A 57671-nucleotide genomic window follows, 5' to 3' on the forward strand; every position below is an offset into this window, starting at 1 on the left:
GGACGGGGACGAAGACTTGTGGAACGACGAATACCTTGATTTGGTCGCCGAAGAGTAATGAAAAGTAATGAAAAGTAATGAAAAGCAATGAAAAGTAATGAAAAGTAACAAAGCAACAACTAGCAAACAACTAACAGCAACGAGCAAGTAATCGGCTACTCTCAACTTTGCAATAGAATGGTTATGTGGTGATTGCAACATCCGTTTCTCAAAATTTACCGCCAGAAAAGCGCGCAGGCACTTTGCATAAGCAAAACCAGCGTTTTCATGCTTTTACAGTCGCAACAATATGGCATACGTTGCGCATTCCTTTGCTAGTGTTACTGCTCATTGCCGTATGCGAGTGCTCTTTCGGCAATATTCCGTTTTGGACTAGCGTCACAGGAAGCACCGATAGTGTTGCCGCTCATAATACTTTAGGACCGGGCGTTGTGCGTCTTTCTTCCGGAGGATTGCTTATTACTGATCCTTCTGAAGCATATTTAGAAGTAACTTCCGACGGAAGCTCACCATATATTCGTTTGCAGCCTGCTACTCTGTCGCACAAAATTAGCCGAAAGACCACCGCAATACGGAAACAGGCTGTAAAGCATAAAACTCTTATTGATGATATTCATGTTCGTATTGAAGCAGATCGAACAGTTGGTAAACCACAAAGTACTAATCCTAGGGCATTTGACGCCGCTTTATTAACACTACCTGAGTCCGCTATTCATAAGCCGTGCATAGTGCGCGTATGGTTGCAACATCCTTTGGGAACGGTACTTGATATAGAGGATGCTCGAGCGAACGTAAGAGCACCGTTTAGTTGGTCATGGGGACGCGTGTGTCTGCTTGCATTATGCGCTTTTCTTATAGGTTTATGGAATCCTTGGTCGCAACTTTGGCGCATACAACTCGACACACACAGTTTGAAACAGCGTTGCTTTTTTGTAGCTTCTTTGCTCCCGTTGGTGATTGTTGGAATAGTAACAGTTGTGTGGAATCTGAAAAACTCCACTCCTTTGCATTTCGACACTGCAGGAAATTACACTTACGACTTTGATCAGTACGCACACACCGCCGATGCTCTTCTTAAAGGACAAGTACACCTTAATCTTCCTGTCCCGCGGGAGTTAACGCAGCTTGCAAATCCGTACGATCCTATGGCAAGAAACATGTTGCTCAACCATTCCGTACACAATATGTACTGGGATTACGCGTACTATCAAGGCCACTGGTACTCGTATTTCGGAGTGCTTCCCGCAGTTTTGCTTTTTATGCCGTATCGTCTTATTTCGGGACTTTGGATACCGGGTGGCGCTATGCTTCCCACTACGGTTGCAACAATAGTATTTCTTATCGGTTTTCTTATAGCGGGATCGCTACTCGTTATTCGTCTTATAAAGCACACCGTCGATCACGCTTCATTGGGAACTGTTTCTATTGCTATAGTCATGTTCTTTATTACCGCGAATACTGTGTACTTGTGGTTTAGAACGTCATTTTATTCGGTTCCTATGGCAGCTTCACTATTTTTCACTGCGTTAGGATTGTGCTGTTATTGCGGCTATAACAAAACTAAAAAATTACGAAATATTGCGTTAGGCTCCTTCTTTATATCGCTTAATTTAGGATGTAGACCAACGTTTATAATAGCAATTCTTTTTGCTATTCCTGCTTTCTATACAGACGTAAAAAATAGTATTGTTCGTTTCCGTAACAGCTTCCACGGCTCGTATGACTCTCGTTCGTGGCTTACGTCGCTTACTTACCTCGTGTGCTGGATTCTGCCGGCTGTGCTTGTTGCGATTCCTTTCTGCTGCTACAACATGCTTCGTTTTGGGTCGCCTCTGAATTTTGGTAACGAGTATCAGATAACCATTACCGACATGACCACGATGCGTCTTCCGGCACAAAATATACTTCCGTCCATTATCAGCTACGTCGCCTTACCGTTGCGTATAATTGGAACATTCCCTTGGATTGGCATTCAACCTCTTGCTTTTGATCGTTGGCAGTATGCTGAACCTATGATTGGCGGCATGTTCGTATTGTCGCCATTGGCATTAGTTGGCATTATTGCCGCTTTTCTTATGCGCAAACGTTCCAGCAGTAATTTTGCATGGCACACCGTCATAACTGCGTTGGTAGCCGGCAGTATTCTTATTGTTTTTGATAGTTTGAAAGCTGGTGTCGGCTGGCGTTATATTGCTGACTTTGCGTGGACTTTCGCATTGGCTGCGGTAGTAGGCGTAACGTTACTTTTAGAACATTTGTTGAGTATGCGACAAGAAGATTGTCTGCGAAAGAAAGTTGCTTACTATTCGCTTACGTCAGTAGTGGTGGCGCTATTAGCGTTTTCGCTTATTATTGCTGCTTTAAGTTGGTTTGTTACCGGACGCGAAGACAGCACACTTCGTTTCAATCCTGATTTGTGGTATACGGTTCGCGCTTGGCTTACGCTCATGTAAAAAATTACGGAAGGTAATTATTCTGCCAATAATGCGTCAACAGTCCGCAGTAGTGCGTTAAGACCGCTGTTAAACTGTTCAGGCTCCGGCAGTAGAGAAAGTGCAAGATACCCGTTTACTGGCATGTCGAAATAGTATCCAGGCTGCGAAACTAAGCGATAATCTTTCATCAATCGTAACGCCAACACGTCGTCATCAATGCAAGAAGGGACTCGCAATAAAATATTCCATCCGCCTTCAGCTCTTAGTGCACTCACGCAACATTGTGGCCATTTATCTAAAGTTTCTCTAAGAGTTTGAAGATTACCCAGCACTCGGCTTCTCACCATATTCGTTTGAGAATTGGCATATTGTAAAAGTTCTGGAATATGTTCTGAAACGGTTGCGCCGATTGGTAAGAAGTCGTCAGCAATCACATCGAGACGACGCTGCGCTTGAGCAACCTCATCTTCTGGACCAGAAACTTCAATCCAACCAACTTTGGCGTGTGGCGCTGCCAGCATTTTTGAGAAACCATCCAGCGCAAACACCAGCGTTGAGCTTTCTCCAGCCAAACGTGCGTTATCTTCAAAAGGTTCTAAAGAATAATCGTAGAAGACTTCATCAGCAATAATTGCCACTTCATGTTCTCTACACAAGCGTAATATTTCTTCACGTTCCTCAGGCTTTACGTAAGAGCCAGTAGGATTATTTGGGTTAATGAGCACAAGCGCTCTGATACGCAACGAATCATTTTCCAGTAGACTACGAACGCGAGGAACGTCAATAGTCCAAGAACCATCGTAGTGCAGCGGATATGGTATTGCGTTCACGCATTGTAAACGAGCTATTGACTCGATCAGTGGATATCCGGGGGTAGGACCTATAACAGCATCTCCAGCATCACACATGAGCATCATAAGCCACGCGTAGGCTTGCGAGGTTGAAGACAAAACATAGAGACGGTCAGGATTAAGTTTCGCAGGAGCGTGAATACTACCGCGATTGTCGCGCTGGTTAATGAAATCAGACAGCAGCGTGCGCGCTTCAATAGGGCCACGAGGGTCAGCGGTGTAGCGATCAGACAAACAACGCGGAGCAAGTCCGTGAACTGTTGGATTAGAATCGTTTAATTTCGTAAGCTTAATACCATTTGCTACAGCTTTGCGCTGAGCTAGAATAATGGGATTCGGCTCGCTTACGTCTACTCTTGAAGAAAATCGCACGCCACTACCCTAGCACCTGGCATAACAAAAGCTGGGCGCATAAACTCATTCACGCGCCCAGCTAGTAAAAACTAAATAAAATTATAACGGCAAACCTACACGGTAAACCTAATTAATTTTAAAAGCTACTCAGTGCTGCTGCTTCTGGCTTGCATAATAAGCGGCACCAATAATGCCAGCCTCGTTATGTAAGGAAGCAACAACAATAGGAGTTTTAATGTCGATATGTGGCAAGAACTTTTCACTTACGCGGCTCACACCACCACCAACAACAAACAAATCAGGGTTAAAGTACTTTTCCATCAAACCATAGTACTTAGTTAAGCGCTTAGCCCACTTCTTATAGCCCATATCCAACTTCTCGCGAACGGAAGAAGCAGCATACTTTTCAGCATCACCCTTGCCTTTTTCAAGCTGAATATGACCAAGCTCAGTGTTCGGAATAAGTACGCCGTTATAAATCAAAGCGGTACCAATACCGGTTCCAAGCGTAGTTGCAATAACCAAACCGTCTTTGTCTTTAGCGGCACCAAACTTTTGTTCAGCCAAACCAGCAGCATCAGCATCGTTGACAACCGTCACCGGACGACCGCAAGCCTCACTGAAAACTTCCGTGACGTCGACACCAATCCAAGACTGGTCAAGATTAGCCATAAAATCGAGCTTCTTACCCGGCTTAATAGGAGCAGGGAACGCAATTCCCACAGGAGCATCTGCAGGTACTTCAAAATGCTCAAGCTGCTGACGAACAATATCAGCAACCGCTTGAGGCGTAGAAACTGCAGGAGTAAGAATCTTATAGCGAGGTTCTGCAAACTCACCTTTTTCCAAATTAACCGGAGCGGCCTTAATACCGGAACCACCAATATCGACGCCAAATGCTTGCGCAGTTTCAATCATCTTCGCTAACACTCCCCTCTGAATGTGTGCTGACAATAGGATATGTACGATTATTCTATACTATATCTAGCGCGACACGCTTACTAACTTCCCAATAAAACGGCGCCTTTATTCACTTTTACCATACGTGAAACACGCTCGTAAAAAGCTGATTACATTGGCAAAACAATTGATTACAAAGAAGGCATAGGCTCCCACGAGTTGTCGTGAAGAATTTTTCTCGAATCAAGCCAACCAGTAAACAATTTACTGATACCAGAAAATATATGCGCACGGTCAACCGCTATTAAACGAATAACCTCTTTAACCGCAGTCAATGCAGTTCCCAAAGCAAAAATAAACGGGTGAAAATCGCCATGAACCATAAAGTAACGAGCCATAAACCCACGATTTCGCATAATATGGTAACGGTTCATGTCTGAAGTCGAGTTCAGTTGACGTACTCCAGCAATATCCCAGTTAGGAATATCGCGGGTGCGACGAAGGATAATATCCGGCACCACAATCGGATTCGTAACTTTACTCGCAAGGTACCCGTACGTAGTATCATCCCAATAAATAAAGTAACGAGGATCCGGAAAACCAATTTTTTTAACAATATCTCGACGAATCAAACCACCCTCAAAACACATCGTGTTCATCACGCGATAACCCGCATTACCAAACGCTGCAGGAGCAATCGGATTAGGAATACCAAGCGAAACCAAAAAATCGTATTGCCAGTAGAATTTGCCACCGTCATAATCTAAGCGGCTTCCTTGAATAACAGCGTGACGCTTCGTCCACGGAGCCAAACGATCAATAGACTCAGGAACCGTCTCAACATCATCGTCCATAACCCAAAACCATTGAGCACCAAGCTCATAAGCCTTCTTTACGCCAGCACTGAAGCCACCAGCACCACCAAGATTTTCATCTTGAGGAGCATAGACAACGTGAGTTTCATTGCCTTCAGCGTCTTTTTCTGCTTTACCCCAACGGTTAGTTAAATCAGTTTCGAGACGCACAACCAATTCGCGAGTTCGATCGCTCTGCTCATTATCGACAACCACAATTCTCCAAGGGCACTCGTTCAAACATTCAAACGAATGGAACAAATTCTCCAAAAGTTCTTGACGCTTATAAGTGACTACGACAATAGCTAATTTATCAATGCTATTCACTGCTACAGTATTACCATTTTTTGTTAATCTACTCGTATTGCTCATACTGGTATTCTCGCACCTACCCTCGCCACTTAGCTACACGCGTCACATATCGACCCGACTACGCCCAATGTTCCTAGTATGCGATACAAAAGAAGAGTAGTTTCAGGGAAGGTGAAAATCCTTACTGGCGGTAACAAAAACGCTTTGCACGTGTTTTTGAAGCCCGCGAGCGGCATACAAGCTGCTGATTCGGTTCAATTCCGAAGCCAACGGTTACAGTCCGGATGGAAGAAACGGAGACCCACCATGGGAATTTCGCATACTCATAATCATCAAACAAACGCCAATAACACTCAATGGTCAAGCGAAAAAATTGCGAAATATGCGCTATTTGTAGCACTTTCAATGGCAGTAAGCTTCATAGAATTCCCGCTTATTCCAGACTTTTCATTCCTAAAATACGATCCTTCTGGAATTGTGTGTCTTGTAGCAGGATTTGCATACGGACCGGCTGCAGCAGCAATCGTAAGCATACTCGGTTTTGCACCACACTTATTTACCAATCCACTCGGAACCGTGATGGCCGTACTCGTATCTTTAGGAGCTAGCGTTACAGCAGCAATCGTATACAAAAAAATGCATACCAAAAAAGGCGCAATCATTGCACTTTCGGCAGGCTCAGTTGTTGCAATTGCGCTCGCAATAGCAGGAAATCTTGTTATTACTCCTCTTTACGCTCACATGACTGTTTCGCAGGTTGTGGCTCTTATTATTCCAGCACTGCTGCCGTTTAATATTATTAAACTTGCGCTTCACGTTGTAGTAACAATGCTTGTTTATAAACCAGTTTCTAAACTACTTCACCACAGCAAGTAAATCTTATAAACGGCATAAACTATGCAAAATACCAGCACAAGCAGTAGTATGAACGAAACTCAAAATTGCGCAGTTGAAAACAATACTCTAGTAGTGTTGCGAAATATTTGCTTCAGCTACGATGATGGAAAAACTTGGACGCTTAACAATCTAAGTCTTACAATTCGCTCCGGCGAACGCGTAGCGATTGTTGGCAAAAACGGTTCTGGTAAATCAACGCTGGCGAAGATTATTGCCGGTTTAACAGCTCCAGATAGCGGCTATGTTGAATTGTGCGGCGAAAAAGTTTTTGAAAATACTACTGCTTATGCTGACGCTTACAAAAATGCGCGAAAGTTTATTGGCGCTCTGTTTCAAAGTCCAGAAGATCAGATTGTTACTACTGTTACTGAAGATGATGTTGCTTTTGGACTGGAAAATTTAAACGTAGAACAGCATAAAATGCGAAAACTTGTTAACAATGCTTTAGAAGCTGTTCACATGCAAAATCATAGACTTTCTAACCCGAGTCTTATGAGTGGCGGACAAATGCAGAAAGTTGCTTTAGCAGGATCTATTGCAATGCAGTCAAAGCTACTTGTGCTAGACGAGCCTACTTCTATGCTCGACTCTAAATCTCGCGAAAACGTTGACACATTATTTGACGATTTGCATAAAAGCGGCACGAGTATTGTGCAGATTACGCATAGAATTGACGAATGCCAGAATGCAGATCGCATACTTCTGCTAGAAAATGGGGTGCTTCACGAAATTTGTTTAGAAAAACTGGAATCATATTTCAACAATTCTAAATATAGTTTTTCAAAAAAAGCGCAGGAAAATATTAATAATTATGCGAAGCAAAGCGCAAGTATAAGCGATAGCGCGCATACAAATAAAGCAATTTCAATATCACATTTAACAGTTAAATACGATGAAAAATCTCCAGCTGTAATTAACGACTATTCACTTGATGTAAATGAAGGTGAAATAGTTGCAATAATGGGCGAAAACGGCTGTGGAAAATCCACTCTTGCGAAAGCTTTGTGCGGATTATTAAAAGCAGAATCTGGTTCTATAAGCGTAGAGAAAATACCTGTTAGTGAAAAAACTTCTAAAAAGAATCGGCAAAACTTACGCAAAACTATTGGCTACGTTATGCAGCTTCCAGAACAGCAGCTTTTTGCAGAAACTGTACGCGAAGATGTTGCTTACGGTCCTAAAAATTTTGGGATAAAAGGAGACGCCCTTAAAGAACGTGTAGATGAAACGTTGAGACTGCTTAATCTTGAAAATTTGGCAGAAAAATCTCCTTTTTCTCTTTCCGGCGGCCAACAGCGTCTTGCAGCAATAGCGGGCGTTCTTGCTTTTAGACCGCGAGTACTTGTGCTTGATGAACCAACAGCAGGATTAGATTTTGAAGCATCGTTGCGCATTCTAGAAATTCTTCGAACTCTTAATAATCAAGGCGTAACAATAGTTATGATTACGCATAATCTTCAAGAAGCAAAAGCTTTAGGAGCAAGACTAGTAACATTAAAAGCAAACAAAAGTGAAAGTTTAGAAGATAAAAATAAATTATCACAAGAAACGATTAAACAGGAAGAAACTTCGCAAGAAAAATCAACCTCACTACTTAGCTCTTTTGATCCCAGAATAACACTTATATCCTGCTTTATGCTCATGCTAAGCGCTTTTAGCATCACTCATTACACGCAGTTGGCTGTTCTTGCTTTTGCCACACTGTGTTTAATTATTGCCGCAAAAATACAATTCATAAAACTAATTTCTTCACTACACATGCTTATTGCAATATTTACTTTTTCGGGATTGCTGAATATTCTTGCCGTTCGCACAGGCAAAATACTTTATAAACTTGGGCCGATTATTGTAACTTACGACGGAATTAATTGCGCAATACTATTTGCCACAAGATTCTCGCTTGTAATTATTATTGGCGCAATATTAGTTATGACAATAAGCCCAACAGTACTAACCGAAGCCTGCACGTCTTTACTGTCGCCGCTTAAAACTATTGGAGTGCCAACGCAGGAAATATCGCTTATTATGAGCCTAGCACTGAGATTTTTACCAACGCTTTCTAACGAGGCAGTAGAAGTTGCGCACGCTCAAACCGCTAGAGGCGGAAGCATACGGGACGGCTCAATTTGCAAACGGATTCACGCAATATCTTCGCTTATTGTTCCTGCTTTTGCAGGCGTTATTCGCCACTCAGAAACACTTTCTTTAGCACTTGACACTCGCTGCTACACGCCAAGCGCAACAAGGTCTCATTTGCACACGTTAAAAGTTAGCGCAAAAGACGTGCTGCTATTAGTTGTGGCCGTTGGTTTTGTTAGCGCGATTATTACGTTAGGAATATTACGTTTCTATTAGCAATATGCAACAATTCGCAATATACTGTATAATCCGTTAGGTGCTTATGTAATTTATGTAATATTTGCGTTATAAAACTTGCATTTGAAAGGACGCCTTATGGCATTGACTAAAAAGCAGACTAAGCAGCTTCGCGCACTTGCTAATACGCTTAGCCCACTTTTGTACGTTGGTAAGAACGATATTACTGATGCAGCTGTAAAGCAAGCAGACGAAACCATGCAGTACCACGAGCTCATGAAGTGCGCTGTGCAAGATGGTTCCGGATTAAGCGCTAAAGAAGCTGCGGATGCTCTTGCAGAAAAGCTCGGTGCCGAAGTTGTGCAAGTTATTGGCAATCGTTTTGTGCTATTCCGCGTCTCTCCACTCGACAACGTTGACCACATTATGCTTGTGCGTGAATAAAAGTAACTTAAAAAATATTAATACTGTATTAAAAGGCTTCTTAGAATTGTAAGAGGCCTTTTAATTATTATGTTTAATTATTATCCGATAGATTCATTAAGAATGGCACGGATTTGAGATAAGCGTTGAGTTAGCTCGTGCTCGTAGCCGCGGTTTGATGGATGATAGTATTCGCGGCCAACAAGCTCGTCTGGCATGTACTGTTGGGACGCTACAGCTCCCGGGCAATCGTGTGCATACTGGTATCCTTCGTGATTACCCCAACTTTTCATAAGTTTCGTTGGAGCGTTGCGCAGATGAAGCGGCACTTGACCAATATTTCCAGCATCAACATCTTGCAAAGCCTGATTAATAGCATTGTAGCTTGCGTTGGATTTAGGAGCGGTTGCTACAGCAATCACAGCTTCAGAAAGAATAATACGCGCTTCCGGCATCCCGATTAAAGCAACCGCTTGAGCTGCAGCAACAGTTACTTGCAAAATCTGGGGAGCTGCCATACCAACTTCTTCGGCAGCAGCAATCATAATTCGCCTGGCAATAAAACGCGGGTCTTCCCCAGCTCTAAGCATGCGCGCTAAATAATGCAAAGAAGCGTCAACGTCACTTCCGCGCATTGATTTAATAAAAGCCGAAATCACGTCGTAATGATCGTCACCATCTTTGTCGTAGCGAACAGTATTAGTATCCATTACGTTAGAAACAATATCAGTAGTAATTACAGGCTTCTTTTTGCCATGCTGTAACGCAACATCTCCTGTTACTGCTCCTGCAGCCGCCTCCAAAATAGTAAGCGTTTTGCGCGCATCTCCCCCGCTTAAACGAATAATAGAATCAATCGCTTCGTCATCGATTTTAAGCTGATTGTTGAGCCCATTTTCGCTAGTTATTGCGCGTTCTATAAGCGTGTGTAAATCTTCTACGCTAAGTGACTCAAGTTTTACTACAACAGACCTGCTTAAAAGCGGTTTAATGATTGAAAAACTTGGGTTTTCGGTTGTAGCTCCAATAAAAGTTACGTCACGATTTTCAACGCTTGGAAGCAGAGCGTCTTGTTGAGATTTAGAAAAACGGTGAACTTCGTCAATAAAAAGTACTGTTTCTTGTCCCTTACTCACTAAACGTTCGTGCGCACGATCAAGCACCGCACGAACATCCTTAACTCCAGAAGTTACAGCAGAAAGTTCTTCAAACACGCGGCCAGATTGGCGAGCAACAATATATGCGAGAGTAGTTTTCCCAACTCCCGGAGGGCCAAAAAGCACAACAGAACTTGGAGCAGTAAGAGAGCCTTTCGACTGCGGATTTGCAAGCCTACGCAAAGGAGAACCTTCTTTTAGCACATGCGACTGCCCAAGCACGTCTTCAATACGGCTCGGTCGCATACGCACTGCCAACGGACGCGTTACATCGCTAGGTGCACTACTTGCTGCAAATAAATCCTGCTCCATAACCACCAGCTTACAATACGCATAGAACAAACGTTCGATTTTGGTTGCGAATCAACTAAAGCAAGTTTACAACAGTTCGCAGCACTATACGTGCGAAACTTGGTAATCAAAGAACACAACTTCGCCTTCGTCTTGCGTTGTATCTAAATCTACAACGCCAGTAATAGCCCAATTATGATCTCCATCCGAATCGTCAATAATTTGACGAACTTTCCAAGAGTGCTCACTTTTTTCAAGCGAATCGTCCAAAATAAACAAGTCGCCACTTCGAGCCTTAGCATCGATACCAACATACTCATGCTCGTCGTAGTAATCGTCAAGCACATCATTCCACTCGTGAACGCCATAGCCCCAAGCTTTATCCAACTCGCCGAGAGACTCAGCATCTTCCAAATCCATAAGCTGCACGCGACGGAACATAGCATTCCTAATCAACACAATAAGCCCACGACGATCCTCAACCACAGATTCAGAAGTTCCAGGCGCCGCAAGCGTTACAGCACTGGCTTCAGCATCCGAACCGCCTGCACTCTCCCACTCGTCAACCAAACTAGAATCAATCGAGCGCACAACAAGACGAAGCCACGAAATAATATCACGCAACTCCTCGTTAAGCATGTCTTCCGGCACAGTGCGCGCAAGCGAACGGTAAGCGTCAGAAAGGTAGCGAAGAAGCGTTCCTTCACTTCTAGCAATGCCATAACGCGAAATGTAGCCGGTAAAATCGGAAGCAGTTTCAACCATGTCTCGAAGCACAGATTTAGGCTTAATCCAGTAGTCGTTCGCCCAAGGCACATCCTTGCGATATTGCGCAAAAGCAGGAGCTAATAAATCTTCCAAAGGCTTAGGATAGCTAACTTCAGCTAAGCGTTCCATGCGCTCCTCGTAGTCGACGCCATCATCCTTCATACCAGCCATCGCAGCATCGCGAGCCTTACGCTCTTGCGCGCGAAGCACAGGCTTAGGGTCGTCCAAAGTGGCTTCAACCATAGAAATCACGTCAAGCGCATAGCTTTGAGACTCTGGGTCCAGAAGTTCCAAAGCGGCCAGCAAGAACGGGGAAAGCGGCTGATCCAACGCAAAACCTTCCGGCATTGCAACGTCAAGCTCATAATCGCACGAACCGTTCGCATACTCTTTACATTCAATCACTTGAGTATCGAGCAAAGTCTGGAAAATATCGTCGCAACGCTCAAGCAATTTTTCTTTATCTTGCGGCTTTTGCGCACTATCTTCAATAAGTTTTTCAACGCGAGCGCGAGCATCCCCACCTTGCGTAACTTCGTTCAAAATCATTGAGTGCGTTACAACCATGTGCGGATTCAAAGTTTCAGGAGCGCTTTCAATCAGCTTAGTAAACGTTGGCTCACCCCAAACAACAAATCCTTCCGGAGCCTTCTTACGCTTAATTTTTTTAAGTTTTTTAGGATCATTTCCGGCTTTTGCGACAGCGCGCGCGTTCTCAATCTCGAACTCTGGAGCCTCTGCAACCACTAAGCCCTCAGTATCAAATCCCATTCGTCCTGCACGCCCTGCAATTTGGTGAAACTCACGTGCGCGAAGTTTGCGACTACGATTCCCATCAAATTTTGTGAGCGCAGTAAGCACAACCGAGTGAATTGGCACGTTAATACCAACTCCGAGAGTGTCCGTTCCACAAATAACTGGTAGCAGACCTTGTTGTGCAAGCTGTTCAACAAGCCTACGGTAGCGTGGAAGCATGCCAGCGTGATGCACACCAACGCCAGTGCGCAATAATCTTTGTAAGATTTTGCCAAATCCGGTAGTAAACTTTGTGCCTTTAATAGCTTGAGAGATTTTATCTCGCTGTTCTTTGCTTGAAACTCCCGTGCTTGCGAGCGCTTGCGCGGTTTCAAGTGCTGCATCTTGCGAAAAGTGAACTACGTAAATCGGCGTTAAACCCTTGTTAAATAAGAGTTCTACTGTTGCTGCAAGAGGCTTATCTGTGTACTCGTATTCGAGTGGGATTGGTCTAGGCGCGTCAGCAATAATATCGACGCTTCGTTTTGTTGATTTTTCTAAGCGTTCTGCAATATCCGTTACGTCGCCAAGAGTTGCGCTCATAAGTAAGAATTGCGTGTTTGGAAGAGTAAGCAACGGCACTTGCCAAGCCCATCCGCGCTCTGGGTCTCCATAGTAGTGGAATTCATCCATTGCAACGCAGTCAACTTCTGCGTTTACGCCTTCACGTAACGCTTGATTTGCTAGGATTTCCGCAGTGCAGCAGATTATTGGAGCATCCGCGTTAATATGCGAGTCGCCAGTAATCATACCAACGTTGTCTCGCCCGAAAATAGCAACTAGATCGAAGAATTTTTCGGATACGAGCGCTTTGATTGGCGCAGTATAGTAGGAGCGTCTGCCTGTGGCGAGTGCTGCAAAATGCATACCGAGCGCAACAAGAGATTTTCCGGAACCTGTTGGAGTGTTTAAGATTACGTGGTCTCCTGCAAGCAGATCCATAATGGATTCTTCTTGATGCTGCCACAAGTCCACGTGCTTGTTGTCTTTAACCCAATCAACAAATGCTTGAAAAATCTCATCTTCGGTAGCATGATGCAAATCAAGAGCTAACTCGCCTAATCCAGCCATATACGCTCCTACTTAACTTTATTCGCGATTTTATTATTTGCGCTTTTATTATTTGCGCTTTTATTATTTACGCTTTTATTATTTGCGCTTTATTCGTAACTTTACTTGCGCTTCTTTTTATCTCGCACTTTTACGGAGATTTGGATAGGAGTACCTTCGAATCCAAACTCTTCACGAAGCGATCGCTCAATAAAGCGACGGTACCCGTGCTCTAAGAAGCCGGTTGTGAAAATCACGAAACGTGGAGGGCGAGTGGACGCCTGAGTTGCGAACAAGATTCGTGCTTGCTTGCCGCCTCGTAAAGGATGCGGATGTGCAGATTGAATACGCCCCAAGAAAGCGTTGAGCTTGCCAGTAGGAATACGCTTATCCCAGCTATCTAAAGCTGTTCGCATAGCACGGGCGAGGCGATTCGTATGCCATCCTGTTTTTGCAGAAAGGTTCACGCGCTCAGCCCAAGTTACACGCTCAAACTCAGTTTTCCACAAGCGTTCCATGCGCTGCCTGGAAAATTCGTCCATTAAATCCCACTTGTTAAACACAAGTACGATTGCGCGACCAGCGTCAACAGCCTGGCTCATAACTTTCAAATCCTGCTCTGCAATAGGCTGGGAAGAGTCAAAAAGAATCAAGGCGAGTTCTGAACGCTCAATCGCAGCCTGTGTACGAAGTGAAGAATAGTATTCAGCACCCGTAAGCTTGTGCTGCCTGCGCTTAATACCAGCCGTGTCAATAAACAGCCAGTCCTCGCCGTCAACTCGCACAACCTCATCAACAGGGTCTCGGGTGGTACCAGCCAAGTCGTTTACAACTGCACGCTCCTCATGAGCCAAATGGTTCAAAAGTGAGGATTTACCAACGTTTGGTCGACCAACTAACGCAACCCTGCGAAGACCTTCTGGGGTTAAGAAGCCCGAAGTTTTATTCGCTTTCTTTAAAGAGTTAAGAGCAGCGTCAAGCAAGTCTCCCACGCCTCTGCCGTGCATTGCGGAAATTCCGTAAGGCTCGCCCATACCAAGCTTCCAAAACTCCGCTGTCAAATACTCGCTTCTAGCGTCGTCAACCTTGTTAACCGCTAAAGTAATAGGCTTTCCAGCAGCGCGAAGCATTGAAACAATGCGCTCGTCTGTAGCCGTCAAACCAACTTGACCGTCTACTAAGAAAATCACAGCATCGCTTAAACGTACCGCAACTTGAGCTTGCTGAGCAATCGAAGAATCAATACCTTCAACATCAGCTTCCCAACCGCCTGTGTCCACAAGCTTAAAGTTGGTTCCAGCCCATTCAGCGTCATAGCTTACGCGGTCTCGAGTAACGCCTGGAGTGTCTTCTACAACAGCAACTCGGTGGCCTAGGATACGGTTTACAAGCGTTGATTTTCCAACGTTTGGTCGACCAATTACAGCGATTACGCCAACCGCTTTAGTGTTTTTTGTGTCATCTTCATTTACTACGTCACCACGAAGCAGCGCGCGGTCTTCCTCGTCAAGATCGTAGCCTTCAAGATTCGCAGCGTAACGATCGTACTCATCCTGCTCAACAGCAGCGTCAACCATTTCAACAAGCGCGTCAAGCGTCTGCTCAAACGTCAAATCTGAATTATCGAGCGTAGTTACGCCGTCCGCAGCTTGAAGAAAATGCGTTACTTTGGCGTCTTTAGCGTCGCGAGCACGAATATCGTCTTCTTCAGACGTTTGATTATTTTTAGATTGATTATTTTGTAAACTTTCCTGCGCAATATCTTGCTTGTTTCTACGAGCTTGACGCACTTCTTCACGAGCGGTAAGCAGCACGCGAACTTGCGCATTAGGAGCCACAACAGTAGTAATATCGCGGCCTTCTGCAACTATGCCCTCTCCAGAAGAGAAGGAATCTTCAGCTGACTCTGCCGCAATATACGCGCGCTGAGCAGCGATAAGCATGCGGCGAACTGCAGGAATTGAAGAAACAGTAGATACATGCGAAGAAACTTCGCCAGAACGCAACTCTTCGCTAATATCTTCGCCGTCGATTACTACTACAGGATTTTTTGGATCAACACTAAATTCAGCATGATCTTCAGTAAATAAAGCACCAACAGCTTCAACAATTTGGTCAAAACGTTCAGCATCCGCAGGATTAGTTGGCTGACCTTCTTCATCCAATTCAAGCTGCGTACTTAAATCAATACCCTGCTTCAAACACCACCATGCAGCAGCACGATACATGGCTCCCGTATCCAAATATGCGAAACCGTAGTATTGCGCTAAAGCGCGAGAAGTAGAAGACTTACCTACTCCTGCTGGTCCATCAATTGCTACACAAATCACAGGCCAACCTCCTTAGAAAGCGAACGCACTTCAGTTTGAGAAAGCACACGATACGATCCCGCCTTCAAATCACCCAACTTAATAGGGCCAATTTGCGTACGAACCAAGCGCTTTACAGGGTAACCTACAGCACCAAAAATTCGGCGCACAATACGATTCTTACCCGAATGTAATACGACTTTTACCATTGTTGTGTCGTGATTCTGGTCGATTATTGCGCAACGGTCGAGCTTAATCCAACCGTCTTCAAGATTTACACCTTGCGAAACCAAGCGTCGGCAAACCATTCCGTTTATTTTGCCTTCAACAGTTGCAATATAGGTTTTTTCAACCTCATACTTTGGGTGCATCACATGCTGGCTTAATTCACCATCGTTGGTCATTAAAATAAGACCTTCAGAATCGTAATCCAAGCGGCCCATGTGGAAAATACGCTCGTACTTGTCTCCCACAATGTCTCGCAAAGTAAAGCGACCTTTTGGATCATCCATAGCACTCAGTACTCGCTTTGGCTTATGCAAAGCAAGCGTCACCAGCTTAGTATTAAACTTTACGCGCGAACCATCAACGCGCACTTTCTGACGCTTTGAATCGACGCGCGTACCCAATGTCGTTACTAATTCATCGTCAACTTCAACACGCCCGTCGAGAATAATCTCCTCACATTTGCGTCTTGAACCAAATCCCGCTTCAGCAAGCAGCTTCTGCAGTCGAATGGCGTTGTTGTCATCTGAATGCGCCTGATTGGCGCGGGAATATGCGTTTGGCATCGTTCTCCCAACGTGACCTCACGAATTGCGTAGTTTTGTTACTACATTTGGTATGTGTAACACTCAACTCACTAGCAATTCTATTCTTACTTATTGTGTAATTGTTTGTTAATTGTGATAAATCAGAAAATTACCACGTCGTTCTATGCTATCGTATGGCATAGCCGTGCTACTATAGCAAACGTTTCACAATGTTGCAAATCAATAACGCAACATACCTATAAAGTGAGGAATATATATGGCCAACATGTCACAATCTGCTTGCTGCAAGCCTCAGCCTACCGCTCCACTTGTTATTCGTACCGCTACTGAGTTTATTGCTAGCTTAATGGCAATGTTCGCAATTTACACATTCTCTTCGATGGCTACAGCAATGTATGGCATCAACTTATTGATGGTTGCAATCGGCACTGGAATTGCATACGCCGCTGCTATTGGTATTGCCGCCAAAATTTCTGGTGGTCATCTCAATCCTGCCATCACCATCGCATCCATGCTCACTGGTCACACATCGTACGTTGCTGGAATCTGCTATATAATAGCTCAGATTCTTGGCGCTATCGCAGCAGCAAGTTTGTTTGTTTTCGTTTTGCCACAAACCAAGATGGTTCCAGATAATAGTTGGTTTGCTCCAGTAGTAAACGGTTTTGAATCTGGTTCTATTTCAGCAAACCAGTTAAAGAGTGTTAACGCATCCTTTGGCGTTGTTACTGCACTGGTTGTTGAAGTTATTGCAGTGCTTGTTATTGTTGCAACCGCAATGGCTCATACTGATGAGCACGGTAACGCTAAGTGCGGTTACGCAACACACATGGGCATTGCTTATGCTGCCGGCACCTTTATGACTTATCAAGTTACAGGCGCAGGACTTAATCCTGCCCGCTCAACCGGTATTGCTATTCTTGCGCAATCTCACAAGCTTGCAACTTCCCCATTAGGACAATTGTGGGCTTTCTGGGTTGCCCCAATTTTTGCTGCAGCTCTTGTTGGTTTTGTTATGTTGCTTACGAGGCTTGTCACCGCTCCTGCCTCTCAGGCACATTATGCGAAAGCACACGCAAAAACTGCAGTTGCTACCATGGCAGCTCCGGAAGCAAACGGCGTAAATGCTGGCGTGAATACTGATGTGAATACCTATTCAGATGCTGGCATGAACGCTGGTGTAAATGCTGATCCAAATGCTAATCCAGCACAATCTGCAGATGCTGCCGACAATGATTCCCAACTCTTATAAAGCAGCATAACTATTTTAGTTAGTAACTTTAGTTAGTAACTTTAGTTAGTAACTTTAGTTAGTAACTAAAGTTATTAACTAGTAACTTTAATTAGTAACTAAAGTTACAGCAGAAATGTAATAGAACAATACGTTATGAGCAAACCTGCACCCAACGCCATGCTGATGAAAGTATCAAAACCAACTGAGCGAACTTTCCATGGGCTACGTTGACGCAATGCTATGCGCATAACACCCAGCACAATGGCCGTCGCAGCAAGTACTACTGTGGCGGCCATTGTGTATCCCATAAAAGCCAACACAGCACACACAGCTGCAACAGCTGCTACAATCCACTCCGCATAAGGCTTTCCTTCAGTTTTTTCCGACACGTACGGATGCTCTGTTTCACCGCGCTTAGTTTTTAGCTCACTATCTGTCATACTTGTATCATACTTACTTCGCGATAACAAAGGCGAATGCCCGGTTTTACCAAGCATCCGCCTCAGTTTCGTGAAAAATTAGCGATAACAACTAGTTATCATTCAAATGTTTCACACAGCAACATCTCATGCGACGACATTTCACACGGCGACATTTCACAGACAATACACCGAATCCAATCAAACCAATAATTACAGAGCTAAACGCAAGTAGCACGATGGCAAGGGCAGCAGAACCAGTATTAGAAAGTACGCTATGAACTTTCGCATTACTTGAAGGATTCATTCCGTTTTTGTTGTTGCCATTTGCGTCACCAGCGTTGCCAGAATTTACATCAGTGCTACATGAACATTTACAGGTAGAACCATTACCAGTAGAGTCGTTCTTTATAAAAGCCTTACCAGTATCACTACCGTTCGCATTTGGCGAGCTATTTAAGCCACCGGCAGAACCAGGTCTATGATTGTCGCCATTATTATTACTCGATGTATCAGGTCTTCCATTTACGTCACCGTGAATATTCAGCTCAGGAATATAAGGCCATACTGGATTAATACCTTGGCCAGAATTTGAAGATCCTCCAGGTGTAATGTCACCACCATGATTCATAGGATTATCCAGATGATGAGGATAATCCGGATTATCAGGATGATGAGGATGATTCTGATGATGAGAGCTATGAGGATTATGAGAAACATCTGGTTTATTGCCACCAGGCTCATTTCCACCATGATCTTTTGGATTTGAAGGCTCCGGTGGAGTTGGTGGAGTAGGCGGAGTTGGTGGCTCTGGTGCCGGCGGGGTTGGCAAAGGTGTAGGTGGCGTCGGCAAAGGTGTAGGCGGAGTTGGTGGAGTAGGCGGAGTAGGCGGAGTAGGCGGCTTTGGATCTTCCTTCGTGCCAACCAAAATCACCTTATCTACAGGTGCAATATACTCACCACGTACAGATTCAATATTTTTAGTCAAGCCTTTATCTGGATCGACAGCATACGTAGTAGTAACCTTCTTTGAACCGTTCTTGCCTGCAGTTTTTACCTTCGTTTGACCTTTCTTTAATGTAGAATCTTCAATTTTTACAGTATTAAACTTGATAGTTTTTGTCTCGGTCTTTACATTACCGACCTTCGTAATACCATTTACAGCGCTCTTAATTGTTTTGAATGTGCTAGTAGCATCTTCGTCCCAAATTCCATCTTTAAAAGCTCCAAGTTTTACATACTCACTACCATCAGAAGGGTCACTGATTTTCTGTTGCGTATTATAAGTTAATGTTGAATCTGCCTCATACTTCATCTTACCTTTAACTGCTTGAAGTTTTAGCGGAGCTAAATAGTACTCCTGGAATAGCGACATAGCATTTGTTTTATCAAAATTTTTTGAAGGAACAATGTCATAGTATTCAGGGAACTCATATTGAGCATTTTTAGTACGAAGGTATTTAACATAATAATTGATAAGCTTGTACACGTAAGGATTCACAATAGCGAAAGGGTCATAAGAAGCTGGATTACTTTTACCCGTACTAGCATCAATACGCGAATCGTAAAAAGCATATATGCTGAATGGAACAGAAATATTCTTAAAATTGTCAATAGAATTCTTTTTATTTTTGTAACGAATAGTAACTTTCTTACTAACAGGAGTGAACTTATAACCCTTAAACTCAGTAAGAATCTTATCATTATCTGTGATAACAATACTTCCTGAACTATTCGTATCAGAAGTACCAAAAGCATATACTTTTTTAAGATTAATATTATTTATATTGTTAGTATTCCACTTATTAGCAATAAATACACCATCATAGTCTATGAAAGCTGATGTCATATCTGTATTTTCGTTAAAAGTTTTATTACTAAAGTTAACAACAGCACCATTTACACTTTTAGCTCCACAACCATCAAACATTTGATTGAAACGCATAACATTACTTACATCCCAGTTTGAGGCATCAAGATGCTCCAATCGGTAACAACGATAAAACATCTCATGCATGGAAGTGACATTACTCACATTCCACTTTTTCATACCATCAGCATTCTTAAGATTTGAACAGGAATCAAACATTCCAGCCATGCTGGTAACACTGCCCACGTTCCACTTGCTCAAAGCATCAACGTTAGTGAGATACGTGCAATTATAAAAAAGACTGCTCATATCTTTAACATTGCTCACATCCCAACCTTTAAGAGCATTAAGACTATCAGATGTTAAAGCAGTCTCTCCGAACATCACTCTAAAACTAGTTACTTTGCTTACGTTCCAAGTATTTAACGCGCTGATGTTGCTTAGTTCATTGCAGCCATTAAAAGCTTCCTCCATTGTTTTAACATTGCTCACATCCCAATCTTTCAAACCACTGACATCAGTTAAATTCTTGCAATTCTTAAATAATTGTTCAAAACTAGTAACATTACTGACATCAAACCGCCAAATATTACCCAAAGATTTTATACCAGAATTTTCAAAAAGACCCCATGAACCGGTTGCGACTCCAGACAAATCTGGCTCAGCATACTTAATAAGTTCCCCATAACCATACACATTGCCTTCAAAACGAAGCGTAGCACCATTAGATTGAGGACTAGAAATAACATCATATACATTATTCCAATAAAGTTTTTTGGGATGATGACTACCACTAATAACACAGTCAGTGTTACTACCCTCAGGCTTTATAACAAGATATTTCGTACCATTCTCTGTTGTAATATTCGCCGTGCACTCACTCATAAAAAGTACATCACGATCATTTAATTTGCGCTTAGGTGGTTTATTAACTAAAGGAGAAGTTGGAGTTTCACTAGGCCCAACATTTGCAGAGTTTATAGGAGTGTTTGCAGGAGAGTTTGTAGAAGACCTTATAGCAGAATTAGCAGCCCCCCCCCCCCCACGACTCACGCTGGAAATAGCACCAGCTATGTTTGAAGCACTGGCAGCAGATGCCATTGCACCAGCTATAATAAGCGAAGCAATAATCACAGCACTAATCACACTGAGCTTTTTATTATTCACACTATTCATCTGCATGCCTCCCAATAAAAAACGAAAACATAACATGCACAAGCATCCATTTGTTATGATATTATAATATGCTTCGCAAACAAGAATTAGTGAATAATGCCGTCCAATAAACCCGTCTAATAACACGCGCAAAGTGCGTGCGCTTATCAACGCAAGTGGCAAGTGGAAATAAACCAAAAACCAATAAACCAAAACAATAAACTAAAAACAAAAATGCAGCGCTTGAAGTGCTCAAACGCTGCAATTTCAGAATATTAATTTACTTATTTTACTAATTCACAAATTTACAAATTCGATATTTTACGAATTTACAAATTCACGAATTTAGTGGAAGAAGTGACGAGCGCCCGTTACGTACATCGTTACGCCTGCAGCGCGCGCAGCTTCGAACACTTCTTCATCTCGAATAGAACCGCCCGGCTGAACGATTGCGCTTACTCCAGCCTCAATAAGAATCTGCGGGCCGTCGGCAAATGGGAAGAACGCGTCGGAAGCCGCAACAGCTCCACGAGCACGCTCAGCACCATCTGCCAAAGTATTCGCGCGCTCAACAGCCAAATGGCAAGAATCCACGCGATTTACCTGGCCCATACCAATACCAACAGTAGCATTGTCGTGAGCAAGCAAAATAGCGTTAGATTTTACGCAGCGAAGCGAACGCCACGCAAACTGCAAGTCACGCAAAGTTGTTTCGTCAGCAGGATCTCCAGAAACAAGCTTCCAATTTTCAGGATTGTCACCAAAAGCGTCAATCTTATCTGCCGACTGCACTAACGCGCCGCCGTCAATAGGATGCACTTGCAAATCCAAAACTGGCGGATTTGCAACCTTCAAAATGCGAAGATTCTTCTTCTTAGTGCGAAGCAATTCCAAAGCTTCAGGCTCATAGTCTGGAGCAACAATAACTTCGGTGAAAATTGGGCGAACACTTTCTGCCATTTCCAAAGTCACTTTGGTATTAGCAGCAATCACGCCACCATAAGCACTCACAGGATCGCAAGCATGAGCCTTTTTGTGCGCTTCAGCTGCAGTAGCTCCAATTGCCAAGCCGCAAGGATTATTATGCTTGCAGACAGCAACAGCAATTTGCGGAGCAAAATCCCACACCGCGCGCCAAGCAGCATCCGCATCCACGTAATTGTTATAGCTCATTGGTTTGCCGCCGAGAAGCTCAGCCTGAGCTAAACCACCCTTGTGCAAAGGATCCACGTAGAGTCCGGCCTCTTGATGAGGATTTTCACCGTAGCGAAGCTCGTGTTCCAAACGCCAAGTTCGCGTGTACTGAGAAGGAAGCAGAACCTTCTTTCTTTCGTCAGCATTAGCATCCACACTTGTAGACTCATCGACGCAAGCTGCAGAATTGCTCAGCGTCTCTGGTTTTGGCCATGCAGCACTACTCCACTGAGCAATAGCAGCATCGTAAGCAGCAGTGTGCTCAAAAGCTTTCCCTGCAAGATACTCACGCTCTTCTAAGCTAAAACCTTCTCCAGAAGTAATACGATCAGCTAACAATTGATAATCTGCAGGATCGGTAATTACGGCAACAGACTTATGGTTTTTTGCCGCAGCCCTAATCATAGAAGGCCCACCAATATCAATTTTTTCAATAATTGCGTCACTATCTGCGCCACTCATGACTGTGTCCACGAAAGGATACAGATTAACTACTACAGCGTCAAATGGGGCAATATGCAAGTCTTCCAACTGCTTAACATGGTCAGCATTATTCATATCCGCCAAAATTCCAGCATGAATATGCGGATCCAAAGTCTTTACCCTACCATCAAGGCTCTCAGGGAATCCTGTAACGCTAGAAACTTCAACAACATTCACGCCAAGCTCAGCAAGGCGCGCTGCTGTTGAACCAGTTGACACAACTTCCGTGCCAGCTTGTATAAACGCTTTTGCGAGTACCTCAAGTCCTTCCTTGTGAAAAACTGAGACGAGTACTCGGTGAATTGACCTCGTTCCTGTGGTTATCAGCACATCTGCATGTAATTCTTGGCTTTGTGTCTGTTGCACGGCGGTCATCCTTCCTTAATAGTGAGGAATTTATTTTCTTTTGGCCTTTGACGAAACCGTTCTAGGTTTACTAGCGGTTTTCTTCAAAGACAAAGGTGAGATTTTCTGCTCACTGTCACCAACAGCTTTACTCAGACTGTGAGTAGAATCATGAGCAGCGGATTTTAAGGAACGCACTGCTGTTGCAACGCGTTTGGTAGTGTGCGCTGATTTCGTATCGACATGAGATGAAGCACGTCGTACAGTAGCGTTATGCGACACTGTATCTGATTGCTTAGTTGCTTTGGTAGTGTTGGAGACCGCAACATTTTTCACAGCTTGAACACTCGCTTTAAGGCCGTTGGTAAAGCCATGCGCAATGGTACGAGTAATCTTATTTGCCTTGCGGTAAACGCGCTTAGCCGCAGGCTTACAAGTATCAGTAAGTGTCGATAACGTTTCCAACGCTGCAGCAGACTGTTTACGTAGCGCTTCAAATTTTTGAGTGCGCAAGTTAGGCTGCGTTGGCAAATCGTGTGAAGTTGAAGCAGTAGGTGTAGCTGAAACATGAGAATCAGTTGCTGGAATAGCCTTACTTTGGCGGGTAAGAGTTTCCTTACTATCATCGCTAGGTTGAGTAGCAGCGTTAGTAGCAACATTAGTAGCAATGTTAGTAGCGGTAATAATTTCAGCCGTAGTTGTATTTACGGGAGAATGTGAGGCAATTGGTGGAAGTTCCTGAATTTCGTCGAGGACAGATTTCGAATGTGAGACAGATTTCGAGCGCGCGGCAGATTGATTACGCTCGATTTTTGTTTCAGCTTCCTTCGTTTCCTTCTGCAAAGTGCGTTCAGAAGATTGCTCACTTAAAGAAGACTTGTTATTCTGCGGATCTTCATCTTTGTGCGAAGATTTTCCGTACGGCAACAAACCAATAAGATAACGCACTCCGCATGCAAAAAAGCTGCCTATAATAGCCAATCCCCAGGCTATGCCAACGGCATACAAAGTGAGATGTCCAACGGCGCGCGTGCTCTCAATAATGTCAACACCTATGTGCGCAAGCCTATATTCTCCCAAAGAACCATTAGCGAAGGAAAACACTACGGAGCATACCACCGTAATAATTGCTGCAATACCAATACAATCTCCTGCAGACTGCGCGGCATTCACCATAAACGTTTTACGATCAGTGCTGTCTTTTATGTTATGCAATTGCAGAGCACAACCGCGTTTATGCAGAATAATAATCAAAACGACTACAGCACAAACAGTAGGAATTAGCGAGTTGAAAAGAATGCGGTATACGCAATCATTAATCGACTCAGGGAAAATGCCAAAGACTGGCACAGGCGGTAATGCTTTATATTGTGCTGCACTTAAGGAAAAATAAGCAACTTTACCAATAGCAAATCCTGCTCCACAAATCCAAGACAATGCCCAAATTGCCACGTTTGGCAACCATACTAAGCAAGCAATGGTAGTAAGTATTCGCGAACCGTTTTGCATTCCTAACTTCAAGAAAAACGAGTTAACGGATCCAATATGTGTGAAGGACCACACTACAACGGTGACGATTGCAACAACAGCATACAGAGAAAATACTATTATAGCTGCGCGAACCGTAATACGAATATTTTTCTGCGCCCATGAAGGAAATATTTGTTGATACCGCTTCTTACAAACCTCACTAAACCTGCTTTTAGGAAGCAATGCAATAGCTAATGCAATCACATATATGCAAGCACATTTGACAATAATAACAAGCAGTGAATCAACCAACGTAACATGCGTATTTTGAGAAAGAACAGCATTCGCTGCAATCCAAACAGCAAATCCCGTACTATAGGCTAAAATGCCGCCTTTAATACGACGAATCAAAGCAACAAGCACTGATAGAAGAAGCAGTGTTAAGCCTAACGGAATAATAGTGAGAACACAGTTGCCAAAAGTGATTCCAACCCCTTGAGCAAACATGAGTACAGCCCAAGTCATAGACATGGCTGAATCAGAAAGATTACCCGTGCCCTCTTCAATAGAAACCACAAGAAGCGTTAACGATAAAAACAGGCCTATGGTAAGCGAAAATGCGAAAAGCGTAATGCAAGGCGCAATAACACCCTTAAGCATGCAAAGTAAGGAAGACTTGATTTTTTCAATCATAACAGCTCCTTTCAATGCAACTAAATACGAGTAAAACGTGTTATTATTTTCAGCGCTTTACAAAGTTTCAATATTAAGCTTATTTATGCCGGCATGGTTATTAAGCTGCTGCACGAAAACTTATGCAAATCACTCATGCCGCTAATGCCGTTGAGTTCAATGACGAAGCTAAAACCTGCTACGACTCCTTGTGCGCGTTCAACAAGGCGCGCAGCAGCCTTAGCAGTACCGCCAGTCGCAATCAGATCATCAACAATAAGCACATGCTGACCAGGCTTTATAGCACCACGCTCAATCTCGATGCTCGCTTGACCATATTCGAGCATATAGGACTCAGTAATCACAGGAGGAGGAAGTTTACCCGCCTTACGAACAGCAAGAAAACCTTTGCCTAAACGAGCTGCGAGTAAAGGACCAAACAAAAATCCACGCGCTTCAAGTCCAGCAATGAGGTCGATGGAATCAGCTGGCACCGGCAGTGCATCAACAAGAGCGTCGATTAAAATGCGCATACCACGCGCATCCGCAAAAATAGGAAGAAAATCACGGAAAGTGATGCGAGGATTTGGGAATCCCGGAATGGTACGGATCAGCGAAGCAAAATAAGCTGCATCTTCTTCGCTTACTGTCTTCAATGATTTCACTACAATATCCGTTGTTGTCATAATCCTAACGTTCTTTTCGTTGCAACCTGTTTTTAAGAATATGAGGAAAGTATACGCATGTTCGCGTGATGTGCGAAGCATGAACCGCATCACACATCACAACTTCAAGTATTACATAATTAATTTGCAGCAGTCGTCACGAGAAGCGCTATTGCGCTGTCTTCTTCAGTGGACTCGGCAGTGGACTCAGCAGTTGGCTCAGCAGTTGGCTCAGAGACATCTTGTTTATCAGTTTCTTCGATATCAGCTTTGGCTTCCATTTTTTCGTTTGCTTCAGCTTCTTCGTCACTAATAAACGCTGGTCGCACGTACACTCTGTTTACAGCGCGGAATGATACCCTAAGCAAGCTACCCTGAGAATCGAGAACAATTTCTTCATACTGAGTATCGACGCTCACAATCTTGCCGATAATCCCGCCAATGGTAATAACTTCAGTACCTGGTTCCAAAGAATCGTGGAAGGAACGCATTTCAGCCTGACGCTTCTTTGCATTACGAGATTGGAACCACATCATGGCAACCATTGCTACGATAAGCACGATAAGCATGCCATATTGCTGGAAAAATTGAGGCACAGTAAAAACTCCTTAAGTGTCCAACCCTAAGACGGTCGAAATGCCGTCCAAATCAAATATTTTAGGCTAGCTCGCTGACATTACGAGGCGGTTCTAAGCCTACATGACGCCACGCTTTTTCGGTTGCAACACGTCCTTTAGGTGTTCGTATGAGGAATCCTTCACGAACTAAATACGGTTCGCAAACTGTTTCAACAGTTTCAGATTCCTCACCAACCATTGCAGCTAAATTATTAAGACCAACCGGCCCACCATTGAATTGGCAAACCATCGCCTTCAAAACTGCCATATCAAGCCGATCGAGACCCTGCGTATCGATTTGGTATAAAGCCAACGCCTCAGTAACAGCCTGACGATTTATGTCGGATAAGTCGTGCACAATAGCCCAGTCTCGCACACGTCTCAGTAAACGATTTGCAATACGAGGAGTGCCACGCGATCGCAACGACAATTCCTTTGCAGCTTGGTCAACGAGTTTAATACCAAGCACCTGAGCTGAACGTTCAATAAGCTTTTCAAGCTCCTCATGCGGATAAAAATCAAGATGAGCCGTAAAACCAAAACGAGCACGCAGCGGAGAAGGAAGCATGCCTTCACGAGTTGTAGCACCAACCACAGTAAAACGAGGCAATGTTAACGGTATCGACGAAGCACCAGGCCCCTTACCTACCATGACGTCAACACGAAAATCTTCCATCGCAATATAAAGCAGCTCTTCTGCAGCACGCGGCAAACGATGGATTTCGTCAATAAACAACACTTCACCAGTGTCTAAAGCGCTTAATATAGATGCCAGATCGCCTGCATGCTGAATAGCAGGACCGGAGGTGATACGAATAGGCACTTGAAGCTCATTAGCAACAATCATTGCGAGAGTGGTTTTACCCAAACCCGGAGGACCAGCCAAAAGCATGTGATCAGGAGGTACTTCGCGTTTTTTAGCAGCGTCTAAGAAGAGCTGTAGCTGCGCTTTCAACACCGGCTGACCAATAAAACCTTCCAAAGCTCGCGGTCGAAGCTCCTCATCGCTCAACTGCTCATTTGCCAAAGGTGCAGAAGAAACCATACGCAATGATGCCTCGGCAACACCCGTATTTACAGCAGTAGTATGTTCATCGCTCATCGCACACCATCCAACGATTCATCCCTACACAAATATGACACATCTCACCTGCCCCTATCGAGTGAAACCAATGCCTTACGCAGAATGTCAGACATATCTGAATCAGATAACGGCATTGAAAAATTACACTTTTCACAAACATGCTCAACAGCACGCTGAGCATCAGCTTGCTTCCAACCTAACGAAACAAGACCCTCAACTACAGATTGCACACTAGTATCAGAAATCTTCTGCTGCGATTTAACAGAACTGCTATCAGTATTTGTCAATATTTCAGAATCGAGAGAACCCTTAAGTTCCAAAATAATTTTTTGAGCACCCTTCTTCCCCAATCCTGGTGCGGAAGAAAGAGTTGTTACATCACCTTCTGAAATAGCCTGCAAAAGACGATCGACGTTCAGTGTAGAAAGTAAAGAAAGGGCAACTTTAGGACCAATGCCACTAACTTTTTGAACTTGCAAAAACATTTTTTTCGCCGACTGACTGGTAAAGCCATACAGAGTTATAGCATCTTGCGAAACTTGCATAGACGTATACACACGAACTTCTTGCCCCTCGCGTAACGTAGCTAAATCCGCAGTTGGCATATATGTTTCGTAACCAACCCCCGAAACAAGAATAAGCGCAGTGCGAGCGTCAACCGACTCCACCTGTCCAACCAACATTCCAATCATAAGCGCTTACCTCTTAGCCGTACGTAACTTGACGAAATCGTGTTCTTATACAAGCTGGCAGCAATAAACGCAACCAAGCAATAGAACAGATGTTCTATAAATATCCTACATGTCTCGAACGACAGAAGAACCACTACGCGCCACACGTTGAGCCAAAGCCCACTGTTTTTGAGCCGGCGTCAAATGTTGCTCACGCTCCCCTCCCTGCAAAGCACCGGCAGGGCGAAGAGCATGACAGATAGCTTGTGCTAAAGCGTCGGCAGCATCAGCCGGCTTTGGAAGTATATTAAGACCTAATAGGCGCGCTACCATGCGCTCAACCTGCGGTTTTTGTGCTTTACCATCCCCAGCAACCGCAAGTTTCACTTCCGTCGGCGTATGCAATGCTACAGGAATATTGCGCTGGGCAGCCGCAAGCATAGCAAGACCAGCAACCTGTGCAGTACCGAGCACAGTATTGCGATTTTCTTGAGCAAAAACACGTTCAATAGACACAGCATCCGGAGAAAAACGCTCAATTTTTTCAACTAAACCGTTATAAATCTTAAGCAATCTCAAATCTTGAGAAAGTTCAGGATCAGAACGTAACACATCGACGTGAATAAAAGAAAGCCGACGCGAAACGCCGGCTTCAATCACGCCGACCCCGCAGCGAGTAAGCCCGGGGTCAACGCCCAAAATCATCATAGGAAACTATTCTGCTTCCTCAAGCTGAGCCATAACCTCATCAGAGGCAGTCCAGTTGCTGTAAATATTCTGCACATCATCGAGGTCGTCGAGATTATCAATCAAACGAGAAACCTTCTGAGCATCTTCCAAGCTCAACTCAACTTCGTTATTTGGATGCATGATAATATCTGCAGAATCGTAGTCGAAACCAGCCTCCTGCAAAGCCTTACGAACGGTAACCAAATCGCTGGAACCAGTGTAAACAGAGTACACATCGCCATCGTCGGCCACATCCTCAGCACCAGCTTCAGCTGCAACTTCAAAGAGCTTATCGTAATCGACACCTTCGGAAGGAACCTCAATCAAGCCCTTACGCTCGAAGTTGAAGCTCACAGAACCGCTTGTTGCCAAGGAACCGTTACCCTTAGTAAGCGTGGAACGCACGTCAGCAGCAGCACGATTACGGTTATCGGTAAGGCATTCAATAATCAAACCAACACCTGCAGGAGCGTAACCTTCGTAAACAATCTCCTCATAGTTGGCACCGCCAGCTTCTTCACCAGAACCACGCTTTACAGCGCGCTTGATGTTATCGGCAGGCATAGAAGCCTTCTTAGCTTTAACGATGGCATCATACAAAGTAGGGTTACCATCAGGATCACCGCCGCCCAAACGTGCAGCAATTTCAATGTTCTTAATAAGCTTTGCAAAGAGCTTTCCACGCTTTGCGTCGATAGCGGCCTTCTTGTGCTTGGTAGTCGCCCACTTGGAATGACCTGACATGATACTCCTAAAACGTACAGTTAATCAAACGAAACGATTTTATTGCGCTTTCGCGACAAATTTTATTTAGCTTTTTGTTGAAGACCTTGCTTTACTTCAAGAATACGTTGAACAACAGTTACAATACCGCCGATTGCTAGCGATATCATCGCGCAACTTAACCAGAAAAGTTGATTAGTAATTCCAGATAATCCCATAGCAATAAGTAGTAACGCAACGCGATCCGCCCTAGTAATCAATCCACTTTTAGGATCAACCGAAACCGACTGCCCGCGAGCGCGAGTGTACGACGTTACAAAAGCAGCCATAAGCGCAATCATGCAAGTAAATAATCCAGCGTATTTCAACGACATTCCAATAACGGACGGCATCCAAATGCACACATTTTTATTATTTGCTCGCCATAAGCAAATGAACACTGCCATAAAAAGCGACCAGTCTGCAATACGATCAAGAGTAGAATCAAGAAACGCGCCAAAGCGAGTGCCACCAGTAGTTAGTGCAGCAACTGAACCATCTAACCCATCTGCAAGTACGAAAATTGTAAGCAATATAGTTCCTGCAACAAGTTGGCCTGTAAAAGCCGTTACGAAAGCTGTAACAACTACTGCTAATGTGCCAACAATTGTTACCGCATCAGCACTTACGCCTAGTCGAACTAGCAATTTTGCAATCGGGGCAATAACGCGCTTAAAACCACTGCGTAACGATTCCAGCATCGAATCAACCTTCCTAGCGCAATCAAGCAAGTAAAACTCGGGTTCAATAACACTTTTATAGTAGCTGTGCGGCTGTAAGAAGATAGTAAGAAAATAATAAAAAGCCCACACAACGTTAAGAAGTGTGGGCTTTTGTTAGTTAAGATTCAGCTTACATAGCTTAGCTTACTTAAGTTAGGTTACCTAAATTAAGTTACTTAGTGTAGCGCTCGAAATCTTCAGCAGTATTCACCTGGACGCGCTGCTTAATAATGGAAAGAATCCACTCTTTAGCCTGCTGGACAGGAACACCATTCAACTGGCTACCGTCGCGGAAGCGGAAGCTCACAGCATTGTTGTTCACATCCTCTTCGCCAGCAATCAAAGTGAACGGCACCTTAGACTTGGAAGCGTTACGAATCTTCTTACCAAAGCGATCGTCAGAACTGTCCATTTCGCAACGAACCATGTTCTCTTCCAAATCGCTAATAATCTTTTGCAAATGCGGAGCGAATTCGTCTGCAACAGGAACGCCAGTCACCTGAACTGGAGCCAACCATGCTGGGAACGCGCCTGCGTAATGCTCAAGCAAAATAGCGAAGAAGCGCTCAATAGATCCGAAGAGTGCGCGGTGAATCATCACCGGACGCTGGTGACTACCGTCGGCTGCAATATACTCCAACTTAAAACGCTCAGGCAAGTTGAAGTCGAGCTGAATGGTAGAAACCTGCCAAGTGCGGCCGATTGCGTCGCGCGCTTGCACAGAAATCTTCGGGCCGTAGAATGCAGCTCCACCTGGATCGTCCACGAGTTCCAAGCCAGAATCTTTAGCAACCTCTGCCAAAGTGTTCGTTGCTTCTTCCCAAATCTCGTCGGAACCAACGAACTTGTGCTCATCCTTAGTGGAAAGCTCCAAGTAGAAGTCGTTCAAACCAAAATCTTTAAGAAGACCAAGCACGAAGTTAAGCAAGCTCTTCAATTCGTCGCGCATCTGCTCGCGAGTGCAGTAAATATGCGAATCGTCCTGAGTTAAGCCGCGCACACGAGTAAGACCGTGAACAACGCCAGACTTTTCGTAACGATACACGGTACCAAACTCGAACAAGCGCAAAGGAAGCTCACGATAAGAACGCTGGCGAGACTTGAAGATCAAGTTATGCATTGGGCAGTTCATTGGCTTCAAATAGTAGTCAGCACCTTGGCGAGTTACGTTACCGTTTTCGTCGCGCTCTTCGTCAAGCTTCATTGGAGGATACATGCCATCCTTGTACCACTGCAAGTGGCCGGAAGTCTCATACAATCCGCCCTTAGTGATGTGCGGAGTTTGCACGAAGCTGTAGTGATGCTTGCGATGCTGCTCGCGGGAATAATCTTCCATTGCGTTAATAATTGCAGCACCCTTTGGATGGAACACAGCCAAACCTGGTCCAATCTCGTCTGGGAAGGAGAACAAATCCATCTCTTGGCCAAGCTTGCGGTGATCTCGCTTAGCAGCTTCTTCCATGCGAGTTGTATAAGCCTTAAGCTCTTCCTTGCTAGGCCATGCAGTGCCGTAAATGCGCTGAAGCATAGGGTTCTGCTCCGAACCACGCCAGTAAGCTGCAGCAACTCGTTCAAGCTTAAAAGCCTTAATATAGCGCGTATTTGGAAGGTGAGGTCCACGGCACAAATCGCTCCAAACTTTATTGCCTTCGCGATCCACATTGTCGTACATGCTAAGCTCATGCTTGCTGATCTCGCCAGATGCAGCTGGATCAAGAGCCGCTTCTTTATCCCCAATCAACTCCAACTTATAAGGTTGGTTTGCTTCCTCAGCTCGCGCTTCTTCTTCTGTTACAACGCGACGGCGGAAGGATTGCGACTCTTTAATAATGCGCTGCATATGCTTTTCGATTTGCTTCAAATCGTCCGGCGTAAACGGAGTATCAACATCAAAATCGTAGTAGAAGCCGTCTTTAATCACAGGGCCAACGCCTAACTTTGCGTCTGGTCGAATTTCTTGAACAGCCTGAGCCATCACGTGAGTAGCGGAATGACGCATGATTGCGATGCCATCTTCACTATCAAGGGCTACTGATTCCACGGTATCGCCGTCATGAAGAGGCGTGTACAAATCACGCAACTCGCCATTTAAACGCACGGCAATAATATTTTTATCTTCCGCGAAAAGTTCAACGCCAGTGAAGCTTGCATCCACCTCCTTGCGTTCCTCGTTTACGGTGATGGAGATGGTATTTTCAGCCATAATTGTCCTTTTCTATCGGGGTCTTGCGTTACTAATGTGCAGACCTGGACTTGCGTGGCGTCGATAAAACTTACGCGATTAAACAATTAATAAAAACGCGCAAAAAACGACGTCAATCGCGCGCATTTTTCACGCGCAATTCATTGATACTTTAGGACACGAGTAAGACTTCAACTATGCTGCAACAGATTTGCACTTGCGTAAATTAAAAATAAGCCACTCACTAAATTTGACGATTAAGAAGAAAGCTCCAGCACAAATAGCAATAGTGCCTCCTGCCGAAAGCTTGAGTATTACAGCAAGCGCTAATCCAGTAAGCGCTATTAAAACAGAAGATACTACGCAAGCAAGCACAAACTTATTAATGGACGCAATTCTTCCTTTTAACGCTGCTGCAGGAGCCGCGATAAGAGATACGGAAACAACGGTTCCGACTGCCGGAATAATAACCGAAACCGTAACAATAATCAGAGCCAGAACCATGCCCTGTATAAATCCAGCTTTTCCGCCGGAAGCACGGTAATTAATCGGATCAAATGAACAGTGCACTAAATTCGCTGCGCCAGCAATCCAAATACCTGCAACCAGCAAGAACGCTACTGCCGCTGACGCAACGTCTGCAGGAGTGCAATTAAGCAAAGATCCGGTTAAAAATCCTTCAATACGAAGTGGCAGAGGCGCAAACCACTTATTCAAAAAGTATCCGCTAGCGAAACCTACAGTAAGCGTAATTCCTGCTGACGCCTGCGAAGAAATACCTTTAAGATGCGAAAGCGCGTACATTACGAAAGAAAGCACAACACATGCCACTGCAGCGCCTATAAACAATCCAAGCGACAGCACATTCTGGTCTATTGTGTACATAGAAGTTAAAACTACGCCAAGAACAGCTCCAGGAAAAGCTGCGTGCGTAATGGATTCTGTAAAGAATATGCGTTGATTGAGAAGAGCCAGGGAGCCTACAAAACCGCATAATGCGCCGACTACAATCGCTTCAACAATAGGGAGCGCAATAATTTGCCAAATACTTACCATTTAAGCCCCCTGCTGTTCTGAGATTGCTGAAAACTTTGCGCAGTGAATATTATTAGCGATTGTGCTATTGGATTTATGCGAGGAAACCATTGAGGACACAAAGCGGAAAGCCCAACGCAATACGAGCACAACCACAAACATTGCGCACATACTTAAAGCAATTGCAGCTTGCGGCGAAACGGGATGATCCAGTTCAAGATTCATAACATACATTCCCAGCACAACTCCCGCAATGCCGACGGCGACACCAACCGCAACCATACGAGCAGCCGTGCGAGCAACTAAACGCGCACTAGCTCCAGGAATAATCAAATACCCAATAACTAGCAGCACGCCAACCGCAGAAGATGCAGAAACCACCACTGCCGCTATACCAACGTTGAGCACAATATCGATAAACAGCGTATGAACGCCCATAAGAGGGGCACTTGCGCGATCGAAAGCAACAATAATCTGCTGCTTCCACGTGGCAAGAAGTACCACAATCGCAAACAAGCAAATCCACATAGCCTGCGTCATACGCTCGTCGGTAACGTCGAGAAGCCTACCAAACATAAGCGCTTCAAGCTGTCCTGACATATCGCCTTTTTTAAGGGAAATTACTACGCCGAGAGCAAAGAAAGTTGTAAGAACCGTAGCAATAACAGATTCGTTAATTCGAGCTGAACGCGAAGCCCACACCAACGCCGCAACCAAAAATACTGCGCAAATTGCAGCACCCGGAATAATGCGATCGATACCGCCGTATAATGCGCCGACCACAATGCCTGGAAAAATGCCGTGAACAATGGCTTCCGCATTAAATTCCGCACAACGCAAATTTACACATACGCCAACGATTCCGCTAGCTATAGAAAGTACTATAAGAAGGCAAAATGGGCGAAAAATATAAGGTGCCGACGCAATAAAGTCAAAACCTGGAATTGGTTCTAACGCCTGCCTTAGTGATTCAACTATTTGAGCCAGCATTATTTTTGACTTTCTTTTTCTTGAGCGTCACCTTGAGTGCACTGAGCGTCACCTTGAGCACCTTGCGCGTCGCTCTGAGCGTCCTGCGCGTCGCTCTGAGTACCCTGAGCGTCGTCTTGAGCCATTTTAGAAAGCGTAATACCAGCAGTAGCAGCCGGCATACTACCGCCGTAAGCGCGTGTAATATTCTCTTTCGTCATTACTTCATGAAGCTCACCAAACGCAACCTGCTTTCCAGCCAAAAGTAGCGCTTTTTCGCAAATAGCATCCGCAATAACTAAGTCGTGAGTAGAAACAACAAAAGCAATACCTTCTTGCTTTGCGGAGTTCATAATATTAAGAAGTTCACGACGATTTGGCTCATCCAAACCGTTAAATGGTTCGTCAAGAAGAATCAAAGTTGGCTTGGCAACGATAGCGCGCGCAAGCAAAATACGTTGGCGCTGCCCGCCCGAAAGATCGCCAAAACGAACATCCGCACGATTGAGTAAACCAACATGATTAAGAGCGTCCTCAACGGCTTTTTTCTGAGCTTTATTCAGCAAACCAAGAAATCCTGTCTGCCTACTCAAGCCCATAGCCACAACCTGCCTAGCAGTGATTGGGAACGTCAGGTCTAAATCAACCTGTTGTGGTACGTAGCCGATAGAAAGAGATTTTGGCATGCGCAACTCACCATGGCTTACACGCACGATGCCAATAATGGCTTGTAAAAACGTTGTTTTACCCGAACCATTTGGACCGATTAAAGCCAACGCCTCCCCAGCTTCTACACTACCGTTAAGTCCCGTAACTACGGTTTTATAACCGTAAGCTAGATTGCAATCTTTCATTGCAAGGACGCTCTTATTCACAATATTTCCAGTCTTTTCAACTTATATTTCGTTTTCGCGAAACTACTTCTTCAGTGCAGCTTGTACCGTAGCTGGAAGCGCTGGAACCTTGCCATCCCAAGCTTTCACTAAGGTTTTAACATTGTGCACAATGGAGCCAATATACGTTTCGCCATCAGACCCAACTGGTCCTAAAGAGTCACCATACAGCGCATCGTCGCCAATAATAGCCTTCACGCCTGCAGCGGCAGCCACAGCCTTAATGGACTTGGAATTATTGGAGTTTTCAGCGAATATTGCTACAGCACCAGACTTCTTCACATCTTCTGCAGCATCCTTAATGTGGTCGGCAGTAGCGTCCTGCTGGCTGTTAAAGTCAGAAAGCGCAGCGCCGATAAACTTAACGTTGTAGTCGCGCGAGAAGTAGCCGAAAGCGTCGTGAGAAGTGAAGAGTACGCGATGCTCCTGTGGCACGCTGTTCAAAGCTTCGGTTGCCCACGCGTCCAAATCTGTCAAAGCTTTGACAAATTTCTCAACATGCTCGTCAAAAATAGACTTGCTTTTAGGAAGAGCTTTGCCAAGGAATGCACCAATATTCTTCACCTGAATCATGGTGTTCTTAGTACTAGTCCAAATGTGTGGATCGTACTGGAATTCAGGTTCTTTCTCACCTTCTTCCGGAGGGAAAGGCCACTTTTCGGCATGAACCTTGGCAATACCGCGGTCAACTTTGTAAGGAAGATTCTTTTCCTTAGCAGCTTCTGCCTTTGGATCTTTAATTTCGTCGGCTGTGAGAATACCGGAGGTAACACCCATAGTTCCCTTGAAGCCAGTTGCCTTTACTGCTTCGTCTAGGAAGTGTTCAAGATCTACACCGGAGACCAGCATTAAATTAGCTTTGGAAAGCGCCTTGGACTGACCTGGAGTCATTTCGTGTTCGTGAGCAGAAGCATTTGGAGCAAGCAAGCAAGTCAGATTAATTGTTGACTTTGCTTTGTCTTGAGGAGCACCAATTACCGACTTCTTGCCTTGGGAATCGGTTTTGTTGAGAGTTAAACCAGATTTTGCATCAGCAGTAGAAGCAATTTGAGTTACGTAATCGCAAATCTGAGTGGTAGTAGCTACTACATTTACTTGGTTATTTTGCGTCTTGTTTTCTGCGGTTTTAGCAGAGCCGCAAGCGCTCATAGAAGTTGCTAATAATGCAACCGCAGCCGCAGTTGCGAACATTCGTGAAGTTTTCACACTTGTTCCTTTCAGGAATCTTTGCCGTTATTGCATGGGTTTGATTGTGAGAGGTTACTCATGAAAGTTGTTCATGAAAAAAATAATCATTCGCAATAACGTTTATAGCATAAGAAAAATAAGTGAGCTGGTCAATTAAAATTACAAAAAAATACGATTATTTTTTAAAAAGCGCGTTTCGCTAATTTTTTGTCTGATATAATGCGAAATTTAAAAATCTAATTTAATAATTTCTAACTTAACCATGAATAAAAAGTGGCAGTATAGCAACAAAAAATAGAACAGATTATAACATATATACAAATCAGTAAAGCAGATATTTTCTCGATTTTTCAGCAAAAAATAAACGCAACACGCCGCAACACTCCCGACACGCAGCGTAACAAAAAATTACAAATAATTTCAAAATACTTACAGATTGAAACAATACATAAGTTTATCTAACAGAACAAAAGTTTAGATAAAAATATCTTCAATACATATTCTTAACAACGATTACACTTAAATACTATGTTCGGCAGTACTTCTAACAAAAATTACGACTCGCTAGCCTCTACCCCTTCAAATGTCACTAACGAAGTTTCAGTTGATTTACATCTTGCTTCAACTTGTCTTAGAACAGCGCTTGAAAGCGATAACAAATATTCCAGAGGCGTTCTGGGAGTAATTACCGGATCAAACAGCTACCCCGGAGCCGCAATATTAAGCACACGCGCAGGAGCGCAAAGCAATATTGGCATGGTTCGCTACGCTGGCCCCTTGCGAGCGCAAAACTTAGTATTACAAGCATCGCCAGAAGTAGTTGCATCAGAGCAGTTAAGCGGAAAAATCGACGCAATAACAGTAGGCTCCGGAATACCAGACCACGAACATTGCAACGACGAAAGCGCCGAAAATCAAAGAAAATACATTGAAAGCATACTCGCACAATACTCAAACGAAAACTACAATGCCGAAACGCAGACAAGCAACAATCTACCGCCAATATGCGTAGACGCAGGCGCATTAGACTTACTGCCTAAACACGTTTTTGAAAAGGTAGTACTAACTCCTCATGCAGGAGAGTTAAGCTCACTTTTTGCTAGATACGACTTGGAAATAAGCGCTCAGCAGATTCTTAAAAATCCGGCCAACTACGCTCAGAAAGCAGCAAATCTTACGGGAGCAACCATGCTTGTTAAGGGTTCCACAACTGCAGTCGCCTCTCCGAATAATCTGCGTACACCTATATATATTGCGCAATACGGCCCAACTTGGCTTGCAACCGCAGGATCTGGAGATGTTTTAGCTGGAATTCTCGGAGCACTACTTGCGCAACGCGAAAAAAATAGCGAAAGTCGCACAGACTACGGGTTTATTGCAGCAAGCGCAGCGATAATACACGGGATTTCGGCAGTATTCGCATCTCGCAGCAGTGGCGGAAACAACTACACTCAACTAGTGCAAGATATGTTAAAAACAAAACATCCTTTAACTTTGGAGCACCCGATTGTGGCAAGCGACATAATTACCGCACTTCCCCACGTTCTTGGGATTCTTATAAATATGAAGTAGCGAAAGTAGAAATAACGAAAGTAAAAGTAGAGCTAGTAAAAGTAGCGCTAGTAAAAGTAGCGCAAAATAACATAAGTAACGAAAATAAATAAAAGGACAGAATAAATGACTGACGCAAAAAATTTTGAAATACACGACGTTATGTTCGATTACTGCCGAGTGCTACTCGAGTGGAATTGCCGCAACTGCTTACAGAAACAGTTCCCACATTTAGTTGATACCATTTGTCCTAACGGCACTTTCGGCAAGGATGATTTGGCAGGATTCTACGAATTCGAAGACCGTATGGATGGCGGCGAACTTTTGAAAGATCTTATGCCGGAATACGAGCGACGATTTGGAAGCGAACTTGCTGAAGCTTTCCGCTGGTATTGTGCTCATTACGATCAGGTTCTTACCCGTATGATGCCCGGCATGGTTGAGTTGTTGAACGATTTGCGCAGTGCCGGTTACGGCGTGTGGGGGTTGACGAATTGGTCGAGGGAAACGTTCCCTCTTGCTTTGCGTAAATTCCCGGAACTTTCCACGCTTTTGCAGGGAACCATAATTTCCGGCGTCGAACATTTGCATAAACCAGAGCCTGAAATTTTTGAACTTGCTATGAGTCGCTTTGGACTTCAAGCAGAGCATACCGTGTTTTTCGACGATAAGCCTGCGAATATTGATGGTGCGCACGCCGTAGGTATGCACGGTTTTGTTTTTACTACAGCCGATCAAGCCCGTAAGGATTTAGCTTCAATTGGCGTTGAGCTTTAACATAAATTATTTGTGCGTTATGCCGATACCTTTTGCTAAATTCGTTAAGGTTTGTTTTATGTAATTTTTACCCATTGAGTGCTACTTTTGTTAGTGCGTAAAGGAAGCTTTAACATGACCTTATTACAGTTGAAATATATTGTGAAAATCGTTGACTGCGGTTCTATGAACGAGGCAGCCCGAGCATTATATATTTCACAACCTGCATTAAGTTCATCAGTTAAAGAGCTGGAACGCGAACTCAATATTGAGATTTTTACTCGTTCCACGCAGGGAATTGCGTTAACTGCTGACGGAGCTGAGTTTTTAACGTATGCTCGCCAAGTAATTGAGCAAGCAGATTTGCTCGAAGAACGTTACAAAAGTACGAAACCGCGTCCGCAATTGTGCAGCGTGGCAACGCAACATTATATGTTTGCAGTTGAAGCTTTCGTGGAAATGATTCGTAGTATTCATTCAGACGAATACGAGTTTTCTATTCGTGAAACGCGCACCAAAAATATTATTAAACAAGTTAGCGATATGCGTGCAGACCTTGGAATTCTTTATCTTTCTGACTATAACAAGGACGTAATTGGCAAGTTACTTCGCGAAAAACATTTGGAATTCCATCCGCTTTTCCGCGCGAAATTGCACGTTTTTCTTTCTAGGAACAATCCTCTTGCTGTACGTAAAAGCTTAAGTTTGGAAGATTTGAAACCATACCCGTTTATTCAGTACGAACAGGGAGAGGAAGGAAGTTTCTTCTTTGCGGAAGAAGCAGTATGGCCTACTCGCCCACCTAAAAAAATCAACGTTTCCGACCGCGCTACTATTTTGAATTTTATTATTGGATTGAATGGTTACACGGTTTGCACCGGCATCGATAATGGCGACCTAAACAACGAAAAAATCGTTACTATTCCTTTGGAATGTGACGACACTATGCTCGTAGGCTGGATTACCAACGAACGCACGAAACTTTCAAAAGCTTCACTCGCCTATCTTGCGCAACTTAAATCAGTACTCACCAAACACGGTTACAGTCTTATTGACGCCTAAAAAAGATAGCGCGCTACCTTGGTAAATTAGTATCTCGTAGCTTATTTTGATAACTTATTTTGATAACTTATTTTGATAACTTAGCGAGAAAGTTATCCACATTTTTCTGTTTGTGTTGACGCGTATTTTTGCCTCTCATAGAATCACAATTGTTTCGTAATTTTCAAGGGAGGTGTATACCATGACTATCATTAATGTGGCGGCAAAAATATTGGAAATCCAAGGAAGTATGACCACTATGAAACTGCAGAAGCTCGCCTATTATTCGCAAGCTCATAGCCTGGCCACTACAGGATTATCCCTATTCCCCGAAGATTTTGAAGCATGGCGTAATGGTCCAGTTTCGTTGGAATTGTTCAATCGTCATCGTGGAAGATTTATGATTCACCATAAGGAGCTGCTGTTCACTCGTTACGAAAACGGGATTATTTTAGACCAAGAACAAGTCGATATTATCAACGCTGTATGCAATAAGCTCGGAAAACTTACTGGCAACGAATTAAGTGAAAGAACGCACCAAGAGGCGCCGTGGATCCAAGCAAGAATTGGCATACCAGAACACATGGGAAGCGAAGAAATTATTTCCAAACAATCCATGCGCGACTACTACATGAAGCATCCTATTGTGTAATAGTGCGAAAGTATTGTCAATATCGTACCGCTATAACCTGCGCAACAACGCATAGGAAGCAATACATAAACGCATAGGCGACAATAATAGGGCGACAATAAAATAGGCGACAATATAAAACGTATGGGCGAAATCTTTACTAATACCGTTAAAAAATTACACCCATACGTTTTACACATTAAACGAATATGTGTTAGTTACAAATATGACTAACACTATTTTTTTACGTTTTACTGATATTTTTTTACTGCTACTTTTTAAGTTGCTACTTTTTAAGCTGCTTATTTTTTAGTACGTATTTTATATCGGCTTGAGCCGCAACATAAGAATCATGCGTAACAACAATCACACATTTACCGTGTTCATGCGCAACATTCTTCAATATTGCAATAACTTCTTTAGTAGTTGCAGGATCAAGACTTCCAGTAGGCTCATCCGCTAAAATTACCGGCGCCGAAGATACTAAAGCTCGTCCAATTGCCACACGCTGTTGTTGGCCACCAGAAAGTTGCGTTACATTACGATTCACTTCTTCTTCAGTCAACCCAAGATCTATTAGCACTTGAGCGTCCGCGCGCCGATTTACTAAACGCAAATTTTCTAATGGCGTCAAATAATCTATAAGATTGAAATTTTGGAAAACAAGCGAAATATGCTTTTTGCGATGCTCAACATATCCTGTTTTCGCAATATTTTCACCGTCAAAAAGCACCTCGCCACTATACGGAGTATCCAATCCAGCCAATAATGAAAGCATGGTAGACTTTCCAGCTCCCGACGCTCCCGTAATACTGTACATTTTCCCAGTTTCAAACTCAACATTCACATCGTTCAATACCACAATGTTTGCAGGGCCATACGTATACTTGACATTTTTTAATTGCAACAAAGCCGACATAATAAACTCCTTATTTTTACATAATTTAAATACGATTTGTACGATTTATAGGGTTGCGCTTTTAGTAGAAACTGCACATACGCAACTACATTTATTTGCTAGCTCATAGCGCTCAGTATTTGCCGAGGCTTCTTTATTAATATTGGCAGCACTGCAACTATCAACGCCACTGCAGAAATAAATAAGCCCATAGCAAAAGCCGCAAACGTTTGCAAAAATGGCAATACTGGCGCGTCGCCCACAACAATCGATGAATCTGCACTATGCAAAATCGCGGAACCAATAATACCTGAAAAAGCAGCACCCAAGCCCAGCGAAATTACGAATGACACAAGATTAAGTATCACTATTTCAACAAGCAATTGGCTAACTATTATTGCTCTCGACAATCCAAGCGACATGAGTACGCCAATTTCATGCATACGCGATCTAACCCAGAACACTAATACAAGTCCAAGCACTAAAATGCCTACCAAACTTAGCGCAACGAAAATCATTAGCACAAGTTGCTGCACAGAATTAACCGAGCTTATTACACCAGACAATTGCGAAGCGTTCTGCTCTACATCTGCCCACTTTCCGGCAATACTTTTAGCATGACGCATTGCGCTATCCAATAGATCAGAACGTTCAACCATGCACCGCAAAACACCTCGTTTAGAAGAGCCAGCTAAAGACAAAGCCGAACTTAAGTCAGTAAATATGCGATTTTCTGACGCATCCGAAGGAAGCGCCCCTTTAGTTTGCAACTTACCAGCAAAAATTCCAACAACGCGAACTTTTACATTAAACCCCTGCTTAAGAGTTATAGTAGAGCCAATCTTAAGATTATTCTTTTTAGCAAAATCACGATGCACTATTGCTCTACCAGAAGAACGATCAGTAATATGCTCACCCTGCTCTAAACGGTACAATCCTTCTTGAAAACCCTGAGACAATCGAGAATCTGTTGTGCCGGTAATTCCAGCAGCATGAGCCAAAACATCATCGTCTAGTCTAGGACCCTGCGTAGGAAGCACAAGTTGCTTCCCAACAGGCGTAGCTAAAACATCGCGCTCTTCCACTACAGTTTTTACGCCCGCAATTGCAGCAAATTTACGAATTTGGCTAGAGTCAATTCCTTCATTTGCACCCAAATCTTGCGGAATTGCGGAATTAGATACTTTAGTATCAGAATTAGCCTCGGAATTAGTATCGGAACTAGAATTTGCATTACTTTGCTCTGGAAGAGTTTCACCACGAGTCTTTGCCTGTACAGTAAAACCTAAACCAATGCTGGATTGAATGTGATCTCTAGCACTCTCAGCAGAAGCGCTAATACCAGCTTGCGAAACTAGCGCGCTTAAAACAAGAGTCATAATCAGCACAATTATTGCGTTGCGTCGAGGCTTACGCACTATTGCAAGCCAAGCTCTGGCACATATAGAAGTTATATCATCACACATAGTGATACTCCATTAATATTTCGTATAAATTTTCACACAATTGACGTATGTAACAAAGATATCCTGTTACTTCTTTACAAATTGTTACTGCTGCAATCCAAGCAATTCTCGAGGAGATTTGCACATCATCGGCAAATACGACAACACTACAGCAATAACGATTACTACACATACCATTGCCGAAACTCCAGCGAGACATGATATGTCTACGTGTACTGTAAGTTTTTCTAGTGTTCTCGTTGCCAAAGTTGATTCAAGATTTCCACCAGCTTGACCCATGGTGCTCAAATCGCGAGCAGCGGAAGAATTAACCGATCCGAGAGCAGCATTACCCATCCACGGCGCTACAACGTTAGCAAAAAGATAGCCTACGACCAACGAAGGTATAGAAATCAACACAATCTCAGTGAGATACTGACCAGCGATAGATAACTTTCCTGTACCAATCGCAGCAAATATTCCAATTTCGCGACGTCGCTCATTCATCCACAACAAAAGCACCAATCCAAGCGCAATAATAGCGAAAGATATTACGGCAATCGTAGTAACATTCATCATAGAATTCACGCCTTGCGAAGCTTTCAATAAGCCTGTAACAAACTGGTCATCGCGAGTTAGCTGATAACTTTGCAAATCAATAGGCAATTTAGTAGCTTGTGCCATAATCTGATCCGCATCCATACCTCGCCGCACACGGAAGCTTGCATCCTGATATATTTCTTTTCCCGGCTTATATTTATACAATTCGCGCGTAGTTTGCAAATCCGTATACACCATATTGGCAGTCAGTTCCGCACGAGTTGCAACCTGGCGCTTATTTGCTCCCGCATAAATTCCAACAATACGAGTTTTTACAGTTGCGGTTGATTGGTTAATATTGTCAGCATCGTAAGGATTAGCGCGAAGTACGAGAGTATCCCCTACATGAAGACCGTTAGCTTTGGCAAGATCTTCATGAATAAGTGATGCGTGAACATTACCAGTGAGCAAATGCTTACCTTTAGATATGGTTATTGCTTTTGTTTTAAACGCGTTAAGACCTGCTGAATAATTAGTTCCTTCGAGATTAACAGCATTACCAAACTGCTGTTCGCGACGCTCATCATAATCTTGTACGCCTGGAATACGCGCAGCTTTCGCATTAACCAAATCCGCTGTCACGTTTTGCCGTACTACATATGACGATACTCCTGGCAACTTTGCAATTGCTTTCACATCCTTAGGTTTTACCGTTCCGGCACCTCGAGGAGTTCCAGGATTTACTTGTGGATTGTTTGCAAGCACAAAACTAGATTCTGCTTGCGATTCAACTTTTTCTCTTTCTTTCTCAGCGGCAGCAGAAACCGCAGAAGTTGCGCACAGTAATGTTGAAATAAGCGCAACAATAACGAATACTATTGCCGTTTTTATTCGTTTTCTCAGAATGTAGCGTATTGCACGAGAGATAAACGTCATCGACTACCTTTCCTCACTGAAATATGACACATACCTTCAATCTTGGAAGATACACGATAAGTAGCCTAACGTACCTAGCCTGAAAAAACGCTTTGAAAAAACTGCTGATTAACTTGAAAGCTACAGAAAATTTTGGGAAATATCTTATTTTTCCTTACAACAAATTAAGACATTATAACGATTTTACAAAAGATATTACACAAATATCGTGCACAATCAACAAAATAACAGACACCACCAATACAACACGCAAACAACACGCAAACAACGCAATGCTAATTAGCGAATAAAGCACAGCACACTACCCCAAATAAAGGTAGAGCATATGCAAAAAACAGCATAGTGCTTTACTATTACGAAAGCACTACGAAATCGCTACTAAAACACTACTAAATCGCAGTACCGTGCTCATCAAGGTGCGGATTACGCTTCGCATTACCCATTGCAAAGAACAATCCAAACACACCCAAAGCAAACAGTACAGCAATAGTAATAACCAGCACCATTGGCTGACTTGGGAACCACATAATAATCAAAAATGCGAACGCCGAAAGTAAAAGCACAGCCCAAGAGCATACGCCAATAACCTTGCGGACCGCATTCCAAGTGTCATCCCCAGCTTCAGCACGATGTATATTACGCTCAAGCTGCTCCGCTTCGGCAGTAACATTAGACGTTGGCTTCCAAGGGCCTGCACCACGCTCCTTCAGCCTAAGTGAACGCTCTTGTAACGCATATTCGTCAATCATGCCGCCTCGCGCGCGGCCTTTTGTTTCATCATATTGAGAGGGAATCCCCCTGCGACGCTGCTTTTCCTTCGCACGACGTTCTTTTCGATTCGCCATGGCCGTTCCTTTCTGCACTGAATTTTTCACACAATACGCAACATTTTAGCGCAAGTCTAACCCATTTTGACAAGAGTCAACAATTCTTTCTATAAGTAAATCATTAAGTAATCTGCCTTTACGCGTAGCTACTGCCCGCCCACACTTAAGCGAAATAAGTGATTCTTCCTTAGCTTCCTGTAGCACACGCCTCAAATCAGCATCGTCAAATTGAGCATGATTTTCTCGCATTTTGCAACACAATTGCGCAATATCAAGTCCTTCTTTAATACGCAACCCAAGCATTACTTCTTCAACAAGCGCATCTTCTTTATTAATACACTCGTAGTTTTGCCACGGCACATTTCCAGCGTGTATTGCCTGTGCCCAACGTTTTGGATGCAAAATATCCCACGCGCGAAGATTGTAAAAGTTGCTGGGTTCCGCTGAAGAAGCGTCAGCATCCATACCTTGCTTAGTGAGCCGACTTACAGCATTGTAATGAGAGTGCGCTCCCGGGCCAATTCCAGCCCAATCAATATTTCGCCAGTAGCCAAGATTGTGCTGAGACTCAAATCCAGGCCTCGCCCAATTAGAAATTTCGTACCATTGTAAGCCGGCAGCACTAAAAAGTTCGTCTGCTATCTCATATTTTGCGGCTTCATCGTCATCATCAGGGGCTTGAATTGTGCCGGAAGCAATCTGGCGTCCCATTTTGGTGCGCGGTTCAACGGTTAGAGCATACGCAGAAATATGATTTACACCCAGGTTCAAAGCCATGTCTACTGACTTTTGCCAATCGTCCAAACTTTCGCCAGGAGCACCATAAATTAAGTCAACACTAGAGCGCAAACCGCAAGCGTTTGCCACTTTTATTCCGCGCGTTACATTTTCTGGCGTATGAGTGCGATCCAAGGTTTTTAGCACATGTGGCACAGCCGACTGCATTCCGAAAGATATACGCGTAAATCCGCCTGCAGCAAGTTCCGCAATATACGCTTCGTCAGCAGTGTCCGGATTTGCTTCCGTAGTAATTTCGGCTCCAGGCTGCAACCCCCATAAGTTGCGTATTTCTTGCAACATTCGCACTAAATCGCACGCTTTAAGAACAGTTGGAGTTCCTCCGCCGAAGAAAACAGATTGCGCTTCAGGCTCGCAAATCCTGTGAAATTCCTGCCATTGTTTCACAAGCTGCATTTCTTGAATAGCAATGTCCGCATAGCCTTCGCGACTTGCGCCTTCACCTAAGTCGCGCGCCGTGTACGTATTAAAATCGCAATATCCGCAGCGACGCAAGCAAAACGGCACGTGCACGTAGACTTCAAAAGGCATGTTTGAATGCGAATCTTCACTTAATTCGTTCGATTCAGAATTCAATATGTGCCTCAGCCTTCAGACTTTTGTGCAGCGCGAATCTTATCTTTAGTATCGCGATCGTTTGCACCCTCATCCGTAGCCAAAGCCGCAACGAAGGCCTCTTGAGGAACTTCCACATGCCCAAGCATTTTCATACGCTTCTTACCAGCCTTCTGTTTTTCAAGAAGCTTACGTTTACGAGTAATATCGCCGCCGTAGCATTTTGCGAGAACGTCTTTTCGAAGTGCACTAATAGTTTCGCGAGCAATAATTCGAGAACCAATTGCAGCTTGAATTGGAATTTCAAACTGTTGACGAGGAATAAGTCCGCGAAGTTTTTTCGTCATCATAACGCCGTAAGAGTAAGCCTTATCGCGGTGCACAATTGCACTAAAGGCGTCGACCTTATCTCCTTGAATAAGAATATCAACCTTCACAAGGTCAGCAGACTGCTCGCCGTCCTCATGGTAGTCGAGAGAAGCGTAACCTTTTGTGCGACTTTTAAGCTGATCGAAGAAATCAAAAACGATTTCTGCAAGTGGAATTCTGTAGTGCATTTCCACGCGGTCGGCACTGATGTATTCCATGGTGCCCATTTCACCGCGATGCTCTTGGCACAAATCCATTACGGCACCAATAAACTCTTTCGGAGTAATAATATCGGCCGCAACCATTGGCTCAATAATGCGCTTGATTTTGCCTTCTGGAAACTCGCTAGGATTTGTCACATGATGCTGGCTGCCATCTTCGCTAGTAACGTCATAAGTTACGTTTGGAGCAGTTGAGATAAGATCCAAACCAAATTCGCGGCTTAAACGCTCGGAAACAATCTCCATATGAAGAAGACCTAAGAATCCGCAACGGAATCCGAATCCCAGTGCAACCGACGTTTCCGGCTCGTAAAGCAAAGCGGCATCGTTAAGTTTGAGCTTGTCGAGTGCGTCTCGAAGCTCCGGGAATTGGGCGTTGTCTATTGGGAACAAGCCCGCATACACCATAGGCTTTGGGTCGCGGTAGCCTTCCAAAGGCTCAGATGCAGGGTTCGCAGCAGAAGTAATCGTGTCGCCAACTTTAGATTGACTTACGTCTTTAGCTCCCGTAATTACGTAGCCAACTTCGCCAGCACCAAGCGCTTTAGTAGGGGTCATGTCTGGACTAATAACGCCGATTTCGATAGGATCGTGCGTCATGCCGATTCCCATCATGTGCAATTTTTCGCGAGACTTAAGTTCGCCATCAACCATACGAATATAGGTGACGATTCCGCGATACGAATCGTATACTGAGTCGAAAATAAGCGCGCGAGCAGGAGCGTTAGGCTCTCCGGTTGGAGCTGGGACTTCAAGCACAATTTGGTCGAGCAAGTCTTTAACACCTTCGCCGGTTTTGCCGGAAACGCGCAATACATCCTCCGGCTTGCAACCAATCAAACCTGCTATTTCTTCAGCATGCTTATCTGGCTCAGCACTTGGCAAATCAATCTTATTAAGCACAGGAATAATCGTTAAATTATGGTCGATTGCCATATAAAGATTAGAAAGCGTCTGCGCTTCAATACCCTGCGTCGCATCAACTAGTAAAACCGCACCCTCGCATGCCGCCAGCGCACGCGAAACCTCGTAAGTAAAGTCGACGTGACCAGGAGTATCAATCATGCCGAGCGAATACTCGGTGCCTTCGAAGGTCCACGGCACGCGCACGGCCTGCGATTTGATGGTAATTCCGCGCTCTTGCTCAATATCCATGCGGTCAAGGAAGCGGTCGCGCATCTCGCGTTCTGGCACAATTCCAGAAAGTTGTAGAATACGATCCGCTACCGTAGACTTGCCGTGATCGATGTGCGCAATAATGCAGAAATTGCGTATCAGCGATTGATCCGTAAATCCTGGCTGGTTATGCGGTGTAATCAAGGCAAATATCTCCTTATTTAAATACGCGGATAGTATTAAATTGCGTAAGCTACGCAAGTAATCAATCCTACCAACTCTACTACCCTATTCTACTAAAACAAACGCCGGAGGAAAATCTCCGGCAAATGTTCCACAAAACCACCAAAACAACAACAAAAGCCGGAGAAAAATCTCCGGCAAATGTTCCAGTAGCTTTGCAGTTGTGCTTCTGCGAACGGCGATTACTTGTTGCTTAGTGAACTTTAACAGTATTGCTCTTGCAGACGTTGAGTATTTATTGCCTAGAGAACACTAGCATTCATGCTGCCACACATCACACCAGACGCACCTACCACTCCAAAAACAACGGTGGGTGAATTTACGAGATAGGAATTGCTTGGTCGGCACAAATATTCGTGTGGTGAGATTTGAGATTTTTTGCACTGAGCGAAGACGGACGTCAGAGCCGTAGGCTACTGACAAGTCGAGCGAAGAAGAAAAATCGAAAAATCTCTGCGATAAGATGAGGTTATTAATGGTTAGCACGCAGAGTTTGGGGGGATTTCTCTACGAAAACTAAAAGAGGACTGATGGAGCAACATTCATAGAGAACGAAGCAGACATTAGAACCTTTAACAACCAGAGCGACTGAAGGACGGGACGTTTGAGGAGAGAAATCCCCCCAAACTCGCGCCACACCAAACGAACTTTCAAACAAATAATAGAAACTAGTAAAGTTATCCGAGAATCATGATATGCTTACTCTTTGTATGTCCTTATATAGCAAACGTCGTTTGGAGTAACAGTGGCAAACATTAAGTCGCAGAAGAAGCGCGTTCTCACCAACGAGAAAGCACATAAGCGTAACGTAGCAGTAAAGTCTGCTTTGAAGACCGCTATTCGTGCTACTCGCGAAGCCATCACCGCTGGTGATAAGGCTGCAGCTGAAGCCGCTTTCGCAGTAGCCGCTAAGAAGCTTGACAAGGCTGCAGGCCGTGGCGTGATTCACAAGAATCAGGCTGCAAACCGCAAGTCCGGTCTCGCTGTAGCGATTAACGCTCTGTGAAGTTTGTGCAGGTAACTGCATAACACAGCATGTAAGGAAAATCCCCAGTACCAATTGGCACTGGGGATTATTTTTTAGCTAATAGCAGTCTTCAGTATTTAGCGACGCTTGCGATTATTTAAATGATGAATGTGTGGGCGACGCATCTTAATCGGCTCTGTGCGATTCATTGCTCCAAATAAAGTCAAGTCAAATTTTACAGATAGCAAGCGCATTGCCACTACTAAAACAACAATAAGCACTTCCAGAATAATCTCAACAGTTACGCCAAAGCAGCCGGCATGCTTTGCTTTAACTACAAAAACCGTAAGAACACAACCAATTGCTGCCGGAAGTGCATACCAGTGCTTATCTCGCACAATAACTGGCACCTGGTTCAAAATCATGTCGCGAATCAAACCGCCTCCCAACGCAGTTGCCATTCCCAAAAATACTGAAGTCGTGCCAGACATATGAAAATCTAAACCTTTTGCAGTGCCGTTCACCGCAAATAATCCCAACGCGAGCGCGTCAATCGTAAGCATAAACCAACGCCACTTATCAATCTCCGGATGTGCAACAGCAACAATTATGCCGGAAAGTAAACCAGCAATCACAAAACCACGATCTGCAATTCCAACTGGCGGTAGCGCTCCAAGTAAAACATCACGCACAATTCCGCCACCCAACGCAGTAATCCAAGAAGTGGTAATAATGGCAAAAACATCGTACTTTTTACGAATAGCCCACAAGCCGCCAACCATTCCGCAGCAGCCAACAGCAACGTATTCAACTATTAGAAAGAAGATGTTATCCCCTAATGCGCCTTCCACAGAATATCCCTTCAAGTATTCACATAACTCAAGCGCGCAAGTTGCAAAATATAACGCGCCGCACCCTCTATACGATATCTACATACATAGAGTACGACGCGCCATAAGCAACGTGTAATTAACTAATGTAATTAACTAGTCGCAAACCTTCCACATCCAGTTGTGCTTGTCTTCAACATCACCAAGCTGAATGCCGAGAAGTTCGTCGCGCAAAGCCTGAGTCAATTCACCAACGCCACCATCAGAAACCTTAAGATCGAAGTCGTCGGACTTAAAGCGACCAATTGGCGTGATAATTGCAGCAGTACCGCAAGCGAAGACTTCCGTAACCTCGCCAGAACGAATGTCGTCGAGCAATCCCTGAAGCGGAATCATAGTTTCAACAACATCATGACCAGCTTCTTTAGCAAGCTGAATCAAAGAACGGCGCGTAACGCCCGGAAGAATGCTACCGGTAAGAGATGGAGTTTCCAAATGACCATCCTTGTGAAGTGCGAACATGTTCATGCCGCCAAGCTCTTCCAAATAAGTCTTAGTCGCAGCATCCACGAAGCACACCTGCTCGCAACCGTGCTCAATACCCTTGTACTCGCCGAGCAAGGAAGCAGCATAATTACCGCCGCACTTAGCGAAACCGGTACCACCAGGGCCGGTGCGGAACCACTGATCTTCAACCCAAATGCTAACAGGCTTCAAACCACCCTTGAAGTATGGGCCAGATGGAGAAGCAATCACACAATATTCAACTTCGCGAGCTTCGCGCACACCAAGGAATGGCTCGGAAGCAAACATGAACGGACGCATGTAAAGAGTGTACTCGCGGCGGCTTGGTACCCACTCTTTGTCGCGCTTAACCAACGCAGCTACAGAACCAATAAAGTCGTCAATAGAGAGATCTGGCAAATACAAACGCTTAGCAGAATTCTGGAAACGTGCAGCGTTAATATCTGGGCGGAACAGCCAAACTGAACCGTCGGCGCGCTTGTATGCCTTCAAACCTTCGAAGCATTCCTGCGCATAATGCAAAACGGATGCGCCTGGATCCATCTTCAGCGGGCCGTAAGGCTCTACACGACGATCCGACCAGCCTTCGCCCTTAGTCCAAGACATGTGAACCATATTGTCGGAGAAAATCTGACCAAAAGCAGGCTTATCAATAAGTTCGTTACGCTTGGCATCCGAAACTGGATTATCATTCGGCAGCACTTCAAAGTTGCCAGCTAATTTATTCAACAGAGCCGGATCACTATGATCGTACGATTCATAAGCGTTCGCAAAATCTGGAGCTACTTCTAAATCAGCCATTATGTCTCTTTTCTTAAGTGTATTATTTACGATTGCCTTTTACCGCAATTAATCGTATAGAATAATACGATTCTCGTATTTAGCAAAACAAAAAACCGAAATTATTTCAAAAAATCTTTAATAAGAAAAAATTTTATCGCTTATATAGTTGAGATTTGTAGCAAAAAAGCCGCATAATCACTACGACTATGCGGCTTTCAGAGCTATTAAAAAATATTTTTAATAAATATTAATTACGCGCGTTTTGCTTACTTTTCTTCAGCAGCGGCAGGAGCTGCAGCAGCAGGGGCAGCAGCATCAGCATCGGCAGGAGCGGCAGCAGCATCCTCAGGAACGGTAACGCTCACAACAGACTCTTCGCCATCCATATCGAGTTCAGCACCCTCAGGAAGCTTCACATCCTTAGCGAACACCTTAGTGCCGTCAGTCAAGCCGTCAACATTAACCACCAAACGCTCTGGCAAGTTGGCAACGTCAGCACGAACCTTAAGTTCCTGAACGTCAACAAAGGCCACAGCAGCGCCCTTTGGAGTACCTTCAACGAACACTGGCACTTCGACGTCAATCTTTTCGCCAGCCTTAACTTCATAGAAATCAATGTGCTCTACGATACGCTTCACAGGGTTGCGCTGCACATCCTTAACAACGGCGATACGAGTTTCGTTACCGAACTTGATAGTGAACAAAGCGTTGGCGTGACGCAAAGCCAACGTGGTCTCACGCATTGGAAGGGTAACGTGTACTGGCTCAGCACCACCAGCGTAAAGGCTTGCTGGAATTAACTGAGCAACGCGCAAACGGCGGGCAACACCCTTACCAAATTCAGTGCGCAATTCGCCTTCGAGAGTAATCTTTGTAGCCATATCGGTCTCCTTATGGTCTGGTTTTATATCCAGCTTCAGGCGCACCGACGCGCCGAACAACCATAAGTGGCCATCAGCCCAGTCGATAACGGAACTTTACCAACTATTACCAGCGGTACGTTCCCTCGCCAAAGCAACTTTTCTAGTTTAACTACAAGCTTCGACTTGTAATGTGCGCGTAATTACACACTCCTAATATTTGTTGCAATATTGGTAAAAAATAAACACAACGGTGACTTGGGGCGCGTGAACGATTATCATAGATAACAGCACGTAACGCATAAATCACCTATGCGTTGCAATAGAGCCGTTTTCGACACGACGAAGGAGCAGATGTGTCCGTATTTAATGTACTCCAGCAGCAAGCCTTCAATATTGCTCGTAAAGCATTACGCATTGGAAGCAATTTCGCACACCCAGTCAGCGATGACCGCACAAACGAAATAGATTTTATAAACGAAGAGCAAGATTCAGCATCGAATACTCTACTTTCGCAAAAGCCGCATCTTCCACGCGTAGATGAGTGGGGCGCTCAAATGCCAACAACCACGTTTATTGACCCGGAAACTGGCTTACTTACTACTAAAACAGAAAGCGGCGCACCTTTAGACGAAGGCACAAGCATTTACGACTTGTATGCAGATCGCGCAGCAAGAATGGGCGACGATCCTCTTTACACTTACAAAGAGAATGATGAGTGGGTAACGAAAACTGCAAACCAGTTCCTTAAAGAAGTGCGCGATACAGCAAAAGGCTTAATGCACTACGGCTTAAACAAGGGAGATTCCATAGCGCTTATGTGCAAAACATCCTACGAATGGGATGTTGCAGACGCTGCGGTTATGGCTTGCGGCGGCGTGCTTGCTACTATTTACGACACTGATTCAGCAGAGCAAATTCGAAATATTGTTAATAATTCCGATTCCAGATTCCTTATTGTTGGCACTACCGACATGCGAGACAAAGCAGAAGGTGCTATTGAAGAATGCCCAAGCTTGGAACGAATTATTTGCATCGAAACCGGCGGCTTGGCTGAACTTCAAGCATTCGGATACTCAGTGAGCGACGACGACTTGGACGCTCGAATCGATTCTGTAAAGAAAACCGATTTGTGCTCTATTGTGTACACTTCCGGATCTACTGCCGCACCAAAAGGCGTGGAAATGACGCACGAACACTATTGCACTACAGCATTAAATCTTCCAATTTATTTGCCAGATTTGCTTAGTGAAAAAGATGGTTCCGTGCTTTTGTTCCTTCCTCAAGCACACTCTTTTGCTCGCGCAATCAACTACATTGTTGTTGCAAGTAATTTGCGAATTTACATTGCTCAAGGCATTTCTACATTGATTTCCGATTTGCAAATTGCAAAACCTACGGTTATGATTGTGGTTCCTCGCGTGCTTGAAAAAGTTTATAATGCTGCTTCACAAAAAGCAGGACATGGCGCTAAAGGCTTAGCATTCCAAGGCGCTGTGGTTACAGCACAGCAGTACATGAAAGAAGTTCAAGATTTTGGCGACGCAAAAGCACTTACAAAAGCTCGTCGCACAGCTTACGATCCTCTTGTCTACCGTCCTCTTCGCCAAGCTTTGGGCGGCCGCGCACGTTGGATTGTTGCGGGCGGAGCTCCGCTTGATCCAGAACTTCTTGCATTCTTCCGCGGCGCAGGCGTACCGGTTTATGAAGGCTACGGTCTTACAGAAACCACTGCCCCATGCGCATTCACTCCTATTGGAGTTCCTTTCCGCGAAGGTTCTGTTGGTATTGCATTCCCAGCTTTTACCTTGCGAATTGCAGACGACGGCGAAGTGCAAATTAAAGGTAATTGCGTATTTAAGAAGTATCATAAGAATGATGAAGCAACAGAAACTTCGTTCACGGAAGATGGATGGTATGCTACTGGCGATTTAGGCCGAATTGACGACGAAGGCATGCTTTATATTACCGGCCGTAAGAAAGATTTGATTATTACAGCTGGCGGAAAGAATGTTGCGCCTGGTCCTATTGAGGAGATTATTAAGCGTTGCGAAATAGTGTCTCAAGCGCTTGTGCTTGGAGATAAGCGTCCGTTTATTTCCGCACTTATTACTTTAGACGAAGAAACCTTACGTAACTGGTTTAAAGTAAAGGGATTAGACGCAAATATGAGCATGGAAGAAGCTGCTAGTAACGCGGTAGTGCGCGCCGAAGTACAAAAGTTTGTTGATATTGCTAATGAGGGCGTGTCTCGCGCTGAATCTGTGCGAAAATTCATTATTTTGCCAGAAGAGTTTACTCAAGAAAATGGCTTAATGACAGCGTCTATGAAAATTATTCGACCGCGAGTTATTAAGCGTTACGCGACGCTTCTTAATACGCAAATGTACACAACTCGTAAAAAATAGTTGAACTAAACTTTAGTTGAACTAACTTTAGTTGAGCTAAATTTTAGTTATTTCTAATAATGATATTGCTTAAAAGCATTATTAGAACACAAAAGTGGCGTAATAGTAGTTTTTACTGTTGCGCCACTTTTTTGTATTCAATATGGATATAAAAATAAAGTTAGAATCAATCTAAAATAAAGCTAAAACAAAACTTTAGAAACCAAGCCGTTCCAGCTTCTTAGGGTCACTCTGCCAACCTTTAGCGACTTTCACATGCAGCTCCAGCACAGCTTTAGAACCCGTAATACGGTTTATCGCAGTGCGTAGGCGTTTCTTCACGCGCACCAAATGTTCAGCTTTGTGGCCTATAATAATTGGTTTTTGAGAATCGCGCTCCACATATACTGATACCAGTACATGCGCTTTATTGTCGTCGTACTGCGTTTCCTCATTTTCACCCGGGTACACGATATCGTCAACAACTACTGCCAAGGAATGTGGCAGCTCGTCATCCAACTCTTCCAAAAATGCGCCGCGAATTAGCTCCGCAATCATATCTGAAGGGCTTTCCTCACTCAGCTGATCTTCGGGATACATTTGCGGACCTTCGGGAAGATTATCAATCAAAACCTTTTTAACTTCGTCTACATTATCTCGCTCGAGTGCGCTCACCGGCACGATATCCGTAAAATCAGCAAACTGCTGAATTTCAAGCAAATGATGAACCAACTCGTCACGACCAAGCGTATCAATTTTCGTCACAATACCAATAAGTGGAACTTTCCAAGACCAGTTGCCCTGATCATCTTTTTTCGCAAAATCGGAACGTAATCTACTTAGAATACGTCGATCTCCAGGACCAATTTCCTGATCTGCAGGAAGCAAAAACGCAACTACGTCAACGTCCGAAAGTGACTCGTCAACAATATCGTTCAAACGCTGGCCAAGCAGAGTTCGCGGTCGGTGAATTCCAGGCGTATCAACCAACACCATTTGCGCATTTTCTGTAGTAACGATTCCGCGAATTGCCTTGCGAGTAGTTTCTGGACGCGAAGACGCAATAGCAATCTGAGTACCAATAAGTGCATTCATCAACGTTGACTTACCAACGTTTGGCCTACCTACTACAGCCACAAAACCGGAACGATACCCGTGAAAATCTGGAGTTTCAAACGTTACGCGCGTTGAGGAATCGAGATTGGCAAATGTCTCGTCTTCAAAGTCATCCAAATCGTTCGTATTGTCAGTATTGTTCGCATTTTCTATATTATTCACGTTTTACCGTCCAGTTATTTATTTTAGATTACTTATTTTAGATTATTTATTTAAAATTACTTACTTAAGTAAATTCGTTTGTTTCATAGTACTTGCTTGCTTAAGCGCGTTAGTTTGTTTACTTTCAAGCACTTTTTCCGAAAGTTTCTCCGAACTACTACTTTCAGTTTGCTCATCTTGAGGCTCTTCCAAACCCTTAACATCGCGTTCAACCAAAATAGTAGAAACTTTCTTACGCCTGCCAGCCGAGTCCACAGCTGTTAGTTTCAGCCCACGCGTAACCGCACTAGAACCAACAATCGGCACGTTACCAAGCAACTTAGTGAGCAAACCAAATACCGTGTCCACATCGTCTTCGTCTATGTGAACTTCAAAAATATCTTCCAATTCTGCAATAGGAGTGCGAGCAGGCATACGCCACACACCCTCGCTTACTTCTTCCGGATCCGCATGCTGTGTGCGATCGTGCTCATCTTCCAACTCACCCACAATCTGCTCAATAGCATCCTCAATCGTCACCAAACCTGCAATACCACCGTATTCGTCAACAACTACAGCAACATGCTGACGGATTCGCTGCATTTCATGGAATAAATCATCAACTGGCTTCGATTCCGGCACAAACATAGGATCGCGACTAATAGTGGAAACCGCTCGAACTGAAGCCGCAGGATTAAACACAGTAGCGCGCACGGCATCCTTCAAATACGCAACACCAACTAAATCGTCAACAGAATCGCCAATAACCGGCACGCGAGAAAATCCGGAACGAGAGCATAATTTCAGGAAATTTTCCAGCGTTTCGTCACTTTTTACGCAAATCATATCAGTTCTAGGAACCATAATTTCGCGGGTTAAAGTGTCTGAAAGCGTGAGCACATTGCGCATCATTTCCGAAACTTCCGGATCAAAGTCGTTCGCTTCCACAAGCCTGTCAATACTCGCCTTCGCTTGGTCGAGCTGAATATCTTCCAAAGCTTCATCGTCAGAAAGATCGACATGCTTCTTTCTCGAAGTCACATCAACATCCGAAGCAAGATGCGCGAAAGGAGTAAGTATTACGGCAAACGAAACAATACGAGATAATCGCATCAACTTAGCAACTGGCTGTGCTGCACCTGCCGACCGCGGACGAACAAGAACAGAAATCACCGCAACAACAATTGATACAACAACGCCAATAACAAGTGTAAGCCACAAAGGTGAATCAAAGCAGTGTGCCAACACCGCAACCAACACACCGTCAAGAACATTACACAATACGCGCACA

General features: G+C 44.1%; 46 protein-coding genes and 1 riboswitch (2 of these 47 running past the window's edge). Of the genes, 12 read left to right on the forward strand and 34 right to left on the reverse strand.

Annotation, left to right across the window (positions count from 1 at the left end):
- On the forward strand, positions 1-58 hold the 3' portion of the coding sequence (locus HXT56_RS02905) for an ABC-F family ATP-binding cassette domain-containing protein (protein WP_421778399.1). Its footprint begins 1544 nt before the window's first position; the window shows 58 of its 1602 coding nt (coding positions 1545-1602); the start codon falls outside the window, past its left edge; the stop codon is at positions 56-58.
- A gap of 130 nt (positions 59-188) precedes the next feature.
- Positions 189-2453, forward strand: coding sequence for a beta-carotene 15,15'-monooxygenase (locus HXT56_RS02910; RefSeq protein ID WP_421778474.1), 2265 nt, complete (start codon positions 189-191; stop codon positions 2451-2453).
- 17 nt (positions 2454-2470) lie between these two features.
- Here the strand turns inward: HXT56_RS02910 and HXT56_RS02915 are convergent, their stop codons facing one another.
- The 3 genes from HXT56_RS02915 to HXT56_RS02925 all read right to left on the reverse strand — a co-directional run bounded on the left by HXT56_RS02915 (position 2471) and on the right by HXT56_RS02925 (position 5766).
- A complete protein-coding gene (locus tag HXT56_RS02915) occupies positions 2471-3658 on the reverse strand; it encodes a pyridoxal phosphate-dependent aminotransferase (RefSeq protein WP_250309436.1) in 1188 nt (395 codons plus the stop codon).
- Between the two features lie 129 nt (positions 3659-3787).
- Positions 3788-4558, reverse strand: a complete 771-nt coding sequence (gene ppgK, locus HXT56_RS02920; protein ID WP_116711767.1) for a polyphosphate--glucose phosphotransferase — start codon at positions 4556-4558, stop codon at positions 3788-3790.
- Positions 4559-4731: 173 nt separating this feature from the next.
- Positions 4732-5766 carry a glycosyltransferase gene (locus HXT56_RS02925; protein ID WP_421778400.1) on the reverse strand — a complete coding sequence of 345 codons (1035 nt, stop codon included), beginning with the start codon at positions 5764-5766 and terminating at the stop codon, positions 4732-4734.
- Positions 5767-5860: 94 nt separating this feature from the next.
- Positions 5861-6006: riboswitch (FMN riboswitch) on the forward strand.
- A 6-nt stretch (positions 6007-6012) separates the two neighbouring features.
- On the opposite strand from HXT56_RS02925, the gene HXT56_RS02930 reads away from it, so the two are divergent.
- From HXT56_RS02930 to HXT56_RS02940, 3 genes are all read left to right on the forward strand, one after another.
- Positions 6013-6582, forward strand: a complete 570-nt coding sequence (locus HXT56_RS02930) for an ECF transporter S component (RefSeq protein WP_116711769.1) — start codon at positions 6013-6015, stop codon at positions 6580-6582.
- A 48-nt stretch (positions 6583-6630) separates the two neighbouring features.
- Positions 6631-8958, forward strand: coding sequence for an energy-coupling factor transporter ATPase (locus HXT56_RS02935; protein WP_421778401.1), 2328 nt, complete (start codon positions 6631-6633; stop codon positions 8956-8958).
- A gap of 99 nt (positions 8959-9057) precedes the next feature.
- Positions 9058-9363 carry a YhbY family RNA-binding protein gene (locus tag HXT56_RS02940; RefSeq protein ID WP_421778402.1) on the forward strand — a complete coding sequence of 102 codons (306 nt, stop codon included), beginning with the start codon at positions 9058-9060 and terminating at the stop codon, positions 9361-9363.
- 80 nt (positions 9364-9443) lie between these two features.
- Here HXT56_RS02940 and HXT56_RS02945 read toward each other — a convergent pair whose 3' ends face one another.
- From HXT56_RS02945 to HXT56_RS02960, 4 genes are all read right to left on the reverse strand, one after another.
- Positions 9444-10811, reverse strand: a complete 1368-nt coding sequence (locus HXT56_RS02945) for a replication-associated recombination protein A (RefSeq protein ID WP_421778403.1) — start codon at positions 10809-10811, stop codon at positions 9444-9446.
- A gap of 84 nt (positions 10812-10895) precedes the next feature.
- Positions 10896-13424 (reverse strand): DEAD/DEAH box helicase, encoded by a 2529-nt coding sequence (locus HXT56_RS02950; protein ID WP_421778404.1) that lies wholly within the window; start codon positions 13422-13424, stop codon positions 10896-10898.
- Between the two features lie 101 nt (positions 13425-13525).
- Entirely contained in the window at positions 13526-15733 is a 2208-nt protein-coding gene (gene der / locus HXT56_RS02955) for a bifunctional cytidylate kinase/GTPase Der (protein ID WP_421778405.1), read from the reverse strand.
- A complete protein-coding gene (locus HXT56_RS02960; protein ID WP_421778406.1) occupies positions 15730-16503 on the reverse strand; it encodes a pseudouridine synthase in 774 nt (257 codons plus the stop codon). Before HXT56_RS02960 ends, der begins: the two co-directional genes overlap by 4 nt.
- A gap of 238 nt (positions 16504-16741) precedes the next feature.
- On the opposite strand from HXT56_RS02960, the gene HXT56_RS02965 reads away from it, so the two are divergent.
- Complete coding sequence (locus tag HXT56_RS02965) at positions 16742-17737, forward strand: MIP/aquaporin family protein (protein WP_116711775.1); 996 nt, start codon at positions 16742-16744, stop codon at positions 17735-17737.
- Positions 17738-17841: 104 nt separating this feature from the next.
- Here the strand turns inward: HXT56_RS02965 and HXT56_RS02970 are convergent, their stop codons facing one another.
- From HXT56_RS02970 to HXT56_RS03045, 16 genes are all read right to left on the reverse strand, one after another.
- The gene (locus HXT56_RS02970) at positions 17842-18159 is read right to left on the reverse strand and encodes a DUF3017 domain-containing protein (RefSeq protein WP_250309444.1); all 318 of its coding nucleotides are present in this window, start codon (positions 18157-18159) and stop codon (positions 17842-17844) included.
- A gap of 91 nt (positions 18160-18250) precedes the next feature.
- A complete protein-coding gene (locus HXT56_RS02975) occupies positions 18251-21190 on the reverse strand; it encodes a BspA family leucine-rich repeat surface protein (RefSeq protein ID WP_421778407.1) in 2940 nt (979 codons plus the stop codon).
- A 318-nt stretch (positions 21191-21508) separates the two neighbouring features.
- Positions 21509-23215 carry a bifunctional phosphoribosylaminoimidazolecarboxamide formyltransferase/IMP cyclohydrolase gene (gene purH / locus HXT56_RS02980; RefSeq protein ID WP_421778408.1) on the reverse strand — a complete coding sequence of 569 codons (1707 nt, stop codon included), beginning with the start codon at positions 23213-23215 and terminating at the stop codon, positions 21509-21511.
- A 21-nt stretch (positions 23216-23236) separates the two neighbouring features.
- Positions 23237-25348, reverse strand: a complete 2112-nt coding sequence (locus tag HXT56_RS02985; protein ID WP_421778409.1) for a DUF6350 family protein — start codon at positions 25346-25348, stop codon at positions 23237-23239.
- Between the two features lie 83 nt (positions 25349-25431).
- Positions 25432-26013, reverse strand: a complete 582-nt coding sequence (locus HXT56_RS02990) for an adenine phosphoribosyltransferase (RefSeq protein WP_116712044.1) — start codon at positions 26011-26013, stop codon at positions 25432-25434.
- Positions 26014-26132: 119 nt separating this feature from the next.
- Complete coding sequence (gene yajC, locus HXT56_RS02995) at positions 26133-26588, reverse strand: preprotein translocase subunit YajC (RefSeq protein ID WP_421778410.1); 456 nt, start codon at positions 26586-26588, stop codon at positions 26133-26135.
- 61 nt (positions 26589-26649) lie between these two features.
- On the reverse strand, positions 26650-27711 hold the full coding sequence (gene ruvB, locus HXT56_RS03000) for a Holliday junction branch migration DNA helicase RuvB (RefSeq protein ID WP_250309448.1): 1062 nt from the start codon (positions 27709-27711) through the stop codon (positions 26650-26652).
- A 44-nt stretch (positions 27712-27755) separates the two neighbouring features.
- Positions 27756-28385 (reverse strand): Holliday junction branch migration protein RuvA, encoded by a 630-nt coding sequence (gene ruvA / locus HXT56_RS03005; protein ID WP_421778411.1) that lies wholly within the window; start codon positions 28383-28385, stop codon positions 27756-27758.
- A 105-nt stretch (positions 28386-28490) separates the two neighbouring features.
- The gene (gene ruvC, locus HXT56_RS03010) at positions 28491-29072 is read right to left on the reverse strand and encodes a crossover junction endodeoxyribonuclease RuvC (protein WP_116711780.1); all 582 of its coding nucleotides are present in this window, start codon (positions 29070-29072) and stop codon (positions 28491-28493) included.
- 6 nt (positions 29073-29078) lie between these two features.
- On the reverse strand, positions 29079-29837 hold the full coding sequence (locus tag HXT56_RS03015; RefSeq protein ID WP_116711781.1) for a YebC/PmpR family DNA-binding transcriptional regulator: 759 nt from the start codon (positions 29835-29837) through the stop codon (positions 29079-29081).
- A gap of 62 nt (positions 29838-29899) precedes the next feature.
- On the reverse strand, positions 29900-30556 hold the full coding sequence (locus HXT56_RS03020) for a CDP-alcohol phosphatidyltransferase family protein (protein ID WP_421778412.1): 657 nt from the start codon (positions 30554-30556) through the stop codon (positions 29900-29902).
- 193 nt (positions 30557-30749) lie between these two features.
- A complete protein-coding gene (thrS, locus tag HXT56_RS03025) occupies positions 30750-32780 on the reverse strand; it encodes a threonine--tRNA ligase (RefSeq protein ID WP_116711783.1) in 2031 nt (676 codons plus the stop codon).
- Positions 32781-32954: 174 nt separating this feature from the next.
- Positions 32955-33815 (reverse strand): metal ABC transporter permease, encoded by an 861-nt coding sequence (locus HXT56_RS03030; RefSeq protein WP_116711784.1) that lies wholly within the window; start codon positions 33813-33815, stop codon positions 32955-32957.
- On the reverse strand, positions 33816-34784 hold the full coding sequence (locus tag HXT56_RS03035; protein ID WP_116711785.1) for a metal ABC transporter permease: 969 nt from the start codon (positions 34782-34784) through the stop codon (positions 33816-33818).
- Complete coding sequence (locus HXT56_RS03040) at positions 34784-35617, reverse strand: metal ABC transporter ATP-binding protein (protein ID WP_421778475.1); 834 nt, start codon at positions 35615-35617, stop codon at positions 34784-34786. Before HXT56_RS03040 ends, HXT56_RS03035 begins: the two co-directional genes overlap by 1 nt.
- A gap of 63 nt (positions 35618-35680) precedes the next feature.
- Positions 35681-36862: a metal ABC transporter substrate-binding protein gene (locus tag HXT56_RS03045; RefSeq protein ID WP_250309454.1), complete on the reverse strand. Its 1182-nt coding sequence runs from the start codon at positions 36860-36862 to the stop codon at positions 35681-35683.
- A 510-nt stretch (positions 36863-37372) separates the two neighbouring features.
- Between HXT56_RS03045 and HXT56_RS03050 the strand changes: the two genes are divergently transcribed.
- From HXT56_RS03050 to HXT56_RS03065, 4 genes are all read left to right on the forward strand, one after another.
- On the forward strand, positions 37373-38416 hold the full coding sequence (locus HXT56_RS03050) for an ADP-dependent NAD(P)H-hydrate dehydratase (protein WP_421778413.1): 1044 nt from the start codon (positions 37373-37375) through the stop codon (positions 38414-38416).
- A gap of 105 nt (positions 38417-38521) precedes the next feature.
- Positions 38522-39172 carry an HAD family hydrolase gene (locus tag HXT56_RS03055; protein ID WP_421778414.1) on the forward strand — a complete coding sequence of 217 codons (651 nt, stop codon included), beginning with the start codon at positions 38522-38524 and terminating at the stop codon, positions 39170-39172.
- Between the two features lie 114 nt (positions 39173-39286).
- Positions 39287-40213, forward strand: coding sequence for a LysR family transcriptional regulator (locus HXT56_RS03060; protein WP_116711789.1), 927 nt, complete (start codon positions 39287-39289; stop codon positions 40211-40213).
- A gap of 181 nt (positions 40214-40394) precedes the next feature.
- Complete coding sequence (locus tag HXT56_RS03065) at positions 40395-40844, forward strand: Panacea domain-containing protein (RefSeq protein ID WP_116711790.1); 450 nt, start codon at positions 40395-40397, stop codon at positions 40842-40844.
- A gap of 265 nt (positions 40845-41109) precedes the next feature.
- Here the strand turns inward: HXT56_RS03065 and HXT56_RS03070 are convergent, their stop codons facing one another.
- The 6 genes from HXT56_RS03070 to lepA form a co-directional block, all read right to left on the reverse strand.
- Positions 41110-41742, reverse strand: a complete 633-nt coding sequence (locus HXT56_RS03070) for an ABC transporter ATP-binding protein (RefSeq protein ID WP_116711791.1) — start codon at positions 41740-41742, stop codon at positions 41110-41112.
- Positions 41743-41840: 98 nt separating this feature from the next.
- Entirely contained in the window at positions 41841-43187 is a 1347-nt protein-coding gene (locus HXT56_RS03075; RefSeq protein WP_421778415.1) for an ABC transporter permease, read from the reverse strand.
- Positions 43188-43271: 84 nt separating this feature from the next.
- On the reverse strand, positions 43272-44642 hold the full coding sequence (locus tag HXT56_RS03080; RefSeq protein ID WP_421778416.1) for an ABC transporter permease: 1371 nt from the start codon (positions 44640-44642) through the stop codon (positions 43272-43274).
- Between the two features lie 389 nt (positions 44643-45031).
- On the reverse strand, positions 45032-45487 hold the full coding sequence (locus HXT56_RS03085; protein ID WP_421778417.1) for a tripartite tricarboxylate transporter TctB family protein: 456 nt from the start codon (positions 45485-45487) through the stop codon (positions 45032-45034).
- A gap of 45 nt (positions 45488-45532) precedes the next feature.
- Positions 45533-46798, reverse strand: coding sequence for a radical SAM family heme chaperone HemW (gene hemW / locus HXT56_RS03090; protein ID WP_421778476.1), 1266 nt, complete (start codon positions 46796-46798; stop codon positions 45533-45535).
- A gap of 53 nt (positions 46799-46851) precedes the next feature.
- Positions 46852-48732 carry a translation elongation factor 4 gene (lepA, locus tag HXT56_RS03095; protein ID WP_116711795.1) on the reverse strand — a complete coding sequence of 627 codons (1881 nt, stop codon included), beginning with the start codon at positions 48730-48732 and terminating at the stop codon, positions 46852-46854.
- A 784-nt stretch (positions 48733-49516) separates the two neighbouring features.
- Between lepA and rpsT the strand changes: the two genes are divergently transcribed.
- Complete coding sequence (gene rpsT / locus HXT56_RS03100; protein ID WP_116711797.1) at positions 49517-49777, forward strand: 30S ribosomal protein S20; 261 nt, start codon at positions 49517-49519, stop codon at positions 49775-49777.
- Between the two features lie 98 nt (positions 49778-49875).
- On the opposite strand, the gene HXT56_RS03105 is transcribed toward rpsT, so the two are convergent.
- The 3 genes from HXT56_RS03105 to HXT56_RS03115 all read right to left on the reverse strand — a co-directional run bounded on the left by HXT56_RS03105 (position 49876) and on the right by HXT56_RS03115 (position 52757).
- The gene (locus tag HXT56_RS03105) at positions 49876-50589 is read right to left on the reverse strand and encodes a trimeric intracellular cation channel family protein (RefSeq protein WP_421778418.1); all 714 of its coding nucleotides are present in this window, start codon (positions 50587-50589) and stop codon (positions 49876-49878) included.
- A gap of 135 nt (positions 50590-50724) precedes the next feature.
- A complete protein-coding gene (locus HXT56_RS03110; RefSeq protein WP_421778419.1) occupies positions 50725-51894 on the reverse strand; it encodes a branched-chain amino acid aminotransferase in 1170 nt (389 codons plus the stop codon).
- Positions 51895-52142: 248 nt separating this feature from the next.
- Positions 52143-52757 (reverse strand): 50S ribosomal protein L25/general stress protein Ctc, encoded by a 615-nt coding sequence (locus tag HXT56_RS03115; protein WP_421778420.1) that lies wholly within the window; start codon positions 52755-52757, stop codon positions 52143-52145.
- Positions 52758-53092: 335 nt separating this feature from the next.
- On the opposite strand from HXT56_RS03115, the gene HXT56_RS03120 reads away from it, so the two are divergent.
- Entirely contained in the window at positions 53093-55144 is a 2052-nt protein-coding gene (locus HXT56_RS03120; protein WP_421778421.1) for an AMP-dependent synthetase/ligase, read from the forward strand.
- Positions 55145-55339: 195 nt separating this feature from the next.
- Here HXT56_RS03120 and era read toward each other — a convergent pair whose 3' ends face one another.
- Together era and HXT56_RS03130 are read right to left on the reverse strand one after the other, a co-directional pair.
- The gene (gene era / locus HXT56_RS03125; RefSeq protein ID WP_116711802.1) at positions 55340-56401 is read right to left on the reverse strand and encodes a GTPase Era; all 1062 of its coding nucleotides are present in this window, start codon (positions 56399-56401) and stop codon (positions 55340-55342) included.
- A 60-nt stretch (positions 56402-56461) separates the two neighbouring features.
- On the reverse strand, positions 56462-57671 hold the 3' portion of the coding sequence (locus HXT56_RS03130) for a hemolysin family protein (protein WP_421778422.1). Its footprint extends 302 nt past the window's final position; the window shows 1210 of its 1512 coding nt (coding positions 303-1512); its start codon lies beyond the right edge, outside the window — the gene reads right to left on this strand; its stop codon occupies positions 56462-56464.

Source organism: Gardnerella nova, from assembly GCF_049244055.1.
Taxonomy (GTDB): domain Bacteria; phylum Actinomycetota; class Actinomycetes; order Actinomycetales; family Bifidobacteriaceae; genus Bifidobacterium; species Bifidobacterium vaginale_H.

Excerpts from the sequence above, each read along its gene's own strand:
- ppgK (WP_116711767.1), bottom strand. The coding sequence starts at position 4,558 with ATGATTGAAACTGCGCAAGCATTTGGCGTCGATATTGGTGGTTCCGGT.
- HXT56_RS02925 (WP_421778400.1), bottom strand. The coding sequence starts at position 5,766 with ATGAGCAATACGAGTAGATTAACAAAAAATGGTAATACTGTAGCAGTG.
- HXT56_RS02930 (WP_116711769.1), top strand. The coding sequence starts at position 6,013 with ATGGGAATTTCGCATACTCATAATCATCAAACAAACGCCAATAACACT.
- HXT56_RS02935 (WP_421778401.1), top strand. The coding sequence starts at position 6,631 with ATGAACGAAACTCAAAATTGCGCAGTTGAAAACAATACTCTAGTAGTG.
- HXT56_RS02940 (WP_421778402.1), top strand. The coding sequence starts at position 9,058 with ATGGCATTGACTAAAAAGCAGACTAAGCAGCTTCGCGCACTTGCTAAT.
- HXT56_RS02945 (WP_421778403.1), bottom strand. The coding sequence starts at position 10,811 with ATGGAGCAGGATTTATTTGCAGCAAGTAGTGCACCTAGCGATGTAACG.
- HXT56_RS02950 (WP_421778404.1), bottom strand. The coding sequence starts at position 13,424 with ATGGCTGGATTAGGCGAGTTAGCTCTTGATTTGCATCATGCTACCGAA.
- HXT56_RS02960 (WP_421778406.1), bottom strand. The coding sequence starts at position 16,503 with ATGCCAAACGCATATTCCCGCGCCAATCAGGCGCATTCAGATGACAAC.
- HXT56_RS02965 (WP_116711775.1), top strand. The coding sequence starts at position 16,742 with ATGGCCAACATGTCACAATCTGCTTGCTGCAAGCCTCAGCCTACCGCT.
- HXT56_RS02970 (WP_250309444.1), bottom strand. The coding sequence starts at position 18,159 with ATGACAGATAGTGAGCTAAAAACTAAGCGCGGTGAAACAGAGCATCCG.
- HXT56_RS02975 (WP_421778407.1), bottom strand. The coding sequence starts at position 21,190 with ATGCAGATGAATAGTGTGAATAATAAAAAGCTCAGTGTGATTAGTGCT.
- purH (WP_421778408.1), bottom strand. The coding sequence starts at position 23,215 with ATGACCGCCGTGCAACAGACACAAAGCCAAGAATTACATGCAGATGTG.
- HXT56_RS02985 (WP_421778409.1), bottom strand. The coding sequence starts at position 25,348 with ATGATTGAAAAAATCAAGTCTTCCTTACTTTGCATGCTTAAGGGTGTT.
- HXT56_RS02990 (WP_116712044.1), bottom strand. The coding sequence starts at position 26,013 with ATGACAACAACGGATATTGTAGTGAAATCATTGAAGACAGTAAGCGAA.
- ruvB (WP_250309448.1), bottom strand. The coding sequence starts at position 27,711 with ATGAGCGATGAACATACTACTGCTGTAAATACGGGTGTTGCCGAGGCA.
- ruvA (WP_421778411.1), bottom strand. The coding sequence starts at position 28,385 with ATGATTGGAATGTTGGTTGGACAGGTGGAGTCGGTTGACGCTCGCACT.
- ruvC (WP_116711780.1), bottom strand. The coding sequence starts at position 29,072 with ATGATGATTTTGGGCGTTGACCCCGGGCTTACTCGCTGCGGGGTCGGC.
- HXT56_RS03015 (WP_116711781.1), bottom strand. The coding sequence starts at position 29,837 with ATGTCAGGTCATTCCAAGTGGGCGACTACCAAGCACAAGAAGGCCGCT.
- HXT56_RS03020 (WP_421778412.1), bottom strand. The coding sequence starts at position 30,556 with ATGCTGGAATCGTTACGCAGTGGTTTTAAGCGCGTTATTGCCCCGATT.
- thrS (WP_116711783.1), bottom strand. The coding sequence starts at position 32,780 with ATGGCTGAAAATACCATCTCCATCACCGTAAACGAGGAACGCAAGGAG.
- HXT56_RS03030 (WP_116711784.1), bottom strand. The coding sequence starts at position 33,815 with ATGGTAAGTATTTGGCAAATTATTGCGCTCCCTATTGTTGAAGCGATT.
- HXT56_RS03035 (WP_116711785.1), bottom strand. The coding sequence starts at position 34,784 with ATGCTGGCTCAAATAGTTGAATCACTAAGGCAGGCGTTAGAACCAATT.
- HXT56_RS03040 (WP_421778475.1), bottom strand. The coding sequence starts at position 35,617 with ATGAAAGATTGCAATCTAGCTTACGGTTATAAAACCGTAGTTACGGGA.
- HXT56_RS03050 (WP_421778413.1), top strand. The coding sequence starts at position 37,373 with ATGTTCGGCAGTACTTCTAACAAAAATTACGACTCGCTAGCCTCTACC.
- HXT56_RS03055 (WP_421778414.1), top strand. The coding sequence starts at position 38,522 with ATGACTGACGCAAAAAATTTTGAAATACACGACGTTATGTTCGATTAC.
- HXT56_RS03060 (WP_116711789.1), top strand. The coding sequence starts at position 39,287 with ATGACCTTATTACAGTTGAAATATATTGTGAAAATCGTTGACTGCGGT.
- HXT56_RS03065 (WP_116711790.1), top strand. The coding sequence starts at position 40,395 with ATGACTATCATTAATGTGGCGGCAAAAATATTGGAAATCCAAGGAAGT.
- HXT56_RS03070 (WP_116711791.1), bottom strand. The coding sequence starts at position 41,742 with ATGTCGGCTTTGTTGCAATTAAAAAATGTCAAGTATACGTATGGCCCT.
- HXT56_RS03075 (WP_421778415.1), bottom strand. The coding sequence starts at position 43,187 with ATGTGTGATGATATAACTTCTATATGTGCCAGAGCTTGGCTTGCAATA.
- HXT56_RS03080 (WP_421778416.1), bottom strand. The coding sequence starts at position 44,642 with ATGACGTTTATCTCTCGTGCAATACGCTACATTCTGAGAAAACGAATA.
- HXT56_RS03085 (WP_421778417.1), bottom strand. The coding sequence starts at position 45,487 with ATGGCGAATCGAAAAGAACGTCGTGCGAAGGAAAAGCAGCGTCGCAGG.
- hemW (WP_421778476.1), bottom strand. The coding sequence starts at position 46,798 with ATGCCTTTTGAAGTCTACGTGCACGTGCCGTTTTGCTTGCGTCGCTGC.
- HXT56_RS03110 (WP_421778419.1), bottom strand. The coding sequence starts at position 51,894 with ATGGCTGATTTAGAAGTAGCTCCAGATTTTGCGAACGCTTATGAATCG.
- HXT56_RS03115 (WP_421778420.1), bottom strand. The coding sequence starts at position 52,757 with ATGGCTACAAAGATTACTCTCGAAGGCGAATTGCGCACTGAATTTGGT.